Source organism: Umezakia ovalisporum Ak1311, from assembly GCF_029891685.1.
In the GTDB taxonomy this organism is placed as follows: domain Bacteria; phylum Cyanobacteriota; class Cyanobacteriia; order Cyanobacteriales; family Nostocaceae; genus Umezakia; species Umezakia ovalisporum.
Genome location: NZ_JANQDJ010000054.1, coordinates 1 through 57,671, shown reverse-complemented (window position 1 = coordinate 57,671; position 57,671 = coordinate 1). Strand labels below are relative to the sequence as shown.

Sequence of the window (57,671 nt, the reverse complement as noted above, 5' to 3'; positions counted from 1 at the left end):
TCACGTTGACAAGATAACCCATAGACATTAATAGGAACTTTTTGAGTTGTGTTGATGGTGCGTTTAACCGTTTGAGGAATCATTGATTTATAGAGAGCACGGTTAAATTTGCCTTGGAAGCGAGCAGTATGATAACCAATATTTACCACTTACATAACCTCGTTAAAATTCTAATTTTTGGGTAAAAAAGAACAGTGAACAGTCTCAGTTAAGTTTGCTTTGTTGGAATGTTTATATCCGGAAAATTTTATCCAGCTTGTCCTATTTCATATTGAGTTTTGTGATATTCCCACAGCTTACCTTTAAGTTCTAGTAGTTCTTGATAATTACCTTGCTCAATGATGCGTCCTTGTTCTAATACCACGACTTTATTAGCTTGTGCGATGGTTGAAAGACGGTGAGCGATAGCAATCACTGTCCTACCTACAGATAGCTTTTCAATAGATTCTTGAATTAAGCGTTCAGTAACAGAATCTAAGGCGCTGGTGGCTTCGTCCAAAATCAGAATTTCTGGATCACGTAGCAAAGCACGGGCGATGGCGAGTCGTTGGCGTTGTCCTCCAGATAATCGCACACCCCAGTCTCCCAGTTGTGTATTCAAGCCTTCGGGCATTTCTTCAATAAATTCCAGTGCATTTGCTAGTCGAGCAACTTTGCGAATTTCAGCTTCAGTGGCACCCTTTGTACCATAGGAAATATTATTTCGCACAGAAGTATTGAAAATAAATGTATCCTGGCTGACAACAGCAATTTTTTCACGTAAAGATTTCATGTCAAATTTGCGAATATCTACTCCATCAATGAGTACATTTCCTGCTATTGGATCATAAAATCGGGGAATTAAATCAATCAATGTACTTTTACCGGCACCAGTTCCGCCTACTAAAGCCGTAGTTTTACCTTTTTCTATACTCAGGGTAATATTATTGAGAACTAAAGTATTTGGCTCGTAGCCAAAATCAACAGAGACTATATCAATGGAATGCTGTAGCCCAGTAAATTTGAGATAGCCATTTTGCAAGTAAGTTTTATTCTCAGTGCTAATCAAATTCTGAATATTATCTGCTGCTCCTTGGAGTGTGCTCAGATGGGCTCTAGTACCATTAATATCTTGGACAATTGGCACAACCCGAAACAGCACAAAGAAAAATGTTAGCAAAGAAGCAACTTGTAAAGTTCCATTGACAACAAAAACAGTAAATGCAAAAATAATCATACCAATAAGAATTGTACTAGCCACAGCTTCAGCTAGCGGTCTGACGAGAGACCAAGTTAATACAACTTTGGTGGAAGTGCTAACTACTTTATCGCTGGCATTATAGAAGCGTTGACGTTCAAACTCTTGAGTAGAAAATGCCTGAATTGTGCGAATTGCATTAACAAGTTCAATTGCGATTGAAGTAAACTGTCCATTAGCAATGGAAGTACTAAAACTTGTTTCTCTTGCACGGGCATTGACTGTTGATAACCCTACTCCTAACAAGGTGAACAATAGAAAAGAAATAATGGTCAGTTGCCAGGATAATAAGCACATTGAGATAAAATAGATAAAAGCAGTGATGCCTCTAGTTATCAAAAATGCTGCTCCACTAAACCACTGTTTCATCCGATCAATTTCAGTAGTAATAGTATTAATTAGTTCACCAGAACGAGTTTTAGCAAAGTAACTTAAAGGTAAGCATTGCAATTGTTGGAAAATTTGTTTCCGCAAGCGATCAGCTAGAAGTAATTGAGATACTTCTGTGTAAACTTGTGCTAAATAATTAAATACAGCACGTATCCATGTACTCAATAAAATCAGTAAGGAAATGCGATATAATCTACTCACTGCCGATGAGTGAGTAGCTAAAATCCAGGTGTCAAACCAGGTAATTCCCGTTCGCATTGGTTCGGCATCAGGAGTTGTTAAGTTTTGCAAAAATGAAAGCAAAAAACCAATACTAAAACCTTCAAATGTTGCAGCAATAAATGAAAATACTAAAGCCAAAATCGCTACTTTACGGAAATTTTTAAACTCTCGCAAGATTAAATAATTGTTGCGCCAAAATTTAGTTTTCTTGAAGCGATCGCCCAGTATTTGAACAGCTTGAATATACATGAGTATTTTTTAACAACAATGTGAGCAATTACATCAGTCATAGAGATGCTAATTAAACCTTTGGTTTTCTGTAATAAAAAAACCAGCTTATTTTTTGATGATGCGTTATGACAATTTGCCTAACGCACCTTGGAAACTAAATGTATTTATTGGATAAGAAAATTACAGTGTTTGGCTATCCAAATTTAACAAAGCTGATTCTTCCCGTGAATCGGTCATTTCTGATAGTTTATTCATCTGCTGTTGTTCTGCTAAATTTAGCCACATAGCATTTTCTAAAGTGCAACTACGAGAACCCATTAAAGCCATTTCACCACGCAGCACATTCCACAATTGGGGTAGATGGTCTAAATCGTATTTACGTATCCAACTACTTAAAGGGGTAATATTTTGATTTGCAGTTGTGCAAAACTTAATTGCTCGAAAAAGTTTACCCCGTTCTCCCACCCGCCACTCACTGGTAAAAACTGATCCTGGTGAGTCAAGCTGTAAAATAACAAATAATACCACCATAACTGGACTCATGAGTAGGAGCAAAAATAAAGCCGCTATCCACTCAATGAGTTTTTGCCAAGGGCTACCCGACTTGGACTGTTTATTCCTAAAGGGTAGGCGGAGAAATATGGGCTTACCAGCTTTTTCACAAGCTTTAAGCCAAAGTTTTAAACAATCTTCACCAATATTTGGGTCTACACTCACCAAATTGACTAGAGAATGTTTCAAGCAATTGACTAATAATTCCTCGTTATATAAAGCAGGTAAATTAAGTTGTTGAGTTTTTGCGGTAGATTTGACCAATAAATGACCCCGCCGCCATTGAAGTCTACAGTATGAAAAGCAATTATTTTGGTGTTGTTGGATTTGAGGATAGGAATTCTCAAAAGTAGGAATTAATGAACTTGTCATATGTCTTTGACCCTATACAATAATGAATTGGTAAGTTAATATTAAAGGCTATGAATGCCAAAGACTGTGAAGAGAATTTTGTTTCGCTGCAAAAAGATGCCCTTTTAACTTGTACATCAGTCAAGCTTACACTTGGGTAAATTCTGCTGGTATAAAGATGTACAAACAAGAAAGATACTAAATAGATAATTAGCACTAAACATAGGGGGAAAGCTCATTGGGGAAAAGGGTTTCTATCTGATAAACAGGGATGATGGTGAAGTGCAGAAGAAAATTTCCCAGTTTCTTACATCCGCCATAACTTCCTATTTATGTTTAGTTGCCACTACCTATTTTGTTATTCAATCTTACAAAACTAGTTCATCTTTGTCTTTTAGCTCTTGAATATGGGCGTTATTTTCTAGAATATAAGACTTTATAGAAAACACCATATGCAGAATTAGATTCTTTATTTAGTCTTTAAACAATCATTGATTTTTATGTTTAAATATAAAGGTCATATAAATATACTTAATTGAAAATTATAGAAATATAATCAAAATTTGATTATTGAAAAAATCAAGTGACGGCGGCTAATTATGTTCAGGGCAGAAGTGTTGAATCCTGCAATAAAAATTTACAATTTTTGCGTTTTACCCAGATAAAGTTCATTGTCTATTGAGAATAGAGTCATTAATTGCTCAAATTTTTTATCACCGACGCACAACTTGGACAGTCAACAGTCAACTGTTCAGGGTATTTAAAAAAAAGATATGTGCGATATCCTACCAAATGTAGCAATCGCACATCATATAAATTTGCACACAGATACAAGTAGAAGCGCCTTATTTTTTCTAAACTATTAATTGCGTCTTGCGTCCATTCCAACAACACCGCGGTGTACAGACAAGTGATAAGATCGCACCTAGCTTGGTTTGAACCCAGTGGTGCGCCAACGGTAAAGTTTTGTATTAGTCAAATTAGGGAGCATCGGGGTTAATGGCTTGTTTATCAGGGGTTTGTTAGTTGTAAAATAATCCACTGTTTTAGTGTCACCATGGCACTAAAAAAATTGCAGTGATTTCATGACTTGTGTGTACACCCTAGCCCCAACATAAGGGCTAAATCAGGGCTATTTTTCTACTGCTTGTTCCAGGGCTAATTGAGATGATTCAGAAGGCTGGGGATATCGTACATAGGTACTGCCAGAGTTGGAGACTCCATTAGCGACAACGCCAATCAGGTTTAACTTACTCAACATAGCTGTAGCTTGAGCCAATTGGCTGCGAGTGATTTTACTCATACTTGCGGCGAGGACTACACTACGACAAGATGAAGCTGTGAGCATAGCATCCACTAGACCGATAACAGGCGAAGCATCTATGAGTACCAAATCATAATTGTCCTCAAATACTTTCATCAATTGCTTCATGCGTGGTGAACTCAAAAGATTTGCCGGATCAATGGGTGTAGGTCCTGCTGTCAAAATATCGATGTAGGCTGAACCTAAAGTTTGAACACCAATTTGGTTGGGGAGAGTGATATCATTAGCCAAAAGAGTAGATAGACCTTGATCATTGGGAAGATTGAGTTGCTCGTGTAGGCTAGGTGCCCGTAAGTTAGCATCAATTAGTAGTACCCGTTTGTGTAAACGAGCTGCACTCATAGCCAAACCCAATGCCAAAGCTGACTTACTGTCATCTGGTAAAGCTGAGGTAATCATCAAAGATTTCAAGTTGGTAACGGAATTTAAAAGTTCAATATTTTTGAAAATTAAATCCAACGATTCCCAACGCGGTGGGGACTGTAACACCTGAATTGTCCAAGGGGCAAGAACTTCTGGTTTACCAAAAGGCAACTTGATGATTGATTCTCTGTGTTTAGTGGTGGGCAATTTGGGAGTAGTTCCCAACAACGGTAAAGAAACCTGCTTTTCCAATTCAGCAGTGGTATAAACAGCATCATCAGAAGCTTCTCTAATAAAAGCCGCAACACCTCCTAACATCAAGCCAACTACTGCACCCAACAAAAGATTCTGCTGGAGATTGGGGCCCAAGTACTGACCTAATTGCGGTTCTTCTACAACTTCCCAATTAAAACCTCCTTTGGCTAGTTCCTGGCGTAATTTCTGTTCTGCTCGCAATAGCTCCTCTAACCTTTCACGGCTAAATTGTAGCTGTGGCATGATGCGATTATAGTAAGCCAGCAAAGGAGGAAAACGTTTGATTTCAGCACGTAATTGATTTTCTTTCTCAGCCAAAGTTTGGTCGCGGGCGCTTAAAGCAACTATAATTGTTTGGGTTTCCACGAGCTGAGTGGCTAGATTAAGGTCAATTTCACCGAATTGTCCTTGTTCCAAAAGAGGTTCTTGGGAGGAAAATACACTGTTCGACTGTACACCTAAAGTTCTACCAACCTCTTGCTGTAATAATTTCTTTTGGCTTTCCAGTTGTTCTTGGAGTTGTTGCACGTTAGGAGTTTCATCGGTAAAGCGCAAACGTTCTTGGGCCAGTGCTAATTCGGTTTTTTGAATTTCGTTGAGTAAGCCTTGGTAGCGAGTAGATTGACTCAGACGAGAAGTAACCAAAGCATTTTGTGGAGAACGATTAAGTTGTTCTTGCAAAAATTTTTGCCGTGCTAAAGCTTCTTGATACTGAGAACGGGTAGCACGACGGTCTTGTTCAATAGTGTTTAAAGAGTCTTCTAGGGCTTTAGCTTGTGACTCAGGATCGATTAAATTTTGGTTTCTGCGAAATCTTTGTAAGTTAGTCTCTGAGGCGTTGACTTCTTCGCTAGCCTTACTTAACTGTTCCCTGACAACTTGTAAACCTTTTTGTAAGCGGGAATTCTGCTGCTGTTGGTTGTATTCCAAATAAACTTGCCCAATGGTTTCCAAAACCTTTTGTGTCTTTTGTGGATCTTGGGCAGTGTAGTCTACTTGGAAAATTTTTGTTGCCAAATCATCTTCTTTAGTTCTGAGTTGATTTAGCAGTAAAGATTTTTTAATTTCGTTGACAGTCAGATTGGGATAATCAGATTGAAGTTTGTCAACTGCCTGTTCAATGAGGCCTGAGCTTTGCATTAGATTTAGCTGGGTTGCTGTATCTATCTGAATATTGGGCTCGATCAAAAATTGATTATCTGCCCCAATTCCTTCTTGCCTACCTTGATAGTTAGGTTCTACAAGCAGCTGCATTGAGCTTTTGTAAGTAGGTTTTGTTTTAGAAGTCACCAGAGCTGCTATTGCGATTGAACTAATAAATACTGCTAAAAACCAAGGAAATCTGCGAATAAATATTTTAAACAACTGTCCGTAGCTTGGTTCTGTAGGAGAGTTATTAACATGATTTATACCGGGACTAAGACTAGCTTGATTCATTTTTATGATCCTTATCTACGATACGCTACGCGTAGCTTACTTCCCCGAAGGGTAGATTTCATACTAAGAGGGTGTTTTGGCTTAAGGCTAGGCTCTGAGCGCAGTTATACTTATGGTTGACCTAAGATAGCCATAGCCTTTAGGTAATTCTAATTGGTAATTAAGAAAATTCATCTCCATATTGTTTTCCTGATTGATGGGTGTAGCCTTATTTTTGATAATTGGTATGACGAACCTCAAAAATGATTAACTAACACTACAAGTTTGTTCAATCAGTCGCTCAACTTTGCTAAAAAAGACGGGTTGCGAGAAATTTTTCACTGCATGATTACGAATATCCTCATAATTCCAAGTGATTCCCCCGGACTCCATCAATGCCAATTGTATGGATTCGGGTGTTTGTCTCTTAAAAAATACCCCAGTTTTTCCGTGTATCTGTGTATCTAATACTCCACCTGCTCCGTAGGCAATCACTGGTGTACCACTAGCATTTGCTTCAACTGGAACTAATCCATAGTCTTCCAAAGCGGCAACTATCACAGACTTAGCTTTAGAAAATAACTCTTTACGTTCCGCATCACTGACATGTCCTAAAAACTTAATATTATTTAAGGCTTTAGCTTTTAAACGTTCTTGTTCTGGTCCATCACCTGTGATCAATAATTGCCAACCCAGCCAGTTAAAGGCTTCGATGATTATATCTAGACGCTTGTAGCTGATCATTCGCGCGGAGGCTAGATAATATTCATCTTTTATATCTGAAAATAGAAAATTATTTGTATCAATTGGATAGTTAATGACAATTGCTTGTTTATTGTAAGTTTTTTGAATACGACGGGCAACTACACTAGAGTTAGCAATGTAAAGGTCAGGTTCCTGAGCATATTTTAGGTCTACATTTCTCATCAACTGAAAAATTTGCTCAATTAACGGCGCAAAATACTGATAATCCCCATACTCCCTTAAATATGTTTCTGTATCCCACAAGAAACGAGTAACATTATGACAAAAACAAATATGTTTTGCATCTGGACGTTTACGTACAGCTTTGGCAAAACTAGTACTACTACTAATAATCAAATCATAATCTTGTAGATCCAAAGCCCGAAATGCAGGAAAATACAAAGGAGCCATCAATCTAAAATACTTGACTGCACCGGGAATTTTTTGCAAAAAAGTAGTTTTGACTATACGCTCACCCATGTCAATAGTTTTTTGTGGATTGTACAAAGAAGTAAAAACATCGGCTTGGGGGTAACGTTTACAAAGTAGTTCGAATACGCGCTCTGCTCCACCGCGCTGGGTTAAGTAATCGTGAACTAGAGCAATTTTCATAGTTTTATCTAAATTTATTCGTCGTCTTGTGGGAAACCTTTTCAGCAAGTTGCTTTTCACAACATTAGTCTTCAGGTTAATAAAAGTCTATTCTCATGTCTTTCACCTCTACCTAAAAAGCCAGTCAATGTCAAAAAAATAACTAAAGTTTTACCTAATTGATATTATATTTGATCACTTAATTACAGCGTTGAGCTTTTATATTTTTTGCGCCAATAACATGAATTTTTATTGTGTCAAAATGTTAGTATTTGTTAAGAATTAGCTGCTCTAACAACATATCAAAGTTACTAATACCACAATCATGACTACAACCTTTTATTTTTACAGTTTGGTTAGCTTATAGTTGTAGTCACAAGGGTGAGGATAGTCAGGAGGCAACTAAACCTTTATCGGTGGAATATTCCCCCAAACCACTAATCAGTAAGCTTGAGGGGATTATGGACTTAATTGATTTTATCCAACGGTAGCTAAAACTTTTTCTGCTGGAAAATAAGCATTTTGTTCAGCGCGCAGTTGGTCGCAAAGTCTGCTTTCGGGTAACTCAACATCATCGTAAGTGATCACTTGATCTTGGGGAATATCTCGTTTGAGACGACATCCCTCAGCTAAACCAATTGGTAATAGTTTCTGCTGTTGAACCATGGCAGAATTTTCACATTGCCCGTAGGTCATATAGTAGCCAATACCATCTAGGGTTTCACCAGCTTTGAGATTGATTTTGGCAGTGGTGATGACATCTACTACTGGGCCTGCTAGTGGAGATAAAACTGGATCTTGAAATAGAACAGCACGGGCTACAGATAGTGGTACTTCAAAATGACAGAGGTGATAAGGAGTGTAAAAGCTATATAGAGGGCCTTCACCTAACTTGTACAAATCCAGATAGTGGCGTTGTTTGGGGTCTTCGTGAGTGGCAAATACAAACACACCAGGGCTGGGTTTTGCCCCAACTACATAATCAACGATACCACCCAGTTGCTTTAGTTGATCAACGTCGTACATTTTGGTCATTTCATCCACATGACCACTGAAGTTGTAGCCTAGCATTCCCCTTTGGGCAACTTTCATACCTGTGGCGTTAGCAACTATTGCTTGCTCGAAGGAAATTTTGGTTCCATCAGCAAAGCTAGTGACCATGTGGGCTTTTTGTCCCCAACGTCTGGCAAATCCTTCTTGGGTGGTGGGATTGCGATAGGGGTCTTGAAGTCCTTTAATATTACCGCACAACAACGGAGTCAGACCAATACTTTTGACAAATCGGTAGAGATTCATTTCTACCCCTGGCTGATCACCATCACAGGCGGTGAGAATTACTCCAGCTTTGTCGGCGTACACTTTGAGGATGGGGCCTACAGTAGCATCGAGTTCGGCATTCATCATAATTACGTGTTTGCCATGGGCGATGGCTTCCATGACGATATGAGCGCCAAATTCCACTGCACCAGTGACTTCGATGATGGCATCAATTCCCTCGGCTTGGCAGAGTAATTGGGCATCTTCGCTGACTGCATATTTATCCTTAGCGATCGCCTCTTCTAATTCAGATACATTTGTAACAACTTGAAAATTTTCTAGTCCTGCTTCTGTATAAGCTCGTTTAGCTGCATCAATCTGACGGCTAAAAATTGCCACTAACTCCATTCCTGGAACTGAATTGATAATTTGATTGGCAATTCCCCGACCCATAAAACCAGCACCAATCATCCCCACTTTTACGGGATTACCCGCTGCAGCCCGGGCTTGTAAGGCACGATCAATAATAATCATTAGTTAAACTCCTTTGTCACTTATTTGCTCAAACTAAGTTTTAAAACAATCATCGTTTATCTAGAATCTGTACTACCTACAGGGATCATTTCCAGTAAAGTCCAATTTAAGTCTTTGTGGGAAATTTCTGTTGTTTCCAAAGGCCATTCAATATTAAAAAATGGGTCATTATAGCGTAATCCCCGCTCATAACCTGGTGTATAAAACTCACCCACTTGATAGACGACTTCTGTCTCATCTGTCAGAGTTTGATAACCATGAGCAAACATTTCTGGTACATACAGAGCCCGGTGATTTTGTGCAGTTAATTCCACACCAATATGTGATAAAAAAGTCGGTGATTCAGGACGCATATCAATAATTACGTCGTAGATAGCACCTTGAGTACAACGTACTAATTTTGTTTCTGCGGCTGGGGAAATTTGATAGTGCATCCCCCGCACTGTACCCTTCTTATGGTTAAAAGATATATTACATTGGGCAACTGTGGGCTTTAAACCGTGTGAGATAAATTCTTGGGCACAGAAACCACGGGCAAAAAATCCGCGATGGTCAGGTTTTTTCTCTACGTCAACAACGAATGCGTCTTTGAGTGCTGTTTTGGTAAATATCATTGCTAATTACGGTAGAAATTTTAATTGGGTGTGTTGGAGATTTAACTATTAGATGAAGCACTATTTAACCCTGGAATAGTAAAAGTATTATCCCAATATTGTCGGCAAAGCTCAGGTCTTTTTGGAGGGTTAGCAGTGTAAACAAAAAACAATGTGGATCTGTCTTCTGTCCGAATTGTTCCATGATGTAAAATAGCTCTGGTATCGGCAATAATCACTGTACCTGCCGAACCTATACAGGATTTCCAAGCAGATTTGGGAACAATTTTTGTTAGTTGTTCATCATTGATGCCCAAATAACCAGATTCTCGTAGCTTACGGTTAACATGATAGCTATTAAAATTAGCCAAAGAAGTTAAAGAAAGTGGCACATATTCAAAAGGTCCATGCTTTTCTTCAACATCACGCAAATAAATAATAACCTTAATTATCCGCCGATCTTCTGAATCTTTGTGCCATAGCATTGTTCCAAAATGATATTGATTGCAAAAATCATTACGTAAATGAACACCATGGAAAATAATGGGAAGTCCAATGTAGTTCTCAATAATATTCAATAGTCTTTTATTCGTTCCCCATGTATAAAAATCAGGTAAATGCGTAACTGTATAAATTTGAGGTAATTTTTGATGTGAATGGACATCATTTACCTGTTTCATTTCACCTAATAGACGTTGAGCTGCTTGCAATAATTTTTCAGTATGGGGTAATCCTAAATCTGTCAGTGTTGTGATATAAACACCCTCTTTCTTCAAAATATCAACAATTAGCCCATCGCCCACTGATAATTGGGGCAGCTTTTTGGAATGTTTTAGCAATGAAGTTTGATAACTACATTCAGATTGAAAAGTTAATACTTTTTTTTTAATTTTATTAAGCATGGCTGACATTTCTAAATTTTATTAATGTAATTAATTCTTCTCAACTTTAGAGAATTGTTGTAAACGTTGAGCAAATATCCAACTTTCAACTTATTAACTAGGGCAGTTTCAAAAGCACAGACAGATACAACAACTAAAAAGGAAACTAAAATTTTCAACGAAGATACAGGCCATCTCCGTAATCCACCCAAAAATACTTTTAGATTTACTTCCTTGAAGTTTTGTAATATGCTTTGACGGGAAAATTCTTTAGAATATCCATTTTCTGCTAATTTGACAATAACTTCAGGTATATGTTTGTACTGCATTAGCAGCGCAGAGTCAACTTCTTTTTGCCAATAACTCACACCGATGATACATTCTATATAGGTATCCTTAGTGACGATAACTTGACCATTAGCAGCACAATAACCAGCTAAATAGGCTAAACATAACCAATTATTCTGAGCATCAGGCCAAATTACTAAAGCGCGTTTGATTAAGTCAGTGCGATATATTGAGGCAGTTAAGAAACTAACTGCACCGATGCTTTTACCAAAGCAATGTTCAAATATGGCCTTTCCGTCTCCATTACCATCTTCAGTATCAGCATCAAACCAACGATTACCAAGTATTGTCGGCGGATGAACTGGTTCATTGGTTAGCTCATTTCGACCAGAAAAATTAAGAAATAATAATGATAGTCCGTCGTAATTTTTAAGTTTATTGACGACATAAGCAACGGATCTTTCGTCGATTTTATCATCATCTCCAATAGTCCAAACGTATTGTGTATCAGCGGAAGTTAGGCAACGAATGATATTTTTAATTAATCCAATATTTTCAGAATTTCTTTGAGATTTGAATGTAATATCTTTGAGTTGGTGTTGCCATTTATTGATCACTGCTTGAGTATGGTCATTGGAACAATTATCAGAAACTAAAATTTCACATTCAGATTCCCAACCTCTAATAGACTGGGCTAGCCATGCTAACTGTTTATCAAGTGACTCTGCACGATTATAAGTGGGAATGGCAATTGTGAGTAATTTAGACATGGTGAACTTGAGTTAAATTGTATAGAAACCGCCAGAGCATATAGTGTGCAATTGAGAAGTAAAATAAAGAAATTGTTTTACTTCTCACATTGAACTCAACTTAAACTTCCAGTAAATAAATTTCCCTTTCCTGAAAATTTGCCCGTTGCATAAACTGCTGAATTTGACTGAGAGTTTTTTGTTGCATATTACAGCCTTGTTGCCAGGCTTTGGTCCAATCCACAATCCAAGCTAAAGCTGTTGGTAAATCCAATTGTGGTTGCCAATTAATATAAGTGCGGGCTTTGGAACAATCCAGGGTTAAAAAATTAGCCTCATGGGGTTGAACCTTACCATCCTGAATCCAATGAGCATCTTCCCCCCACAACTGTTGAAGCTGTTCTACTAACCAAGCTACAGTTTTCACTCCTGACTCGTTGGGGCCAAAATTCCAGCCTCCACAATAAAGTGAACCCTGAGTGAATAGTTTTTCAGCAAGCATTAAGTAACCATTGAGAGGTTCCAGAACATGTTGCCAAGGTCGTACTGCGTGGGGATTTCTAATCACAACTTCCTTCCCTCCAAGCCAAGCATTGAGAATATCAGGAACTAGTCGGTCCTTAGCCCAATCTCCGCCGCCAATGACATTTCCGGCTCGAACGCTGGCTATAGCTACTTGATGTTCCTCGTAATCAGTAGGATTAAAAAATGATTGACGATAGGCTGTAGTAACTAATTCAGCACATCCTTTGCTACTGCTGTAAGGGTCATATCCACCCATAGGATCAGTTTCCCGGTAACCCCAAACCCACTCGCGATTTTCATAGCATTTATCAGAGGTAACCGATACCACTGCTCGGACGCTAGGCACATTCCTTACTGCTTCTAATAAATTGACTGTTCCCATAACATTAACGGCGTAGGTATGTACTGGGTTACAGTAAGATTCCCGCACCAAGGCCTGAGCTGCCATATGGATCACAATATCTGGCTGGTAGGATTGCATCACTTGCTGGAGAAAATTTAAATCTCTGATATCTCCTAGCACCGACGTCATTCCATCACCGACATTAGCTAACTCAAACAGATTTAAAGTTGTAGCAGGGGGTAAAGCGTAACCACACACCTCAGCCCCTAATATTTGTAACCATAGAGATAGCCAACTACCCTTAAAGCCCGTATGTCCAGTGAGAAAAACTTTTTTTCCAGCCCAAAAGTTTGATTTCACGAAATAATATCTCCTAGTGCAGCACGAAGTAAATCAAACACCTATTCAGCCAATTAGGAATTACCAGACTTTCCAAGGAGCATTACCACTTTTCCATAGCTCTTCTAGGTAGTTTTTATCCCGTAAAGTATCCATCGGCTGCCAAAAACCATTATGTTTAAAAGCACATAGCTGATTCATCCCAGCCAGTTTTTCTAATGGTTCTTGCTCCCAAACTGTAGAGTCATCAGCAATGAAGTCAATTACTTCCGGTTCTAAAACAAAGTAACCGCCATTCACCCATGCACCATCACCTTCAGGTTTTTCTCGGAAGCTAGTAATTTTAGTTTGCTCCTGTCCTAAAGAAATGGCTCCGAAGCGTCCTGCGGGTTGAACTGCGCTCAGTGTCCCTAGGGTTTTTTGTTCTTGATGAAACTGAATTAATTCTGTAATATTGATGTTACTTACACCATCGCCATAGGTGAAGCAAAATGTACTATTACCAATATGCTCACTGACACGTTTTAAGCGTCCACCTGTCATTGTATAATCCCCCGTATTAACTAAGGTGACACGCCAAGGTTCAGCATAACCAGAATGCACATTCATTTGGTTAAATCGCATATCAAAGGTTACATCTGACATGTGTAAAAAGTAATTAGCAAAATACTCTTTAATGATGTAACCTTTATATCCACAACAAATAATAAAGTCATTAATGCCGTGGGTGGAGTAAGTCTTCATGATATGCCAAAGAATTGGCTTACCACCAATTTCCACCATTGGCTTAGGTCTGATACTAGTTTCTTCACTGAGGCGTGTACCAAGTCCTCCAGCCAGAATTACCGCTTTCATACAATTACCTTTTTGGAAATTTACAGGTATTGATTTTAAAGTTTTAGATGAAGAGGATGCACGTGTGTGGGAAAAAATTGCCTGGATAATTTTTTTCTTTCCGTACATAATATAACTATTATTTTGCGGAAGTTGATAAAGAGGATGTAAATGATTTTCTTTTATATATAAAATGTATATGAATATATATAATGATAATTGCATAATTTAAATATATAGAAATAAGAAAACATGATAAGACTAGTTTCATGCTAACCTTATCATGTTCATGTTTATCTCACTAAAGATAAAAGTTATTGAGGCAAAACTAGCACTTTATTTTACTAGTTTTTAAATTAATTGTTACCAGTATATTTCCACATACCAGGACTTTGTAATAGAGCAGTACACTCGCTTTCTATGATGTCACAAATACTGCTCAGTGCTTGTTGGTAGCTTTCTGTATCCTCTTGTTCTAAGGAAAGTTTGGCCGCTGTTTGTAAGTCTTCAATAGCCTGGAAATGATTTGGATCAAAGTCTTGACCAATATGTTGTGTTAGTTCATAACGAACTATCCCTCGCTTAAGATAGACTTTTGCCAATTTGCTATTTATTTTTAGTGCTTGGTTAAAGTCAGCGAGTGCCTGTTGATATTCTGGAATAAAGGTACTGCTAAATTGTGCTAGTTTATGGCGGACGTCACCGCGCTGAAAATAAGCTTCTGCTTTGGATGCATTGAGTCGAATTGCTTCGGTAAAATCAAGAATTGATTGTTGATAATCTTGGATAGATTCACTACTATATCTAGCCATTTTAGCGCGGACAATACCTCTTCTAATATAAGCTTCACTTTCTTTATTATTGAGGAAAAGAGCTTGATTGAAATCAGCGATGGCCAGATTATACTCTCGGTCAGGGTCATTGCTATATTCAGCCAGCACATAACGGACATTGCCTCGGTTGACATAAGCTTTGACTTCTTGAGGGTTAATCTGCAAAGCCTGGTTATAATCTGCTAGAGCGCCTTCATAATCTTTCAAGTTGTAGCGGGCATTGCCTCGGTTAATATAAGTTTTGGTATTTGTGGGTTGTTGTTTGATGGCTTGGCTAAATTTTTCTACTGCTTGCTGATAATTTCTGTTTTGGTAGGCAATGTGGCCTTTTTGATTGTAATCTGCAAAAGTTATGGTTTCTTTTTCTGCTTTGCTTGGAGCCATCAATGTTTGTTGAGTGTAGGCATTTTGAGAAACAAAGGGACGAGTCAATTTAATCGCTACATCCAAATATCCCAACAAACCAAAACCCAGCAAACACAAAATAACAGGATAAAACTTAATCTTCTTTTGATGTTGATAAGGATAATAGCTAGGGGTAGCTGCTGTCCGCCAATAATTTACTTGGTATTGGGGCCTGGGTGGTTGCGGAAAACGAGGCTGCTGGGGGTAATGCCTTTTTGGTACAACTCGCGGGGGCAAATGTTCGCGGTTTTCTATTGCTCTGGGTGATGGAAATGGATCACGTCCACCCAAGAGCAAAGTACGTTCACACCAAGGACAACTATCTAAATGGTTGTTATGGCGATGCTGGGGGTTAGCAGTACAAGTAATCAAACTATCTTCGGCTTCGGCTAAAGCTGATAGCCAAGTTTGGGCGCTAGGGCGATGCTGTGGATCATTGTGACCATCCTCAAAGCAACGTAAAAACAATTCTTGCAACTTGGGATGAAGCACTTGCCAAGCAGGGGCGATGGGGGTAGGGCGATAAGGTACTCGGCGCTTTTGACTGTAGGTGAAATGTCCCGCAGCAATGCGGGCTTCGTAAAATGGTGGCTCAGAAACACCTTGAAAAATTCCCGAAAAGGGGTGAGTACCTTCCATTAAGAGTTGAAAAATCAAGACTGCTAATCCGAATAAGTCATGGGGAATTTTGCGATCATGTTCAGCAAAAATTTTATTTTGTAGTTCTGGTGGAGTAAACTCTGGTTTACCTACTGAACACCGATAAACAATTTTCTCATCGGGGTCGTACACTTGGAAAGAATCAGTATCTACCAAGGTCACCAGTGCTGTGTCGCTGACGAGAATATTGGACTCGTTCACATCACCAACGCAATATCCACTGTTGTGCAAAGCAGCAAAAGCCGCGGCTAAATTGCGAGCCGTGCGTAAGAGATACTGATAATTGAATAACGGACAGTGTTCGCGACGGGTTTTGGGATTGTAAAAGTCAATAATCGGCCGCATCCCCCGAATCCGGGGCATCAAAAAGCCGATAATGGCATTACCTTGATCTGTGGCTCGTAATAAATCCTGTGGCCAGGCGATGGAAATATGTCCTAAGCTAGCCGTGGGGTTTTCTGGCGGGTTGGCAAGCATCGCTTGGAGTTTGTGGGCCTGAGCAAGTGTTGGCTTATGATAAACCTTGGCTACTAAATCACTGCACGACGGCACCGCATAGATACAAGCTTCACCGCCACGCCCCAAACTAAGGCTGAGGTTGATGATTTCTGGTTTGGGAAGACAACGTAAGACTTGCATGATAAAATTACGGTGAATTGGGTTATCTAAAATACTGATATCGCAAAGTTACCACAATATTCTTGAGAAAAAAAGTATGAGAGGTCATCCAGATTTCAAGTACTTTCTCCACTCAGGTCGGCACTCGGAAACCCAGCTAAAATCAGGGTTAAATCATCATCAGTACGTTGTGTAATTCGCTCAGAACCTAAAAACCTTACTAACTGTTCTTTTGCTAATGTTTTATCTTCGGCATTCTCTACAAAGTCGAATAAGGGAAAAAAGAATGGTTTGTGAGGTTCACCAATAACCATGTTTAAAGCCAGCATTTGTAGTCCATCAGTGAGGACACCGATGTTAACTATGGTTTCACGCCATAATTTCATTTGCGCCCTATCTAAGGCATTAGGCGAAGTTAAAAAAGTCGTCTCGTTGATGTATTCCCCATTGTCAGGTGTTGTCAGTGCCAGTAAGTTGCCCATATGATCCTTAGCTACAGCTAAACCATCACCAATTTGTACAACTGCTGCCATATCTGGTGTAGTAATCACAATGATTAAGGTAGTTGCTAAATCTTGAGGTTGTTTATTACAAGCTACTGCTTCATCCTCCACCGCTTTTTTAGCAGCGACTAAGGACTGATTCAATAGTGATTCTACAATGGCATCATCTGCAAGGCAGTCTCTAGTTATGTCGCTGTGAGAAAGGGTTTCTATTGCTGTTTCTACAGCTACCATTGCTCCCATTTTTCCTTGGCTGGCAGAACCTGCACCATCAGCCGCCGCAATCAGCAAAACATTATCTGGTAATAACTGCCAGTGATGAGCATCTTGACATAGCTGTTTGTTTCTCAGGTGGCTTGTGCCACATACAGATGCGGCCACTACTCGCCAATGAAATATCTGTTTTGATTTTGTGTTCATGAATTTTTCTAGGCAGCTAGCTGTGTGAGTGTAAGCCGCGCGACACACTATTAAATAGTGCCCCAACCAATGGGCGGTAGTGCTACCTGTTCGTCTACCTGGGAATGGGAAACTGCTGACATACTAGCTGATAACCAAACAAACATCTCAATAAAGTTAAGTCCTTTAAGTTTAAGCGGAGTCCGGACAGCTAATTGACTTAAACGCGTCATGTTGGCGTTTTCCACACCTACTGTGAAGAATGCAACTCGTTTATTAGCTTCATCTCCTTGCAGGCGTTGGGCCGCTTGCTCTATGAGCTGGTCTAATTCACCCTGTGGTTCTCCATCTGTAATCATGAATACCCAAGGGCGATAGTAAGCGATGCCATTAGCTCGGTATAAAAATTTCCGTTCTTGCACCATGTCTAATGCTTTATGAATTGCCGCTCCCATGGTCGTTAAGCCTTGGGCTGTCAAAATAGGCGGGTTAAATTGATCCGCTGTTACGAATTCTTGGACTATGTTCACATGACTGTCAAAAGTGATGATGGCAACTTCAACTCTTCTCGCTGCCAAGGGATTTTTCATTAATTCATCCTTCAAACTCAATAGTCCCTTGTTTAAGGCTTCTATTGGATCTCCTTGCATTGATCCAGATGTGTCCAGCAATAGCACACAAGGACAACGTGGTTCAGGATTCTCAGCAAATTCAACTATTTCATCCAGCTTTAAAGTATCATGCATAACTGTTTTTTTTATGGTGTTTTCCAATGCTTTATTTTCCTTTTTTCAAATTATATAGTTTGGTTTCCGGAGTCAATAAGACTAAACATAAATGTTTAGAGCTAGTTAGTGCAATCTTTATGAAACAAATTGTTTTTTAAAATTATCGATTGATACTATTTGTGTATCCTAAGTTGCGACGTGTAAGCATAGATATGCTTAATTAGCCTGCTAACACGATTTTTTTCTCAGCCTATAGCCTATACAATTGTTTCCTCTGTGCCAATTAAGCATCGTTCCGCACATGAAATTACTCTACATATTTATTTAAGACAATCTTCATGTAGAAGCTTGTTTTTTTATATGAGTGAAATTAACATCACCACCATAAATTTTGGCTGGTGTCAGCACAGAAGTTTGCAACTCAAATTATCACAAATAATTTTTGAGTATTAAATATTACATTTAAAGTATATATTTAGATTTTTACATATATTATGAAGCAGAAGTGTTGAATCCTGGAATAAAAATTTACAATTTTTGCGTTTTACCCAGATAAAATTCATTGTCTATTGAAAATAGAGTCATTAATTGCTCAAATTTTTTATCACCGACGCACAACTTGGACAGTCAACAGTCAACAGTCAACATTTCTGATTATGAAGCTATTCACTGGCTAATAAATCAAGGATAAGTGAAACTTTTGTTGTTGTTGCCATTAATGACAGGCTCAAATATGTGATGTCGATTATTTGACATCACATATTTGATTTTACTCCATTTGAATATGGCAGGAATTGATGGTTATGAGTTGTGTTGGATTATTAAAAATAATCCTAGGCTTGAAAATACTCCGGCGATTATTGATAAAGTAAAAGCCAGAAAGGTTGTGGATATTTCACAAAACCTTTTACGCGTGTGGAATTACTAAAAATTATCTTCAGACAGTTGCCTTGAAGTAGTGATTATTCTTCTTGTGGTAAAGCATCATCAATTTTCGGATTTTGGTTGCTATTAGGATTTTCTATCTTGTTATCTGTATCTGATATAGAAGGTTGGGAAATGAGCACTAACTCAGGTTCTTGATGTTGAATATTTCCCCATTCATCTAGAACATCTTTGATCAATACTTCTTGTAGCCAAATCTTAGCAACCACAGTCAAGGGTAGAGCTAAAAATAAACCTAAAAAACCAAAGAAGGTGACAAAAAATAGTTGGGAAATTAATGTTACAGCTGGTAGCAATGATACTCGATGCGCCATGACGGTGGGAGTAACGATGTTCGCATCAATCTGTTGAATAATAAAATAGAGAACAAAGACTAGGAAAGGTTTCCAGGGGTTATCCAACAAAGCGATCGCCATGGCTGGAACTAAACTTAATGTTGGACCTAAATTAGGAATTAAGTTAAGAAATCCTGCTAAAACTCCTAAAGCTAAAGCTGCCTTAACACCCAACACAGATAAGCCAATCACACTGAATATTCCCACAACACTCATGGCAATGAAAGCCCCTGCAATCCAACCCTCTAATGAAAGTTCGCATTGATCCAAAATCCCATGGATTCTGCTCCGATAAAATGAGGGAAACAAGCGAATAAATAATCTGCGATAGGCTTGAGGTTCTGCTAAGAACATTCCCGTTAATACTAGAACTAATAAAACCTTGAGCAGAACTTCCAAAGAGCCAGAAACAAAAGCAAAAGAGTTCCCTAATATCTGGTTGAGAAAAGGTTGTACCTGTTCAATGAGGCTATTGAGATTGGGGATATATGGAAGTAACTGACTGGGAATGAGGGTTTCTAGTTGTTGCAACCAACTATTAAAACGAGCAAAGCCTTGAGGAACCCGATAAGTTAGTTCTTGAAACTGCTGTACAAAAGGCGGTACAATCAGCCAGAAAAAAGAGAGAATGCCGACGAACAAAATAGCCACCGACAGAAAAACTGCCAAGCCAGGTTTGAAACCTAGGCGTTGAATGCGTTGCGCTAACCGATTTAAGCTAACAGCTAAAACCACTGCGGCAAATATCAGCAACAGCACCTGTCGAATTTGCCATAAGATATATAGGGAAAGAACTATGGCGATTAAGCCGATCCATTGACCAAGGTTCACAGGCTGTCTCCCAACTGTGTAATTCAGATTAGGTTAGCTGATTTTAGCAATTTATACTAATTTTGCTTCAGTGCTGACTGAAATCGCCACAATAAAGCCATTGCTATGATTATAGTTGGGGACAAAACTATCATCAGCGCATTAGCATCTGTTGCTGCTATGGATAAAATAGGTCCTATGTACTTAATGAGTACAGACAGCAAAGCGGAAAGCACTAGTAGTTTAACCACAAATCCGAGATTATTTTCCATTACAGTACGGCAATACACATTTTTATGTCGGGTACACCTGAAGTTAGGCAACTAAGGTTAGTTTCTAGATTGACACTCCCTTACCTTTAGGCTATGGGATTGTACATTCACCGTCAAAACTTGCTCAACCACCCTTAGTCCAAGGAAAGTAGAGGCTTCAACCCTTGTAGCGTTAATATGCCTGACGGCACGCTAGGCCAACGGGTATGCCCTCCTCTATTCTTTCCTAGACTAAGAACATTTACTGCTGGGTTTACATCTCTTTGTAACTCACAACCACAACTACATCTGTGGGTACGGGTAGAAAGAGACTTTTCCACAATTGCTGCATTTTTGAGATGTGTAATGTGGAGTAACACCAAAATATTCTAACCATTGAAAAAAGTACACCAAGCCTCATCGTTAATTGATTTAACAAGACAATGATTTTTTACCGTGTTCTTAACATTTACAGCGCATTTCATCTGAGCAGGTACAGAAGGGCAACCATGATGCCCACCCCACAAGATTTATGACATTAAGGTTTGTACTTTTTTTAATTTATTTACTTGAAAAGTGCTGTAAATCTTTCTGGGCGACTAAAGCGTTGGCTTTGTTTACGTTACGATTAAACTCAACGAGGCTATCACCAACCCCGTTGGTCTTCAAAACCGGACGTGAGACTTTCACCTCATCCGGCTCCTCAATAATGCAGTGTTTGTCACGCATACTTCAGGGTGCTGCTATCTCTAGCAGTCTTTGTATCATGGCAATGCCTGTGTAAGAGTTGAAGATTTTTATATTCATCCTTTCCACCTTGCGATTTTGGGATGATGTGGTCAACTTCCAGCACATCGTTTTCACGAAAATATAGTCCGCAGTAAGCACATTTACCCTTTTGCCGTTTAAGTAACGTAGTTACCCTTGTAGGCATTTCAGGACTTTTCCCCAATCTTATACTCCAATAAATCAGGTTTCCGTCGTATGGAGACGATTCGCCTTTAACTTTTACATGACGAACTATGGGGGTGTCGGCATGGTCAAGTAACCGGAGGGGATTTTTACCCTTTTCCTTGGTTGCGAATACCCAATTATCACCGCCTATCGTGTGCCAGTATTTATGTTTAATCCACTCCCATGATTTGAGTGGATGACGGTGTTTTGCCCATGTAACCAGCTTTTGATACACCAGGTTATCTAAGTCTGTGTAAGATTCCTTGCTTACTACAGTCGCATAATAGTTAGCCCAACCCCTGATAATAGGGTTTAGATGCTTGATAAGTGCCACTTGTGACACAGCCTTATGAGCCGTAATAACTTCCGCGATTTGGTCATAATGTATCTTGAGCTTTTCTCTACTTGGGGTGATGATAGTCTTAAAACCAAGTTTTTCACCGTTTGATGATTTTCCCGTTTGATATTTACTAACCAGATATTGTCTGATGGTATATCCTAGAAAGTCGAATCCTGGCTTTTCTTGTTCATACTGTTCTAATGTATGTACAAGTTTTGTTTTGCTTGGTTTTAATTCTAAACCCATGCCTTTTATCCATTCAGAGATTATATCTCTACACTTTTGGACAATGGTTATGTCTTCATGAAGAATCACAAAGTCATCGGCGTAACGGATTAGGCTTAGTTTATATCGGTTATCTCTCTTACTTCCTGGTAAGGTTTCCGCAAATTGCTTAATCCGTTCTTCCATCCCATGAAGGGCTATATTTGCCAGTAGCGGAGATATGACCCCACCTTGGGGCATTCCCTCAAGTGTTGGAAACAACTGCTTACCATCCATCACTCCCGCTTTCAACCAGGCTTTGATTTGCCTTCTTATGGTGGGGAATGTATTTAATTTTCTTAGCAGTGCTTCGTGGTTAATGCGGTCAAAGCATTTCGCAATGTCGGCATCTAACACATATTTGGCTTTGTACCTAATTGCATTGAAGATTGCTTCAATCGCATCATGGCATGAGCGTCCTGGTCTGAACCCATAACTGTTAGGCTCAAATCGCGCTTCCCATTCTGGTTCTAATGCCAGTTTGACCAGTGCTTGCAATGCACGGTCTTTCATTGTGGGTATACCTAAAGGTCGCTTTTCATCCGTTCCAGGTTTGGGAATCCATACTCGCCTAGTAGGATCGTCCTTAGAACTCAGTTTGAGTTCTTTTACAAGGCGCAAACGTGCTGCTGGGGATAGAGATTTTACCCCGTCCACTCCTGCTGTTTTCTTACCTGTATTATCCTGAGTTACCCTACGAACCGCAATCAATTTTGCATACCAGGACTTCATCAACGTCTTCTGGAGTCTACGAACTGCTTTTACATCACCACGATTAGAAGCTCTATAGATGCGCTTTTGTAGCTTGAAGACTACCCTTTCAATTTTCTTCCAAGGTATGTCTTTCCATTCCACCGTAGTCTCTAAACTCGTATTAGAAATATTTACTACTACTTGTACCTCTATAATCTGCATTATCGTGAGTCCGTCTGCATATCCTTGGTATTACCCAAGGCATTCGCTTCTGACTCAATCTTTCCAGTTCGCAGCATCCGGTTAGCACCTACTCAATCATCGACCTGATTGAGAGCATACGAATGGTTACTTCGTTCCGAGAGTTCATACTATGTGTCTTTAGAGTTCTACTCTCCACCGGGTTTATTGGGAGTGCAAGTTGGTCGCATAGCGACACGCCAACCCCTTAACCTTTGCCTTTTGGCTCCAGTGTTTCAGCCTTATTTCACTGGTTCAAGATCACGATGGTTCAAGCGTAGATTCAGTTTCCTTACTCATGGACACTTCGCTCGACGGGTACTTACATAGGCTTGAAGTAGAGCCGCCTTTCACCCCCGTTTCAGGGATTGATGGCTAGTCGTTACCCTGGGGGACATGGCTAAGAAACCATGCTCTGTGTGCCGTCAACGCTGCACCTGCGCGGTAGGATTCTCACCTACATGAAACTCTCAGTTGTCAAGGTTCAGTACCTTGCGGGTAATCTTCCACTCATTACAGAGTTAGTTTCTACCCAACGAATCACACCGCCAGTCTCTTGGCGTGTTCATTCCCTAGCCCACTTACTTTTAGGTGCTTTCGAGCATATCTAGCCCCTGCTTTTCGTCTTTGATTCTTCCCTTTTTTCTTTGGTGTAAATTAGACGTCGAGAGTGTTTAATGGATTTTTATGCTTTTTTATAATAATCAAAAAAAGCCAAACAGACAACCGAAAACAAGGCAGTTTGGCGGGAGTTGACTAATTTTGTTAAATTTTGGATATGGGCGGAAAAGGTAGAAAATAATCAAGTTCAGCAAGGGGTTGTGGATAGCCATCCCACTGAGTATACTATCAAAACCCAGTGGGAAGTTATTGCCGAAACAGTACTGATGAAATCTTTACCGGCTTAATGCTGTTCAAAGCGATCGCTGTAAACACGAGCGATCGCTTTTTTGGTTTTATCGCATTGTTCAGCAAGTCAGGAGTTATTTAACTTCACCAAACGCATGTTCTACGTCTGCCATGTTGCCATATTCTCTTTCTGGCATTTGTTGGAGGATGTCAATAATTTCCTGGCTGGCATTCTTCTCTCTGGCATGGTTGACTAAATTTTGTTTGTTTGCCGGAAAATCTATGCCACTGAGGCTTTTTGAAATATCAACCGCAGATACTGCCATAACTCAACCTCTATTAATTGGTTCTTGAATCTAGGCTATTGGTGATCGCTGTCTCTAATTCTCTACCTAGGGTTGTATCTTAAGTATTAAAATTCTTGTGATTTCATATACATGGAAACTTGAATTTTTTAACCTGTATAGTCAAACAAGATATTTTTGGCTAATTTAGTTGCGTGTAGATGCTGGTTAATTTTGCTCATAACCCTATTAATTGGGTCTTTAATCAGCTTCTTTGCCAAATTTTAATTGTTTTATCCAAACTTGCAGAAACTAACATTTCACCGGAATCTGTAAAGGCTAGATCTGTAATTGTATGACTATGACCAGTAAAAGTAGCTAACAATTCCCCTGTTTGTAAATGCCACAATTTGATGCTTTGATCTGCACTACCACTGGCAATAATTTTTTCGTCGGGACTGAGGGCAATGGTATATATTTTGTCACTATGCCCTTTGAGGGTACGAATTAACTTCCCTGTGCCCAAGTGCCAAATTTTAATTGTTTGGTCCCAACTACCACTGACTAACAGTTGAGCATCCGCAGTTATGGCCAGGGAAGGTACGATGTGAGAATGACCAGTGAGGGTATGTAAGGGCGGTGAATCTTTAAGAATTTTTGCCTGGGGGCGCTGTGAAGTATGCCAAACTTTAATTTTGCGGTAGCTACCTGTAACCAAGGTCTGGCCATCTTGACTGAGAACCAGGGAATGAGCAGCTGTATCATCCAAAGATAAAGCGATCACTGCCTGACGTTGGATCAGATCCCAAAACAAAACTTTTCTATCATCTCCGGCCGTTACTAACATCAGTCCATTTGGTGCAAAAGCAACGCATCTCACCATCCCATTATGCTTGTGGAGGATATCGATCAAATCTAGTGCGCCTATGTGCCAAATTTTAATTGTTGAATCTGCACCAGCACTGACTAAAATTTGTCCATCTGCACTAAAAGCCAGGGAATTGACTTGATTTACCTGCCCAGACATTACCCAAGGATAGTCTGATAATGTTTCTATTAATTCACCCTTGGTTAAATCCCATAGCTTTATTTCGCCAAGACTACCACTTGCCAAGATGGGGGCAGTTTTGCCATTTTTAAACCTCGAACTAAAAGCGAGACAATAAATTCCTTTCCTGTGGCCTTTCAATGTTTGCCAACATTCCCAATCACCAACTAGTTGCTTTTGGGGATGTTCTGAGGGCAAAGTTTGAATTGTTTCTGCTATGTTGCTTTCATCTAATAGCGATGTATCTTTTTTGAGATTCTTTTTGGTGGTTAATGATTCTAAATACCAACTCAAGCCCCCAGCGTATAGCAAATTACTGGGATTAACATACAGTTTTGATTCTGTAAAGTTAATTTGGTTGGTCGGTAAAAAACCAGCAACTATGGCGTGCTTTTGGTAACCTGATTCACTGGTGGATGGATAAAATAAACACAGAAAAATTAATACTTCATAATTCTTGAAATCTTGTTGAGTAACTGTCCACTTAATTTTATTTTTCTTAATTCCATTAAAACTTTCTCCATCAGCTGCGTAAACTTGAATACTCAACTTGGGATGATCTGTCAGCACATAACTAAATTTGCTTTCCCCGCGCAAATTTCCCTCATCATCCAAGACCATGTTTTGTAAGGTGTCTTGTGGCAATTTCTTCACTAATTTCCCCAGACGTTCAGCTATGACCAGTCTGACAATTTCCTCTCGCGCAATATAATCTTGTACTTGCTGCTGGAAGTATTTAGGAAAAGGTATCACCCAGTCAGGGGCTTCGGGATAATCAGGTGGTGCGGGGGGTGGATTTTTGGCGATAATTTCGGCTTGTTGGCGGGAAAATTCTACTATTTTAAGGAGTGGGTCACCTGAAAATGCTATAATTTCACTGTGGCATCCCTTGACTTGACTTTCCAACAAAGATAATTCGTAGGTTTTAGGTTTTTTTATTCGCTGAAGGAAATCAGCTTGTTGAGCTTTTAGTAAGCTAATCCAATCCATCTGCATTTGGTGTAGCACAACAATATTGCTTATCTAAATTAAGCTATATCAATAGATATAAGAGATATGGTAAATCAAGATCCACAAGTAATTAATAATTAATATGACAAGTGCATCTTACATTTTTCTGGCTGGAGCAAGTCGTGGTGTTGGTCGAGAAATTGCCCAAAGTTTATCATTACAAAATGTCCAATTAAAAGCGCTGGTGAGAAGCGAAGCTGCTGCTACTGAACTAAAAGCCATGGGTATTGAACCTGTAATGGGAGATGCGTTAAATGTTGGCGATGTAGAACGTGCAATACTTGCTGATAAGCAGATCCACACAGTTATTAGTACCATTGGCGGCTTACCTTCGGAAGGTCAAAGGGCTGATTACCTCGGTAACAAAAATCTCATTGATGCTGCGGTTAAGGCTGGAGTACAAAGGTTTATTTTGATTTCTTCCATTGGTACTGGTAATAGTGCTGGTGCTTTACCTCCTCAAGCTTTAGCAACACTGGGGCTTGTATTAGTCGAAAAAGATAAAGCAGAACAACATTTAATTGCTAGTGGGCTGACCTATACAATCATTCGTCCTGGTGGATTAAAATCGGAAGCGGCAACAGGCAATGGTATTTTAACTGAAGATACCCATATTGTTGGTACCATTCATCGTTCGGATGTAGCCCAGTTGGTTTGTAAGTGTTTAAATTCAGAGCGTTGTCACAATAAAACCTTGTCTGCGGTGGACAAAAATATGGTAGCTGGGCAACGAGAGTTTGTAGAATTTAGTTTGGATTAATCAGGTACTGACAACTGGGGGTTGGAAAGGGATATTTCCTGATCCCCCTTCCCTAGTACAGCCCGTAAACCTTGCACTAATCTGTCCAAAGCTAATTTTGCGGTATTTTGTTGTAATGCACCATAAGCAACCCGCAGATAACATCCATCTGTCATGCCAAAGGTTGTACCGGGAATAACTGCCACTTGATGTTCCTGAATTAACTTTTTAACTAATGCAAAGGCATCCATTTGAGTGTGAACTTTGAGGAAAAAATAAAAGGCACCATGGGCAGGGGCTATGCTACATAAACCTTTTAAGCTTGTGAGGGAATCAATGACTATTTCCCGCACCTGAGCGATGGCACCTATATTTTTCTGTAAATATTCTTCTTTTGCTTGTAACGCTCCTAACGCTGCATACTGAGAAATTACTGGCGGACAAATCAAAATTGTATCTTGAATTTTTTTCACTGGTATAAACAAGTGCTGAGGTATGACCATATATCCAATACGCCAACTAGCAAAACCATAAGCTTTGGAAAGACTATACAAAGAAATGGTGTAGTTGCTACTACCACTAAATCCCCCAGGGGAAATGTGTTTTACTCCGTTATAGGTAAAATGTTCATAGGCTTCATCACTAATGTGGTAAATGCCATGAGTGCCACAGATTTGATTGACTTGTTGTAATGCAGGTTCTGAATAAACAACACCTGTGGGATTGTTGGGGGAAATTGTGACTACAGCCCGTGTTTTTGGGGTAATTGCTTGGGCGATGGCCTGTGGACGCAGTTGATAATTTTCATCTGTTGCTACCAAAACTACACGACAACCTGCCATGGTGATAGCCATTTCATGATTAAAATAGTAAGGTGTATTCAGAATAATTTCGTCCTCTGGGGAAGTAATCGCTAGAATAGCATTCATAAACGCCATATTACTGCCAGCAGTCACCACAATACGATGAGCTTGATTAATTTCAATGCCGTTGAAGCTTTGCAGTTTTGCGGCTAGGGCTGTCAATAATGGGGGAATTCCTTCAACTGCTTTGTACAAATTATTACTTGATTCTGCTATAAATTGAGGCAGGAGCTCAATGGCTTCTCGGGGTGGTGTGTATGAAACTACACCTTGTCCTAAAGAAATGGTTCCGGGATTGTTGTGAATCAGTTCCCCAACCACAGGAATGATTGGCGACTGTACCGCGTGCATACGAGAGGTTAGGGAATCCATCATTGTATCTAAGTTTAATTTGTTACGACACACAAAGGAGCTTGTTGAGGTCATCGCTGGCCTGTAATTACCATTTTTACACCACGAGCAGGAGCAAGGGTAACACCTCTACGGCGGGGTACTTCTGGTTGAGTATCAACCAATGCGAGTTGATAGCGTGACAGGATTGTTGCTAATACTAGCTTCATTTCAAATATCGCCAAGGCCTCGCCCATACAGCGGCGCACACCGCCACCAAAGGGGATAAATTCATAAGGAGAAAATTGACCTTCTATAAAACGCTCTGGTTTAAACTGCTTGGGTTCTGGGTATAAATCTTTACGCTGGTGAGTTAAATAAATACAGCCAGCTACTATTATTCCCGGTTCTAAAGAATATCCTAAGAGTTTGAGAGGTTCTTGTACTATTCTCGGAAATGTTAACATTGCTACGGGATGAATCCGCAAGGTTTCATTACAAACAGCTGTTAAATAAGGTAGGCGGAAAATGCTCATGGGGTCTGGTAAAGACCCAAGGGTATCTAGTTCTTGCAGCAGTTTTTCTCGGATTTCTGGGTGTTTGTGAATCAAATATAATGCCCAAGAAATTGAAGTGGCTGTGGTTTCATATCCAGCCAACAACAAAGTCATCAATTCATCACGTAACCCCTGATCTGTCATAGAGTTACCGACTTCGTCTTTTGCTGATATTAGTAGAGAAAGGATATCAATCCGATTTTCAGGGTTTTGCCGTCGGCGTTCAGCTATTTCAGCGTAAATTAACTGGTCTAGTTGTTGTCTATTTCTTAAAAACTTGGACCAGGGACTCCAAGGGCCTAAATCCTTCTGTAGAAAGGGAAAAAATAATAAACTAGAAGTCAAAGGTGAGCGAAATAGATCTGTTATCAATAGCAGTTGTTTTTTGAGTAGCTGAGTGCGTTCTCCCTCATGGACACCGAACACAGTTTGTAAGATAACTTGCAACGAAATATCTTGTGTAGCATTGCGAGTAGTGAAGGGTTGATCTGTGGGTAATTGACTCCAGACTGTTTCTGTAATCTGACGAATTAACTCACCATAACTTTTCATGCGATCGCCATGAAAGGATGGCATTACTAGTTGTCGCCGTTTTCTATGGGGATCCCCATCCAGCATAAAAGTTGAATAGTTTCCCACTAAGGGGAGCAAAATTTTATTCTTGCTACCAGCAGCGAAAAATTTTTTGCGATCATTGGTTAAAATTTCTTGCAGCCCTTGGGGATGGTTAACAAATACCATCTTGTTACCAAAACCGAGTACATCAGAGGTAAAAATGTCAGGATATTTTTGAACGGATTGTTCCATATACCTGACGGGATCACCCACCCACTGTAATTGTTGGAAGAAAGAAGGAATTTTCAGAGGATTAGGTGCTGACATGAAGTTTCTGCTCTAGAAATTGTCAATATTTACTTTAACTTTTCAAATTCTCCTTTGCACCGGAGTTGCTGGATGCAAAAGGTTGAATCCAGCCGTTGTGGATAGCGGTATCAACAGCGATCGCTCCCATAGTAAACCAGCAAACACTTTCTGCTGCTTGTACTAAATTAGGTAAAACAGTACCGGCACAATCAATCTGAGTTAAGCCCCGCACTAAACCAAAAGCTAGTACACCACCAGATTTGAGTTGAGGATTTTGATCCCTACGGATGATATAGCGGTAGGTCACACCAAATAACAAGCCGGAGAAAGCGGCAATTCCCCCACTAAGCCACCAACGCCAATTTATATCTGCTTGCAAACTTGAGAGTGTCGGAAAATACTTGGCTAATATCAGAGTATTCACCAAACTGGTAATCAAAAAAGCCAGACACAGAGACGAACCCGCAACTGTTCCAGCTTTGAGAGATTCTAAGCGTTCTGCCAGCAGTTGAATATCTGAAATTTCCTTCACTTTCTATCTACCTGAATTAACCGGACTTTATATAACAACTTAGTAACACTGTTGCAGAATCAACTGCCCTTTCCCATTATGATAAAGATAAGAGAAGTTTTGTAATTATTTAGAAAGTAAAACTATGGCAATTTTAACACTGGGTTGGGTATCACTGTTGGTTGTGTTTACTTGGTCAATCGCAATGGTAGTTTGGGGACGTAACGGACTATAGAGAAATCGTGGAAAATCCTTTCCTGAACATTTTGGCTTTACTAGCCTTATTGCTCCTGGTGGCGGTTACTGGTGGCGTTGGCTATTTGACTCTAGCAGATTGGCGCGATCGCCGTCGCCGAGAAGAAGAAAAACGTGAAATCCGACGCAGTTCTCCCAAACGGCGATAATTCATTCACAGTTAAAAAATCCTTTTGTAGGGATATAAACATATTATGTCCCTACACTTTTCTCTGGAAAAGTATTTAGTTTAAAGAAAAAATCACTGCTCGTAACCCGCCCCAAGGGCTAGTAAATGAATCAAAATATCTATCTAAATCTATCTAAATATCTTCATATTTTCTTAAACAAGAACCTATTATTAAGACATGAGTGTTGACCACAGTCTCCTGACCAATGCGGTATCAAGGGAAGGAAACATGGGGGAAACGAAGCTAAAGGAAAGGTACCGGACTTTTTATTCAAGAAGTCCGATACCTGTCCTTTTCTGCAAGCCTTTTGCGCCTTGGCTAGTCGTTAAAGTTGTTTCACTTCTAAAACTAATTTGGCGACCATATCTTTAGCGCTACCAAAAAGCATTGTTGTTTTTTCCTTGTAGAACAATTCATTATCTACACCGGCAAAACCTGTACTCATCCCGCGCTTAATGACAATTGTCTGCTTCGCCCGATCTACTTCCAAAATCGGCATTCCATAAATGGGACTATTAACATCACTACGGGCCGCAGGATTGACTACATCATTGGCCCCAATTACCAAAGCTACATCAGCAGATTCTAATTGAGGATTGATATCATCCATATCATACAACTGCGTATAAGGCACATTAGCCTCGGCTAACAAGACGTTCATGTGTCCTGGCATTCTTCCAGCTACAGGGTGAATGGCATACTTAACATCAACACCCATCCGTTCTAACTGGTCTGCTAACTCTCGCACACTATGCTGTGCTTGGGCAACAGCCATGCCATAACCAGGTACAATCACTACGTTACGGGCATAACCCAACATCATCGCGCCTTCTTCAGGATCAATACTGCGGACAGTTTGATTAACTGTAGCACCTGTGGCAGTACCAGCACCCACGGTAACAGCCCCACCAAATGCACCAAACAAGACGCTGAATAGAGAACGATTCATTCCCTTACACATAATTTGGGTGAGGATTAAGCCAGAAGCCCCCACAAGTGCGCCAGCGATAATCAACATATTGTTCATTACCACAAACCCGGCCGCTGCGGCTGCTATCCCAGATAAGGAGTTCAACAGCGAAATTACCACAGGCATATCGCCCCCGCCAATGGGGATAACAAACATAACACCCAAGACCAAAGAAACTCCCACTACTGCGAAGAATATGGGTAAGCTATCCGGTGTGATGATTAAATAGGCACTGCCTACTATGTAACCAGTCAAAAGCAAAAGGTTCAATGTTTGCTGGAACGGTAATTTAATCGGCGCACCACTGATTAAACCTTGTAATTTGGCAAAGGCGACAAAACTACCTGTGAAGGTAACTCCACCGATTAACACATCCAGCAAAATGGAAATGTTGACATCTAGAGGTATGGGCTGAGAAGCTGCGATTAACCGCCAAAATTCGGCAACGGCGATGATTGCGGAAGCAGCACCACCCAAACCATTCAGTAAACCCACCATTTGGGGCATTTCTGTCATTTGGACTTTGTAAGCGGCGATAGCACCGATTGCCGTACCAATAGCCAAGCCCAACAAAATCATCTCATAGTTCAATACTTGCTGGTCTAAGAGTGTTGCTACAATGGCCAGCAGCATTCCTACAGCGGCTATCACATTACCATTGCGGGCTGTAGCTGGTGAACCGAGTTTTTTCAACCCGAGAATGAATAATGATGCAGCGACTAGGTATGCTAGTTGAATCCCTGTTGGTAGAAAATCCCTCACGCCTTAACTTCCTTTTTCTTAAACATTTGCAACATGCGATCTGTAACGAGAAAACCACCGACAACATTGACTGTTGCCAGTATTACAGCAATCAAACCAAGAATCACTGATACACTGGTATTTTTCGCACCGGCAGCTACAATTGCTCCTAATACAGCAATACCAGAAATGGCATTTGATCCCGACATTAAAGGTGTGTGTAATGTTGGTGGTATTTTGTTAATGACTTCAAAGCCAATAAAAGATGCCAACACAAACACAAACAAAGCAGCAAGTAATGTATCTGTCATGAAATAAAAACTCCTGTTGAGAACCGCTAATTGACACAGACCAATACTGGTAAGTTATGGTGGGTGTTCATGGGTGGTAAATTAGTGTGTACCAATCTGAGTAGTCACGGCTTTTAGCGCATCCCGGACGCGTTGGTTGCGAATTTCTCCAGCGTGGGTAATACAAGCGGCATTAATGATGTCGTCGGCAAAGTCTAACTGTAAAGCTTTGTCCTTAACTAATAATTGCAGCAAGGATGCCAAGTTCTTAGAGTACAACTGGCTGGCGTGAACAGGCATCGATGAAGGCAAATTAATGGGGCCAATAATTGTTACCCCATTCCAGACAATATCTTTGCCCGCTTCAGTGCAAGCGCAGTTACCACCCTGTTCTGCGGCTAGATCCACAATTACCGAACCTGGTTTCATCTGTGCTACCATTTCTTCCGTCACTAGCAGTGGTGCTTTTTTCCCTGGTACTTGGGCGGTGGTAATCACTACATCGGCATTTTTGACGTGTTCAGCCACAAGTTCTTGAGTACGTTGTTTGCTGGCTTCGGAAATTTCTTTGGCATAACCCCCAGCCGCGGTTGTTTCTTCTTCGAGTTTGACTTCGACGAATTTAGCTCCTAGACTTTGTACTTCTTCTTTCACTGCCGGACGAATATCAAAGGCTTCTACCATGGCACCTAAACGTCTGGCTGTGGCAATGGCTTGCAATCCTGCCACGCCAGCACCCATAATAAACACTTTAGCGGGGGCGATGGTGCCTGCAGCTGTTGTCAGCATAGGGAAATATTTTGGTAATGCTGCCGCAGCAATTAATACTGCTTTGTAACCTGCCAGTGAAGCTTGAGAAGACAAAGCATCCATACTTTGTGCCCTAGTGGTACGGGGGATCATCTCCACACTTAAAGCTGTCACTTGACGATTTGCCAGTTCCTGGGCCAATACCGGATTTCCCAAAGGATTGAGGAAGCTGATTAATACAGACCCTTCCCGCAGCAATTCAATTTCTGATCCCCCATTTTCTCGTTCTTGGGGTGGGCTAACTTTTAACAAAATGTCTGCTTCCTGCCATAATTTAGCAGTGTCACCGATAATTGTGGCTCCTGCTGCTTCGTAGGCAGAATCACTAAAAAAAGCTCGCTCTCCTGCACCTGTTTCTATCCGTACTTCCAAACCTTGTTTGATTAATCGGGCAACGGTGTCAGGGTTTAATGCCACACGTCGTTCACAAACTTCAATTTCTTTAGCAACCGCTATTTTCATGAAATCTCCTGGAGATAAATACCTCTTTTTTGGGGAATATGCATGTAATTTTCCCCTGACTCAACTTTTGGGACATTCACCGTCTGTGATGGCTGTTCCTGATAAATTTAACCTTGAACTTTGGCTTTACTCTTCTTGGTTTTCCAGGGCAGCCTCACTTTGCCGCTTACAGATATCACGCTTGCTGATAGATAAAAACAGCTTTGCATATTGCAAATCCTAAATTAATTACCAAATTTGCATCTTTGTCTTTAGCTTGTTTTAGGGATTGCAAAATTTGAGTATTCCTTATTCACATATTTTTTAGCTTGATAGTTTCCTTATTATTTTTTAATGATGTTGCTTTTAATCAAGCTCATTTTTATTAATTTAGCCCAAGTTGATCAGCGATGGCTCACTACAAAAGTGAAATTTTATCACATTTTTTTAACTCTAGATACATTTACACATATTTAGCAACACAATCACATCCCCGATGTATTATCCACTTTTACTAGCATTGATAACTAAATGGTAAAATATTTACATACTAAATATATGGTCTTAGTATTTTTACTGTTACTCCCAGCCATATATGAGGCACTTTGTGTTTCGATTTAACGTCTCTTTTCAAAGTGTTAGTAGTCAAGTTTAGTTACGAAGGCTAAATTTTGGTTATTGAATAACAAACCTATTTGATGGTGGAGGAAGCCCATACTATGCCAAATTTACGATTTCTAGGTTCAAACCGCAAACTGCCTGTGAGACTACTTTCTGCTTTAGCCATGACTAGCTGTGTGCTGGCTGGGTTTCCATCTTTGAGTGAAGCCAACAGCTTACCGGGTATCACACTATTTGGCAGTATCAAAGCAGAAAATCAGTTACCCTTCAAATTTGATTTTGGTGGACAAGCTAATAGCTGGGATCGAATCAGACTAAGAATACCAGCCAAAAAAATGAATTTGGCAGTGGCTCAGTTTGCCGTTACCTACCCAAATTATTACGATGGGAGTTTCAACCCCAAAAAAGTTGAAGTCAAAGTCAGAGGTAAAAAAGTTCCTCTTAGTGAAGTGAAGTGGAACAAAGAAAGTCGCCTACTAGAAATTTTTCCCGAAGAACCTGTACCAGCAGGACGGGAAGTTGAGTTAGTCTTCTCTGACATCCAGACCCCGCCTTTTGGAGGAATGTATCATTTTAATTGCCAGATTCTCTCTCCTGGGGATGTACCACTGCTGCGTTATGTGGGAACCTGGGTTTTGAGTATCTCATAAACAGTGAACTACTCCAACTAAGCTGACGCTATAGTTGGAGGTTCTGGATTCATAGGCGAGTGCCGCAAATGAGACTTTAGCCCCATTTTTAGTCTTACCTCCCCGCAAGAGCTTTGTGTGTTGCACTATTTTCGGCTGGCTACGCCAGTAGGGTGCGTTAGCCAGGGGGTAAATGATATTTTTGTGCTAGAGATGTTAATATTTGACTATATCTGACCATATTTTTCTTAATATATAGCCACGTTGAATAAAAATTTATCGTTTTTACTGCTTGACGTGATACAATAGCGGATTGTAACTTTTTATAAAAATCGCCTAAGCGGAGAAAGATATGCAGAGAACCCTGGGCGGCACTTGCCGTAAAAGAAAAAGAACTTCTGGTTTTCGTGCCAGAATGCAGACACCCACCGGAAGAAATGTGATTCGGGCTAGGAGAAAAAGAGGTCGTCATCGTCTGAGCGTTTAGCAACTTTCCAGAAAAAGAGCAGATGTGGCTTTGCCCAAAGGAAATCGATTAAAATCTCGAAAGGATTTTCAGGCAGTGTTCCGGGAAGGAACACGGCGTCACAGTTCTCACTTCACATTGAGGGCTTTAAGACCTTCAGGTTCCAAAAAACCTTCCTTGGATACTGCCAACAGTGAGCAACCAATGCCCAGTACTCAATTTGGCGTTTCCATTAGCACCAAAGTGAGCAAAAAAGCAGTGGTTCGTAACCGCATTAAACGCCAAATCACAGCTGCGTTACATGAGTTATTGCCCAAATTGCCTCCTGGCTGGCGGTTAGTCATAGTTGTAAAACCAACAGCAGCAGAATCTCAGTGCGTAAGCCAAGAATTTCTGCAAGAATTAGAGCAGTTGTTGGTAAAAGCTGAGGTATTGAATGGGCATTCGTGAAGAAGTTTATTATGAGGGTGGCCCCCACGTGGGGGACTTGATTCTGAACACATTGATTGGATTAACTGTTGTGGGCATACCATTGACAGTTGGAGCAATTGTCAGGGCCTTATGGCTACGGTTCCGCATTACCGACCGCCGCATTTCTGTGATGGGAGGTTGGAAAGGACGCGATCGCACTGACATAATCTATTCAGAAATTGTCAAAATTGTTAAAGTTCCCCGTGGCATTGGCTTTTGGGGAGATATGGTAATAACCCTCAGAAATGGTAGTCGTCTGGAAATGCGGGCTGTTCCCAATTTCCGCAAGACTTATGACTACATTAATGAAAGAGTGACAGCTAAAAATCCCCTATATGGCGATGCTGCTAAAAAGTGATGGGGAGTAGGAAGTGGGGAACAGGTAATAGGAAGTAGCAAAGGTAAAATTTGCGGACAATTACGATAAATAATGCCAAAATTTTCACCTATTGATCATTCCCCATTTCCCATTTCTTAATTTTTGCCATGTGCGGCTATCCGTAGGGTAGGATGGTTACATGACAATGGTGATTTAGATAAATTAGATTCAGTTCAGTTTACAGTACCTCAGGTTGAATTCAGAATAATGGATTTTGGTATCGGGTTTCTTTCAAACAACGTGATGCTGCCAATCATAGATTTTTTCTATGGTGTTGTGCCTAGCTATGGACTGGCGATCGTTGCCTTGACATTGATAATCCGCTTCGCGCTCTATCCCCTGAGTGCTGGTTCAATTCGTAATATGCGGAAAATGCGAATTGTACAACCTTTGATGCAGAAGCGGATGGCAGAAATTAAAGAGCGGTACAAAGATAATCCGCAAAAGCAGCAAGAGGAAATGGTGAATGTCCAAAAAGAATTTGGCAACCCATTGGCAGGATGTCTGCCCGTACTACTGCAAATGCCAGTGTTATTAGCTTTGTTTGCCACATTACGTGGTTCACCTTTTGCAGGTGTAAACTACACTGTTAACCTGCAAATCTTGCCCGCAGAACAAATTGAACGAATTCAACCCCAAGCTTTTGCTACTTCTCCCCAGAGCATTTATATTGCAGATGGGGAACGCGCTCGTGTGACAGCGATTCTTCCTGGAGGTAACAAATTAGCCCTAGGGGAAAAAACTAAGATCCAATATCAGACTCTGGAAGGCAAAGGATTTCAGGAGCTTTTAGCAGAACACCCAGAAAATAATCTGGTTCCTGAATGGAAAGTCACTAAAGGGGAAGAAAAGGTGAAAATAGATGCGGAAGGCAATATAGAAGCTTTGCAACCCGGAGATGTGACTATTCAAGGCTCAATTCCTGGACTAGCAGCAGATAAAGGATTTTTGTTTATTGACGCTTTAGGTAGGGTTGGGGCTATAGATCCTGATGGTACAGTCCACTGGGATATCGTCTCGATGATCGTTATTTTTGGCATTACCCTTTATGTCACCCAAATGCTTTCTGGGCAAAACTCCAGTGGTGGTAACCCACAACAAGATACAGTTAACAAAATCACGCCAGTGATATTTTCTGGAATGTTTTTGTTCTTTCCCCTGCCATCCGGGGTGTTGATGTACATGGTAATTGGTAATATGTTCCAAGCTGTCCAAACTTACGTTCTCTCCCGTGAACCGCTACCAGAGGCGCTACAGCAAATCGTAGCCTCCCAAGAGCAAGAAATGACGGCTGAAGAAAGAACTTTGCCATTTGAACCAAAGAGTTCTAAGAAAAAGACTACAGGTTGATGATGCTTGACAGTCCAATGCAAAGAGGGCAGCAGTGGTTAAAAACGCTGCTGCATTTAACAGGAACACCAGCCGGCATTGAGGGGAATTTACAAATTTCCCCTTATAAATTTGGTGATTCACCAGAAATAGATAGCTACTGGTTGACCATTAATGAAACCAATCTCACACCTGAACAAATCCGAATTTTAATTGGCGCTGATGGTTCTGTTTTAGATGCGATTCAGTATTTAGCCAATTCGGTGCTAAATCTCAAGGTAGCCCAAGGTGAACAGGTTTTTTACACTATTGAGTTGAATGGCTACCGTGTCAAAAGACAAGCAGAAATTCGTGCCATAGCAGAAGCCGCAGCTGATAAGGTACGGGTTTCTGGTAGAGAAGTGGAAATTAAGTCCCTTAGTTCAGCTGAACGGCGGCAAGTCCACTCTTTTTTAAAAGAATTTGCAGATTTGCAAACCTTCAGTCGTGGCAAAGAACCACACCGTCATCTAGTTGTCTGTCCAGCGAGAGCGGTTGAATAATAAGAGTTAAAATAGAGTTATATTGTCAGCAGAATTGCTGATAGTGAAACATAAATTTTCGTACTATGTCGAAATTCTATGGACGCAATTTTTATTCCCCAGCTCACCAAAGCTCCTGAGCGGACAGAGGAAATTGAAGTTAAAGAGTTTCTGCCTGGCCTGGAAAGCTTAACACCTGTTCGTGGTCGCTTGCGGGTGCACCATCATGGTAATTACTTAGAAGTATCTGGTGTGGCAGAAACAATTATTACTTGCACTTGCAACCGTTGTTTGCAGCAGTATAATCATCGTTTGAGAGTGAATACCAAAGAAGTTATTTGGTTGGATGAAGCTGCCAATCAAGTAGAAGGCTTGCCTTTAGAAAGGGAGGTGTTAATGGAAGATTTGGTGGAAACTCTATCACCTGATGGTTATTTTTACCCTAGTGAATGGTTATATGAGCAGATGTGCTTAGAATTACCTCAGCGTCAGCTTTGTAATCTCGATTGTCCGGGTATTTTGAGGAATAATGCCGAGAGTGCAGACAAACCAATTGATAGTCGTTGGGCTTCCTTAGAAGCTTTGAAAAAGCAACTTCCAGGATAAGTAACATACTCCCACACTTGCATCTTGCTGAAGTGTGGGCTTCTCAGCCACTCTTGGTATCTTGTAAAATATTAACTGAGGTTTAAGAACTGGATGCGCCACGGCTCTATTTTTTAGATTTATCGCCGCATTATTGCATTAGGAAGATATCACAGGTTTGGCCGATGATTGCTGTTGCTATCAGAGTAGAAATACTCTAAACCTAAATCAATTCTGATTTCAGATGTACTTGCAGGTGCATTTTTTTATTATCAACTATTAACTTTGATACAAAATTGCGGATAATAGCCTTGAGCACCGCGGAGATTTTTTTTTCAAGAATTGTGTGAAGATAAGTTATGTTTTCAAGCAAATGAACTGAAATACCGTTGAAGAATTATTGCAATTAAATTAATTTTACGAATTACGAATTACGAATTACGAATTATAAATTGGAGTTACTATTATGAGTTTTCGTGAAGAGTTTAAATTATTGCTACGCGCCCGCTATCCTTTGATTTATGTTCCCACTTATGAAGAAGAACGAGTAGAAACCGCTATTCGGGAAGAAGCAGCAAAACAAGGTAACCGCTCTGTCTATACTTGGGATTTTGTTGATGGCTACCAGGGAAATATGAATGATCAAGGATTTGCCAAGCGTAATCCTTTGCAAGCTTTGGAATTTGTGGAAAAATTGCCAGCTTCAGCCCCATGTGTCCTGATTTTACGTGATTATCATCGTTTTTTAGAAGATGTGGCCATCGCTCGCAAACTTCGTAACTTAGCTAGGCTGCTGAAATCCCAACCTAAAAATTTGGTGTTGCTATCACCGCGTGTCGCTATTCCTGACGATTTAACGGAAGTTCTCACCATCGTGGAATTTCCTTTACCCACAGCCCTAGAAATTAGAACGGAGGTGGAACGCTTACTGCAAAGTACTGGTAATAATTCCCTTTCTGGCAAAGTTCTCGATGATTTGGTGCGTTCTTGTCAAGGGCTGTCCATGGAAAGGATTCGCCGGGTTTTAGCTAGAGCGATCGCATCTCACGGAGAATTGCAACCAGAAGATGTAGACTTGGTGTTGGAAGAGAAGCGCCAAACTATCCGCCAAACGCAAATCCTCGACTTTTACCCCGCTATTGAGCAAATTTCTGATATTGGTGGACTAGATAATCTCAAGGACTGGCTGCTGCGGCGGGGAGGTTCATTTAGTGAACAGGCGCGTCAGTACGGATTACCACACCCCCGTGGTTTAATGTTATTAGGTATTCAAGGTACAGGTAAATCTCTAACAGCAAAAGCCATCGCTCATCACTGGCATTTACCCCTACTACGCCTGGATGTAGGCCGCTTATTTGGTGGTTTGGTGGGTGAGTCAGAATCTCGTACTCGGCAAATGATTCAGGTGGCGGAAGCTCTGGCTCCTTGTGTATTGTGGATTGATGAAATAGATAAAGCTTTCTCAGGACTTGGTGCTAAAGGTGATGCAGGTACTACTAGCCGTGTGTTTGGGACTTTTATTACCTGGTTAGCTGAAAAAACTTCCCCTGTGTTTGTTGTTTCCACAGCTAACGACATCCAAGCCTTACCCCCGGAAATGTTGCGTAAAGGACGATTTGATGAAGTTTTCTTTGTGGGTTTACCTACCCAAGAAGAAAGAAAAGCAATTTTTAACGTTCATTTATCCCGACTGCGCCCCCATAACATCAAAGGTTACGATGTGGAGAGATTAGCTTATGAAACGCCGGATTTTTCTGGGGCTGAGATTGAGCAAACTTTAATTGAAGCGATGCACATTGGCTTTAGTCAAAATCGCGATTTTACTACAGATGATATTCTCGAAGCTGCGAGCCAAATCGTACCTTTAGCACGGACGGCTGTGGAGCAAATTCAAAAACTACAAGAATGGGCTGCATCTGGGAGAGCGCGTTTAGCCTCTAAACACAGTTCTTTAAGTGATACTTTTGGTAAGTTACGTAATTAATCATTCCGATGTTAAGTAGGTCAACGTACTTAATTAAAGATAAAACGTCATTGCGTTAGGGAAGCTTGGCGTTAGCCATACGGAACGAAGTGGAGTGAAGCAATCCCTATCCACATTTTACGTTGAATGTTGACCTACTTAATAATTTTTCCCAACGTTTATACAGAATTTTAATGGCGCCCTTCCACATTCTTTATTGGGGATGTCTATGTATATGCATAAACTTACTTGGAAACCTTGGGTTGAAAATGGAAAACCCTACTTAATCAAGTCATATTTTTTACGTATTTACTCGTAGTCTATGGAAAAATCTGGCACAATAGTATCGCCAAATTTAAGAGTAGCCTGATACAGCAAGTAATGATATAGTACCTGGTGAAGTTGTGGATGGAAACTTTAATAATGACAGTTTTTCATGACTTCTCAAGCTCACTCAAGTTCTTCGGTTAAGCCGAATTTTCTGGAGAGTCTATTCCGACGATCACGAATACTTATTGGTATATTTATCCTTTGGACAGTATCTCTAGTGGCTTGCACTATCATGTCTCAACAGATCTGCAATCCTATCCTAACCTTGGGATATCTCTTTAAACCTGAGTCTGTCCAGTGGGTGAGTCTGGTAGTTCTAGCTTTCATTTTGTTCACGGTAGGATGGAACCCAACCACGTTGTTTCCCCAATCTTGGTTTGAGCAATTGGTTCTTTATTCCCCTGCTTATCATTACGGTCAATTAATCGCTTGGATAGGTCAAGCCAATTTCCAACCGATTTTTAGGTTTGACAACTACCCCCTAAGTTCATATCCTGTGCTTACTATGGTGGACAGTCGTTGCAGGGGTGCTAGCACGACGGGCTTATGGTCGGGAAGTTCTATCAGGCTAGGGGTAACAGTAACGATACAAGCAAAGTCAGAGGCGATCGCATCTTTCTGCATCTTGTGTATCAAAGCCTTCATGAATAATTAGCAATAGTAAGACGGCACTCACTTTTTTATCATCAAGTTACCGTAATTTTACGCTAGCTAGTCCAGTACATTCTTTATCGCAGTGGTCAATATTTAATTATGAATTACTATTGACTATTGACCATTGACGATGAGGTTTTAACTGTGCTATCTAGTTTACTAAAATTTATCTTAGGAGTTTTGTTAGCCATCGCTATTTTAATCGGTAGTGGTGCTGTAATTGCACTTTATTTCGTTAATCGAACTGCCATACCCCCAACTAAACCTCTTTTTGCCAATGATGGTTCTGTTTTGCAGGATAAAGCTCCTCAAGGGACTGAGGTCAAAGCTACACCAACACCAACACCAACACCTACTCCTACTCCTACTCCTACTCCTAAGGAAACATTACCACCAGGGGCTTACCAAGGGCGTGTTATTTGGCCTGAAGGTTTGAGTGTAAGATCTGAACCAAACTCAACTGCTGAACGTATTGGTGGGGTTGCTGCTAATGAGGAAGTAATTGTCTTGAAAGAAAGTGAGGATAAAAAATGGCAAAAGATTCGCATACAAGGTGAAAAAGAAGGTTGGGTAAAAATAGGTAACACCGAACGAGTAGAATAATTCGTAATTCGTAATTCGTAAAATCAAATCCGGGTAATTGGTTATTTCCCTAATAGACATCTCCGACAAAGAATTGACTCCCTTCCCGTTAAAAAATTACTTATGTTTTTCTCTGTTTCCTCTGTGTCTCTGTGGTTGGTTATGAAAAATTTAAGTAATTTAACAGTGGAAAGGGAGTACAAACTTCCATAGAAAGTCTCTACAATAGATATTGTTTCTTCTCAAGTCAACCTGCCTCGTCCGTAAAACCGAAGCTCAACTGAACTGTATGTTAAATGGACAAACGTAACTGCGAACCTTGCTGAGTTTTATTTACCTCTATGCGGGCTTGAAAAGCTTCTTTGAGATGGGGCATATGGGTAACAGCAAGAATACAAGCAAAGTCGGAAGCTATGGCATTAATAGAGGCAATCAAGCGATCGCATCCTTCGGCATCCTGTGTACCAAAGCCTTCATCTATAATCAGTAATTGTAATGCCGCGCCCGCCCTTTGTGCCAATAACTTCGCCAGAGCTAAACGAATGGCAAAGTTAATTCTAAATGCTTCCCCACCCGAATAAGTCTCATAAGCTCGCGTCCCCCTGGAGTCGGCTATTAAAATATCTAGAGTGTCAATCAACTTAGCATTTTTCTTAGCTCTACCGCTGCGCCCAGACTTTTGAGTGATAAATTGCACATGCAATTGATTAGCACTCAGCCGTGATAAAAGTTGATTTGTCTCGGCTTCTAGTTGAGGCAACACGTTTTCGATCATGAGTGCTTGGATGCCATTTTTACCAAATGCCTGGGACAATTCGTGATAAACTCGTTGTTCGTGGCGACAAGATTGTAATTCCTGCTGCTGTTGCTGATACTGAGTTTGCAGTGTTTCTAATTGCAGCATCATTTGTTCTAAACGGCCTAAACTAGCTATTTTTTCATCAAGTTGCTGTCGGCGTGTTTGAATTTGCTGCTCTAAAGTGCTGATTTGCTCAATGGGGTTAGCTGATTGTGCTAACTCTTGAGTTATACTTTCAATTTGACTAACAAGTTTTTGCAACTCATGCCATCTCTCGGTTCTAGAATCCTTTAAATCCTGCCATCGTTTTTGCAAATGGGGATACTGCTGCTGGGCTGATAATAGTTGTTGATAAGGTAATTGCCAAGATTGGGCTTGGCGTACTGCTAGGCGCAGGCTGTTATGTTGCTCTGAACTGTAACCAATTTCGGCAATGTGACCCTTAAGTTGAGTAATTTGTCTCGCGCAATCAGATTCTGTTTGTTCGTGCTGAATTCTGACTTGTAATTGGGCAATAATCCCTTGCAACTCTGGTTTGCGGGCAGCTATTTGGGCTTGGCGCTTGGCTGCATCTTTAATTTGCCCTTGTTTAATTTCTGCCCACCGCCAACGCTCTACTTCACTCCGAGCCAAAGCGTGGTCTTGGTCATTGTAATTCAGTTGTTGTAAATATTCTTCTACTTGTTGCAGTTCGGCTTGTTTGTCAGGAGCATAATCGCCGAGTTGTAGCGATCGCTCTAGATATTGCTTTTCAGCAGCCAATTGTTGTAATTGTTGATTAGCATCACTGATAGATTGCAGTTGTGCAGCTAATTGACCTCTTTGCTCTCTGAGGTGATCGTAAGGGGATAATTTATGAAAGATTTCCCGATATTCTTGCCTCAGTAGCTGAATTTCTCGGTCTGACACTGCCATTTGTTCCCTAAATACCCACAATTGCCCTTCTGTATCCTGATACTCATCTTTGGTTTTGTCTACTACTCGATTCCAGTGGTGCTCATCTAAAGGACGCTCACACAAAGGACAAATTGCATCCGGGGTGCGGAGCATTTGCAATTTTTGCTCGAGTTCGCCCAACAATCTTTCATATTCCCGTTGTTGAGCTTGGAGACGTTCCATAAAATGCCGTCTTTCCTGTCCTTTTTCCTGTACTCTTTGCAGATAAACTTTGTCTTTCTCCATTTGTGCAATCTGCATTTCTAAATCTCTCGCCGCTTGTTGCAGTTGCGGTTGACGTTGTGAACAGTGTTGTAGTTGGATTTCCGTAGCTTGTAACTGTTCTAGACGTGCTACTAAACCAGCATGAACTCTATCCAGTTGACTTTGCAGGTTTTGCCTTTGTTGTAATAAAGGAGAAACTTGCATTTGCAGCTCATCTAAATAACTCACGCGGCGACGGGCGGCTGCGAGTTCTACCAAAGCAGCTTCCACTTCATTGGATTTATCGAGAGTGTGCTGAAGTTCTGACTCTTGTTGTTCTAATGCTGCTAATTGTCCTTGAACTTGTTGTAGTTCCCTTTCTAGCTGATGAACTTGGTTTGTTAGTTGTTGCTGTTTTTGTTGCAACAGTACCGTTGAGCGGGTGTGTTCTTGAAATTTAGTCGCAAAACCTTCTTCCTGAGCTTGCAAATCTTGATACTGGGTATAGCCATTTTTAATTTCAGTTTCCTGATTTAATCTAGCTTGTAAGTTTGACATATCAATTTGCACAGCTGACTGTTCTTGTTGCAGGCGATCGCTGTCTTGAGTTAAATTTTGATGTTGTTGCCTGACAAAATTCAGTTGTTGTTGCCAATTTTGGCGTTGGTGCTGCACAACTTGCAAACTTTGCAATTGGATATTCTCAAAAGCTTGGACTTGTTGCAAGTGATTGAGTTCAGTTTCTAATTCTGCTTTTTGGGCTTGTGTAGCTTCCCATTGTTGTAGTTGAATTTTGCTCGAGTCCAGACAACGTTCTAACTCCTCAGCCCTAGCTTTAAAATGACGCGATAAATCTTTTGCTCGTTCTTCTAATTGGTCATATTGATTGAGTTTTAATAACTCAGCTAAAATTTCCTTGCGTTCAGTGGGTCGCTTGATCATAAATTCATCTGCACGACCTTGACGCAAGTATGCAGAATTAATGAAAGTATCATAATCAAGTTTAATGTGTTCTAAAATCAAATCCTGTGTGGCTCTCATTCCTTTGCCCGTCAGTGGGCGAAACCCAGAAGCGGTTTCGATTTGAAATTCTAAGACACAACTAGCACCGCGAACTCTGGTGCGAATTACCCGATATTTTTGCTGATTACATTGAAAAGTATAATCAACCCGAACTTCTTTCGCACCTGAATGAATCACGTCATCTTCAACACCGGCACGGCTTTCACCCCAAATTGCCCATGTGATTGCTTCTAAAAGAGAAGACTTACCCGCACCATTAGAACCGCAAATACAAGCCGTGTGCAAACCGCGAAAATCTAAAGTTGCATCACGGTAACTAAGAAAGTTTTTGAGGATAAGTTGTACTGGAATCATTGAGGCTACAGCGCCACATCTAAATGTTTTACTAACTAGGAGTACATATGCACTATTTGATAGTTTACCTATGTAAATATAGGTATTTTAGTCTGAACTCAGTAATTTCACTAATCTTAACAATATTATGACTCAGTTTTTCATGTGAAGCAAATTATTTTGCTAATTTTTCCAGAAAAATTTCAATATCTATCAAAAGAATCACCTGGAAAAACTACGAGAAACAATCTGTGTCAATCATCGTCATGTCATACATCACACAGAAAGCGCAACCATACTATGACTACCCTTCACCAATGGAAAACTAGAACTGTCGCAGTTATGGCCATGGCAATTACTACCACTGCTACTATTCCCATTGTTGCCTTTGCCCCTGCTTATGCCCAGTATAATATTGGTCAGCGCAGAAGAGTGACAATTCCTGCTAATGCTAACGTAAGTTTTCCTGTCACATATGACAAAGAGAAAATTATTGTGAGTCGTGGCGAAACATTGGACCTGACATTGAAAATATCCAACGACATCACCGATAATCAGAGAAATGTCTTAATTCCCAGAAACACTGAAGTTGTAGGACGGCTAGAACCAGTATATTTCAACAACAGAAACAGAAATAGTGAGAATGTAAGAGGTGTGCGGTTCGTAGCACAGAAACTTGTCTTCCCCTCTGGTGTCGGTCAGTCAATTAATGCCTCATCTCAGACAATTACCAGAACTGAAAACATTAGCAAAAATGATAGTAGCAAAATATTAACAGATGCCGCCATTGGTGCTGGTGCTTCTACTGCAATTTCATTAATTACAGGTAACCGTAAAGTTGAAATATTAGAACCTCTGGGTGGTGCGGCTGTTGGTGCTTTAGCTAGTATAGTGCTGCGGAAAAAAGAAGCTGAAGTGTTCGTCTTAAGACCAGAACAAGATTTGAAATTAGGACTTAACTCTAATTTAGATTTAGTCATAGACCGCTAGTAAGCTGCACTATATTGGCTCCGTGATTTTAATGTTCTCTCATCAGGGATGGCCACTCTCACTAGACCAGGCCATCCCTTCACTTTTGGCACTGCTGAAACCAAGTTCGAGTCGGACAATACTTGTACTACTAGATTTTGTTATTGCAACTATTTTTATTAATCTAGCGTCTTACTAGATATACAAGTTCTTTCAGATGGCTGTTATTAGTAATGAATAATAGAGTTCTTAACTTACCATTCAACTCAAGTTGAAACCTACTTGAGTTGACAATCTCATTTAAATTTGTAAAGTACTCATCTTAATGCAATTCCTTAGTAACAAAGCCTGCTGAATCAGGCTAATGAGGTACATCTACGCTAGAACCATCTAACTATGAAAAAGAAATGGCATGAATATTGATTTTTCAGATTAGAAATACAGTATTTACAAAATTTACAGATAAATAAATATAGTAAATTTGGTGCTTAAAAACCAAAAATAAGGAACTTATCAACAAGCAAATGGTCTGAATAAATAACAGAAAGAAAAGTTAATTTTACTGGAGCAAAAAGTAATGTTTAATTTAAATCGTTGGCAATCTGGAACTGCTGCACTTATGGCTTTAAGCGTCACAGTAGGGGCTATAGCACCCTTGATGACAGTAGCACCATCTTTGGCTCAAATTAGATTTTCTGATGTTTCATCTAACTATTGGGCAGCACAGTTCATTCAACAATTGTCACAGCGAGGTATAGTTGCTGGTTTTCCTGATGGTAGCTTCCGCCCTGAAGAACCGGTAACCCGCGCTCAATTTGCAGCCATGATTAACAATGCTTTCTCAAAAGCACCCCAACGGCAAGCAATAAATTTTGCGGATGTACCGAGTAATTTTTGGGCATCTAATGCTATTCGCCAGGCTTATACCATCGGTTTCTTATCAGGATATCCGGGTAATCGCTTTGAGCCTAACCAGAATATTCCCCGCCAGCAAGTTTTGGTGGCTTTAGCCAACGGTTTAAATTATTCTCCCAGGGCTAATACCCAAACAACTTTGCAATACTTCAGTGATAGCTTTAACATTGCTGACTGGGCGCGTAGTCCCATCGCCGCCGCCACTGAACAGCAAATTGTGGTGAACTATCCTAATGTTAAGTTTTTAAATCCCACTGCAACAGCCACAAGGGCACAGGTAGCAGCTTTTATATATCAAGCGTTAGTTAGTTCTAATCAAGCCTCGGCAGTTAGTTCACCTTATGTCGTAGCGCTTCAACCCAATACACCCACACCTGTATCTGTAACCATTCCCCAGGGAACTGCTATTCCGGTCAAGTATGATCAGGCAGAAAAAATTCTGGTTACAAAAGATGAAATAGCACCTTTGACTTTGACAGTAGACCAAAATATAGTTACTCAACAAGGTACTGTGGTTATTCCGGCTGGTAGTCAAGTTGTTGGTAAACTCCAACCTGCTCAAGGTGGTTCTCAATTTATTGCTGAAAAGCTAGTTTTAACCACAGGTCAAGAGTATAAAATTAACGCCACTTCACAAGTAATTACTAAAACTGAAACCATAAAAAAAGGTACGAGCACCAATACAATTATCAAAAATACTGTCTTAGGTGCTGGTGCTGCGGCTGCAGTATCTGCGGTGACAGGCGATCGCGCCATCGCCACGGAAGAAGTCTTAGGTGGTGCGGCTATCGGTAGTTTGATTGGTCTATTCTTTGGTAGAAACAGCGTTGACTTAATCGCCATTGCACCAGATACAGATTTACAAATGACAATCAATCAAAACTTACTGGTTTCACTGCGATAGTTATTGGTCATTGGTCATCGGCAACCAAATTATAAACGTGGTTCCTGGGGCATGGGGTGCAGTTATGGCTGAGTTAATTGCAGGGCTGAAAATTTCAATTTCCCCTTGCATTTGTTCAACTAATTGTTTGGCGATGGCTAACCCCAAACCCGTACCAGGAATTTCAGTTTGGGCTTGCACTCCGCGATAATGGCGTTCTCCTAAATGAGCTAAATCTTCTGCTGGAATTCCCGGACCAGTATTACTAATGGCAATTCCTTGATAATTAGCTTTTTCTTGCCCTGCCTGAATGGCAATTGTACCGCCTTCAGGAGTGTATTTTAAGGCATTATCAATTATGTTGCTGAATACCTCTTGTAATGCTTTGATATTGACTCTTACCCGTGGTGAATTTCTGTGAATTTCTGTTTTTATTTGTAGATGTCGCTCCTGTGCTATTGCTTTAGCTGAAACTAATAATGGTGTTAATAAATCAACTACAAAACAATCAGTTTTTTTCTCTCCCATTCCCGGCAATAATAGTGCTGGTTTCGGTTCTTTTTCTACAGTTGCTTCTACAAATACTTCATTTTCATGTAATGACAACGGCCCTAAATCTGTTTCTGCCCAATCAATTACTTTGTCAAACTGTCGCAGTAATTCTTCCAGGCGATGGCTTTCCCGAACAATATTTGCACCTACTTCTCGGTTAGGGTCGCCTTGTCGCAGCCGTTTTAACAGTAGTTTGCCAAGAGTACGTAATGCTGTTAGGGGGTTACGAAACTGGTGCAGCAAGTTATCGAGTAAATCTCGCTGTTGTTCTTGGAGAATTTTGTGTTGATGTACCTGATGCTGTAACCAAGCTCTGCGTTGATCTAAAATACAAGCGATGGCTAATGTTTGAGCTATTTTTTGAATTTCGCTTTGCTCTTGCTCATTCCATGCCCTATCTTCTCTCCCTGTAACTAATAGTCCCATCATTACACCTTCATGGATGAGAGGGAGGACAATTTGGTCTGCACTAAACTCTGATTCCTCTTTTAAATCTGGTTCTTGACCATTTGCTTTCTTTGTGTCCTGTGATGAAATCCGTGATCCCATCCCAGCTTGCAATAATTTACTTTGTTGGTCAGGTACTACCAAAACATCACCAACTCTGACCTCAGCAACTTCTTTCCCTGGTTGTAAGAGTGCTGTTTCCGGGTAAATCACCACAGGAATTAGTTTCGTCTCACCAGCGGGAGCATCTACCAATTCTTGTGTTAAGTAAACCACACTTAAAGATGCTCCTAGGCCTTCGGTTAGCAGTGCTATTTGTTCTCGGCATAGAGCCACAAAATCTGAACTGGCAGAAATTAACATTTTTTAGCTTTTGCTAAGGATCACAGCATTTCAAGGAATTTAGAGCGAAGTTGCTTTATTTTTTTCCCTCTTAGAATAAAGCTTAACTAAATATTTTCAGTCATGGTTTGCACCAAGGGATTATATGCTTTACCAATTTCATATTATTATTCTTTCTGTATCAAAAGTTTAAAAACTATTGATATTTTGAACTAGAACTTATATAATTGCGACGTATTTTGTAGCTATAACTACAATCTACAGCTTGAAAGAGGAGGAAAATAGGTTGGCAAGAAGACGTAAGCGCAAAAGTCGTCGTCGCCAAGAAGGACGACGCATTTTAGAGCACGTGCCTCAATATAGCATCGAAAGTGGCGAAGAAAAACCTGTGACAGCAGCGAGAAAATTTATTCAAGCTGAAGGTATTGCACCACCTGCATTGCTACTTGTAAAACGAAATGAACACACCACAGACCGTTATTTCTGGGCAGAGAAGGGGCTGTTTGGTGCTCAATACGTAGAAGAAAACCATTTTCTGTTTCCTAGCCTGCGGACATTAGAATCTCCGGGAGGTATGGAATCAGTGGCCATGGCTAGCCGCTAATAATAAATGGTTATCTTAAATTGTGGAATGTTGCTTCTGACAATCATTTAACTGGTAAAGTTGCTCAGTTTATGCAAAGTTTTTGTTTTTTTTAAGTTTGTGACTGATTTGCCAGTATATTCAGTCCAGTTAACCAGTCAATTGGACTTAATAGGAAAGTCAACTTCTTATCCAAACACATTGGTTTGTATGGGTTAATTTCTGGTTAAATGATGCAGAGGAGAGTCAGATAGAAAAAATGCAAGAGCAAAATACATCCCCAAGTGAGAGTTGAGTTGCCCTCTCCTCCTATGGATTGCCCAAGAGGCTCTGTAAGCAAGTATAATATTTTCCCTACGATGCAATGTCGTAGGGAAAACTTATGTAACTGCAAACGTTTTCTCCTCTCTGGGGTCTAGTCAACAGATTTTAACTCTAAAGCTCTCTGTAACTCCATTAGTTCATCTCGATGGGCAACGATAGTAATTTTACTGGGAGAGCCGAATTCACCTTGGCTGGCTTCTTCCATCTGTAACGAGACTTTCTCAAGTCTTCCAGCTTTTTTCCAATAAAACAAACCACTTAAAGGGGATAGTAACACCAATGGGAGAAACAATTTACCGAAGTTAGGAAAAAGCAGGGATAAAACCAATGACAGACAAATCATACCCGCAGATGTTAGCAGTGTTAAAAACACGGCTAGGAATCGGCTGGGTTGAACAAAACCTTCAAAAACCACTTGATTTTTTTCTGGGTCGATTGCGGCTACTTGGTAAGAACGCGAGCGAAAGTATTCCTTAAGTTTCGGCATTAAAGTAGCTTCATCTTGTTGAGATACAAGTTGTGCTTTTGTTGTGCGGTCTTTAGTTGAAGCCCGAATGAAGAAAAACAGCCCAACCGATAACAACAAGGTGAGCAGCAACGTAGATGGCAAAATTGCGCTATCCATAACTAATTTATTATTGTTTTCATAGGAGAAGACTCATGGAGGATTAATGATTCATTAGTTTCTCTTCCCCTTTATGTAATCTTGCCAAAGATATGCCAAATTTTGTGATCGTTCTTGCCATTCTGGAGAAACTTCGTACATCCGCCTGGGTCTTCCTCGTCCTTCGAGTTTCTTCCAATAACCTGTAATAGCCCTTTCGTCTTCGAGAAATTTAATCGCACTGTAAAGTACCGTATCTGAAAGGCGATAGGCTGGGTATTCGGTTTCTAGTCGCTGTATCAACTCAGTTCCGTAGGATTCACCTTGTAATAAAACATACAAAATGTAACAAACTGCTACTTCCTGACAGAGATAAGTTGGCGGAGGATTCTCAAAGAATTGATATATATCCTCAAGTTTCATGGTTTAGTGAATGGCTAAAAAATGCCTGATAATAGTGGTATTTACAATCTCGATAGTCAGTATATAATGCTACTACAAAAGCGGCGATATATGACCACCTTGACAGGGTTTTCAAAGTGTAAACATTGCAATGACTACCCAAGCAGCTACAGTCACAGGACAAATGTCTAGGTTTGAGGAGCGCAAAATACTACGCCCTTACCCAAGTTATAGGTGTTGTGGAGAGGAGCAATTAAAGCGATTACCTGGTCACTTGCGTGGTGTCAAGTAATGCCAAACTGGTCAGAACCGCCTCAGCATAAAATGCTATCGAAGAAATTTTACAAGCAAAATGCAGTTTTGTCTGTAAAAGTTAATAAACACTTTGTTTTACGGTGATTATCCCAGTACAGAACATCAGAAATTAAGCCATGGAAAATGTCAGGATAAAAACCTATATGCTTGCAGGCACAATCAAATAGTATTCAACACTGACTATTTGGACTTGAGATACTCATATCCCATTTGGTAATTGTGATATTAAATTTAACAAGTCCTTAGCACACCAGTGATCAGTATGTCACAAAACTCCGATACTCCATCGTCTTCTTCTACTCTTCGGGCAATTGCCCAAACATTTCGCCTAACAGGTTGGATTAGTTTCTGGATTCAGTTGGTTTTAGGTGTTGTTTCTGCCATTATTGTGCTGCTGTTCGCGGTGTTTAGTCAGCAGCGAACTGGGGTAAGCAATAATCCAGGGACTGGGTTTGGCGTATTTTTAGCAATTTGTGGAATTCTGATTTTAGGAGGCGGTATTTATTTGGCTTACCGTTACACCAGAATTGGTAACCAACTGCAATCCTCAAATCCGAGTAACCGTCCCCGCAAAAGTGAAACCTTGCAAGTGTTACGCCTGGGACTGTGGATTAATTTATTAGGAATGCTGGTGACATTATTAGGGGCACAAGCGATTGTGGGGACATTGGTAGCAAGGGCTATATCACCCCAAGCTGCAACTACTCAATTATTTGACCCCACGCGCATTATTAGCGGTTTAGATATGCTTGTAGTGCAGGCAAATATCAACACCGTCTCAGCACACTTTGCAGGGCTAGCAGTGTCTATTTGGCTGCTGAATCGAATCACCAGAACTTAATAATTGGTTTTCAGTAAAATCATGATCAATGTGCAGTGGGATTTTGTAGCTTTGGCAAGACTGACAAGGCAGGGTTTTTGTATTGGCAAGACCCTTAATCAGCCAAAATCAGTATATGCTGGAGTTTTGGTAAGAAGACCATAGGCAAAAAACAACAGAAAAATCAGTGCTGGATATTAAGCAAATAAGGGAAAATCCCCAATTAATCCAAGAACGCTTGAACAGTCGTAGTGGTAAATACGACATCGAACCCATATTACAGTTAGACAAGCAACAACGGGAACTAGAGGGGACACGGAGTCAACTTCAAGCCCGCAGTAACGAAATTGGTAAAATTGTGGGACAGAAGATTAAATCTGGTGTTAACCCTCAATCTCCAGAAATTCAAGCCTTGCGGGAGGAAGGTAACGCCACTAAAGTTCAATTAAGTGAACTAGAACCGCAAGAAAAAAACATCAAAGTAGAAATTGAACTGCTGCTGTTAGCACTTCCCAATTTACCCAGTGAGTTCACGCCTCTTGGTAGCAGTGAAGATGATAATCAAGAGGTGCGGCGCTGGGGTGATGAACATCTACCTGAAAACCCGAAAATTATTCCCCATTGGGAAATAGGCGAAAAATTGGGTATTCTCAACTTTGAGCGTGCTGTCAAAGTTGCCCAAAGTCGCTTTGTTACTCTCGTCGGTGCGGGTGCAGCGTTAGAACGGGCATTAATTCAGTTCATGCTGAAGATGCAAACCGAAGCAGGCTATGTAGAAGTTAGTCCGCCTTTGTTAGTCAATACTGATTCTTTAACCGGAACTGGTCAATTACCAAAGTTTGCCGAAGAAAGCTTTAAATGTGCTGACGATCAATTGTGGTTAATACCTACGGCAGAAGTTCCTGTTACCAACCTTTACCGGGGAGAAATTTTGGCTGCGGAAGATTTACCAATTTATCACTGTGCTTATACTCCTTGTTTTCGTCGGGAAGCAGGAAGTTATGGGCGAGATATGCGGGGTTTAATTCGTCTGCATCAATTCAATAAAGTTGAGTTAGTGAAAGTTGTGCATCCCAGTTCTTCTTTTGAGGAGTTAGAAAAATTAGTAGGTAATGCAGAGGCAATTTTACAAGCTTTGAAATTGCCTTATCGTGTAATTGATTTATGTACTGCCGATTTAGGTTTTGGTTCAGCAAAAACCTACGATTTAGAAGTATGGCTTCCATCTTCTGAAAAGTATCGCGAAATTTCCAGTTGTTCTAATTGTGTAGATTTCCAAGCCAGAAGAGCAGATATTCGCTTTAAGGAAGCTGGTAAGAAGGGAACCCAGTATGTCCATACCTTAAACGGTTCCGGTTTAGCTGTAGGGCGGACAATGGCAGCAATTTTGGAAAATTATCAGCAACCAAATGGTACGGTTAAAGTACCAGAAGTGTTACAGCCTTATTTGGGTAGGGATGTTTTGTGATGTAGGGCTTTCCGTTGGTAGAGGCATTTTATATTCAAGTTGGCCTATATGTAACAGACTGAAATAGTCGGTTAAAAACAGACTTGAGCTATGAGCTAGGGAGTAAATTCCCTGGCTCCCCCCCACCAGAGTGGGGGGCTGACGCAATTGTTAGGAGCGTGGTTCCAGAAGCGATGGCCTTTGTCTGGTATTAGGTATTTATCCCAATGACTTGTTCTTAGCACTGATGGTTTATGGGGTAGCCTGAGGATGGGTACTCAAATTCGAGTAGTGCGTTAGTACTGAGGGGGTGGCCTGTGGTAGACATGGCTTCACTCAATCGAGGGACTACTTCATGCTCTGGAATGATTTAAGCTTCTGTAACTATTCTTTAACTATTACAATGGGAGTAATATATCTGAATTTTTTTTGATTAATTTGCTCTATGTCAGTTTTAGCAGCGATCGCAGTCTTGGCTGTTCTGATCTTGGTACACGAGTTGGGACACTTCATTGCAGCCCGTGCTCAAGGTATTCTCGTGAACCGCTTCTCTTTAGGTTTCGGCCCAACTCTTTGGAAGTACCAAGGATCACAAACCGAATATGCTATCCGCGCCTTTCCTTTGGGGGGTTTTGTAGGCTTTCCCGACGACGAACCAGATAGCGATATTCCGCCCAATGACCCAAATTTGCTGCGTAACCGTCCGATTGTAGACCGGGGGATTGTCATCAGCGCTGGAGTTATCGCCAATTTAATATTTGCCTATTTGCTATTGGTGACTCAGGTGAGCGTCATCGGTGTAGGAGAAGCTAGCCAACCAGGAGTTTTAATTCAACAACTAGCGCCAGATGTCAGTTCTGTAGCTAGAGAAGCGGGAATTAAACCAGGAGATGTGATACTAGCCGTCAATGAAAGAGAATTTGGCACAGCGCTACAAGAAATTGAAGCTTTCAGAGAGATTATTAAAAATAATCCAGGTCAGCCCGTAAAACTAGAAATTGCTCGGGGGGACCAAAAGCTAACGGTGAATGTAATTCCTGAAAACAAGCCATCTGGAGGTACTATTGGCATCGGACTGGCTCCTAATGGTGAAGTTGTCCGCCGTCCCGTTCGTAACTTGGGGAAAGCGTTGAACATTGGTGCAAACGAATTTCAGCGCCTGGTGTTTATGACATTTCAAGGCTTTGGACAACTAATCACTAACTTCGGTGAAACTGCAAGTCAAGTAGCAGGGCCAATTAAAATTGTGCAAATTGGTTCTAACATTGCCCAAAATGACACGGGTAGTCTGTTATTTTTTGGTGCTTTGATCAGCATTAATTTAGCAATCATCAATATCTTGCCTTTACCAGCTTTAGATGGGGGACAACTGGCATTTTTGCTGATTGAAGGTGTGCGTGGTAAGCCATTACCTAACCGGATTCAAGAGGGTGTAATGCAAACTGGTTTAATGATACTTTTAGGACTAGGGATTTTTCTCATCGTCAAAGAAACTACTCAGTTAACTTCCCAGTTAGATTGGGTGCAAAAGTTATTCCAGTGAATGTTACCCGCCGCAAATCTCCATCTAAGAAGCAACGGGCGTTAGAAGTCCTCGCCCGCTTGAAAAATCTTTATCCAGATGCAACTTGTTCTTTGAATTACTCAACGCCACTACAACTACTGGTAGCAACTATTCTTTCCGCTCAGTGTACTGACGAGCGAGTTAATAAAGTCACACCAGCTTTATTCAAACGCTTTCCGGACGCGGCTAGTTTAGCAAATGCTGATTTAGCAGCATTAGAAAATTTGGTGCGTTCTACCGGTTTTTATCGCAATAAGGCGAAGAATATTCAAGGGGCTTGTCGGATGATTGTCAGCGAGTTTGATTCTGTGGTTCCTAATACCATGGAGCAATTGTTGCAGCTTCCGGGAGTAGCGCGAAAAACTGGAAATGTAGTTCTAGCTAATGCTTATGGTACTAATGCGGGGGTGACAGTAGATACCCACGTTAAGCGGTTGAGCCAACGCTTGGGTTTAACTAAATTTACTGATCCGATTCGGATTGAAAAAGATTTAATGGAGTTGTTACCCCAACCGGATTGGGAAAATTGGTCAATTCGTTTGATTTATCACGGTCGTGCTGTTTGTAAAGCCCGTTCCCCCCTTTGTCAAGCTTGTGGTCTGAGTGATTTATGCCCCACTGGTAAGAAAACTTTGGGGGCGGAAGAGGCGATACAAAATATCTCTAAAATTGATGGGGAGAGTGTATAATGAGAAATGCTGTCTTTAAATCAGTTAGAGAAGTTATGGCCAAGAAGAGTATGATTGAGCGCGAAAAAAAACGCGCCAAGTTGATAGAAAAATATGCTGAAAAGCGCGAAGCTTTGTTGGAAGAATTCAAAAGTGTTGAATCTCCTCTAGATAAGTTGGAAATCCACCGGAAACTTCAACAATTACCCCGCAATAGCGCCCCCAATCGTCGCCGCAATCGCTGCTGGGTAACTGGTCGTCCTAGAGGTGTATATAGAGACTTTGGTCTATCTCGGAATGTGCTACGGGAATGGGCCCACCAAGGCCTTTTGCCTGGTGTGGTTAAATCTAGCTGGTAGTCATTGGTCATTAGTCATGTGTCGTTAGTTTGCACCAAGAACTAATGACCATTGATCAAGCTATTGTCCACAGCAACGGTCTATGCCTATACTCTCTAACAGTAGATCGCTGACGGCGTTGGCGATGGCAAATTCTCCGTAAAAACTTTTGGAAAAATCAAATCCCTGCATCTCTGTGACAATGGCTATAACTAGGGATCCCAGGTCGTCTTCTCCTTCCATACGTTGTCTGACAAAAATTTGCGCCGCACGTTGGGCTATTTTTTGGTTGACTATTTCGGGTAGGAATTCTGTATCTAGCCACCGCAATAAACGGTCTTGCAACCATTGTCCTTCAAGATAAGGATTGTGGGAGGGTGGTAGAGTGATAGGTGGAATTGCTTCAGTCATCTTTGTTAAACGCAGAGGAATGCTGAGGGAATCCCAGAGTCACGCTAAGGGTGTTTCTCTGAGGTTTTTTGCTTGTTTGCTTAATTATGCAATACGATATCGCTGCTATTGTTCGCGGTTATGCTCAAGGTTATTTTCTCATGGCTGATGACAATACGGGCCTGGGATGGTATGGAAGTCGCGATCGCACTTTGATTCCTTTGGATGAGGGATTTCGTTACCCAAGGTCTTTACAGCGTTTTCTGAATCAAGAGCGTTTTAGTGTGGCTATTAACCGTGACTTTCAAGCTGTGGTGGCTGGGTGTGCTGACCGCGAAACTACTTGGATTTCACAGGAGTTACAAGAGATTTACTGGTTACTTTACCAGTATGGTTATGCTTATAGTTTTGAGTGCGATTCGTTCTCTTGAAATGAGTAGAAATTCTCAGGGATAAGAGACAAGACTGGTTTAAAAACCAGATTCTTGATAACTGTGTGTCCATGTAGGTGAAAATCCTACCCCCTAGGTGCAAGGGTGAAAGCATCTTCCCT

55 protein-coding genes and 4 pseudogenes (1 of these 59 running past the window's edge) are annotated in these 57,671 nt (G+C 40.6%); 25 read left to right on the top strand and 34 right to left on the bottom strand.

What is annotated here, in order from left to right; translation table 11 throughout:
- The 14 genes from NWP25_RS10560 to NWP25_RS10495 form a co-directional block, all read right to left on the bottom strand.
- Positions 1-83, bottom strand: the start of a protein-coding gene (locus NWP25_RS10560; RefSeq protein WP_280699336.1) for a hypothetical protein. It extends 724 nt beyond the left edge of the window; only the first 83 of its 807 coding nucleotides appear in the window; the start codon lies at positions 81-83; its stop codon lies beyond the left edge, outside the window.
- 164 nt (positions 84-247) lie between these two features.
- The gene (gene hepA / locus NWP25_RS10555; RefSeq protein ID WP_280699334.1) at positions 248-2,098 is read right to left on the bottom strand and encodes a heterocyst formation ABC transporter subunit HepA; all 1,851 of its coding nucleotides are present in this window, start codon (positions 2,096-2,098) and stop codon (positions 248-250) included.
- A 162-nt stretch (positions 2,099-2,260) separates the two neighbouring features.
- Positions 2,261-3,004 (bottom strand): heterocyst development glycosyltransferase HepC, encoded by a 744-nt coding sequence (gene hepC, locus NWP25_RS10550; protein WP_280699332.1) that lies wholly within the window; start codon positions 3,002-3,004, stop codon positions 2,261-2,263.
- Between the two features lie 1,111 nt (positions 3,005-4,115).
- A complete protein-coding gene (locus NWP25_RS10545; RefSeq protein ID WP_280656993.1) occupies positions 4,116-6,362 on the bottom strand; it encodes a GumC family protein in 2,247 nt (748 codons plus the stop codon).
- Between the two features lie 246 nt (positions 6,363-6,608).
- Positions 6,609-7,697, bottom strand: coding sequence for a glycosyltransferase (locus NWP25_RS10540; RefSeq protein WP_280650314.1), 1,089 nt, complete (start codon positions 7,695-7,697; stop codon positions 6,609-6,611).
- A 456-nt stretch (positions 7,698-8,153) separates the two neighbouring features.
- Positions 8,154-9,467, bottom strand: a complete 1,314-nt coding sequence (locus NWP25_RS10535; protein ID WP_280650313.1) for an NAD(P)H-dependent oxidoreductase — start codon at positions 9,465-9,467, stop codon at positions 8,154-8,156.
- Positions 9,468-9,523: 56 nt separating this feature from the next.
- A complete protein-coding gene (gene rfbC / locus NWP25_RS10530) occupies positions 9,524-10,081 on the bottom strand; it encodes a dTDP-4-dehydrorhamnose 3,5-epimerase (protein ID WP_280650312.1) in 558 nt (185 codons plus the stop codon).
- Positions 10,082-10,122: 41 nt separating this feature from the next.
- A complete protein-coding gene (locus NWP25_RS10525) occupies positions 10,123-10,962 on the bottom strand; it encodes a phytanoyl-CoA dioxygenase family protein (RefSeq protein ID WP_280699330.1) in 840 nt (279 codons plus the stop codon).
- Positions 10,963-10,973: 11 nt separating this feature from the next.
- Entirely contained in the window at positions 10,974-11,999 is a 1,026-nt protein-coding gene (locus NWP25_RS10520; protein WP_280656994.1) for a glycosyltransferase family 2 protein, read from the bottom strand.
- Between the two features lie 100 nt (positions 12,000-12,099).
- Positions 12,100-13,206 (bottom strand): CDP-glucose 4,6-dehydratase, encoded by a 1,107-nt coding sequence (gene rfbG, locus NWP25_RS10515; RefSeq protein WP_280650309.1) that lies wholly within the window; start codon positions 13,204-13,206, stop codon positions 12,100-12,102.
- A 60-nt stretch (positions 13,207-13,266) separates the two neighbouring features.
- A complete protein-coding gene (gene rfbF, locus NWP25_RS10510) occupies positions 13,267-14,040 on the bottom strand; it encodes a glucose-1-phosphate cytidylyltransferase (RefSeq protein WP_280650308.1) in 774 nt (257 codons plus the stop codon).
- A gap of 335 nt (positions 14,041-14,375) precedes the next feature.
- Positions 14,376-16,556 (bottom strand): tetratricopeptide repeat protein, encoded by a 2,181-nt coding sequence (locus NWP25_RS10505; protein ID WP_280699328.1) that lies wholly within the window; start codon positions 16,554-16,556, stop codon positions 14,376-14,378.
- Positions 16,557-16,651: 95 nt separating this feature from the next.
- Positions 16,652-17,458 carry a PP2C family serine/threonine-protein phosphatase gene (locus NWP25_RS10500; RefSeq protein WP_280650306.1) on the bottom strand — a complete coding sequence of 269 codons (807 nt, stop codon included), beginning with the start codon at positions 17,456-17,458 and terminating at the stop codon, positions 16,652-16,654.
- A 50-nt stretch (positions 17,459-17,508) separates the two neighbouring features.
- Positions 17,509-18,183: a vWA domain-containing protein gene (locus NWP25_RS10495; protein ID WP_280650305.1), complete on the bottom strand. Its 675-nt coding sequence runs from the start codon at positions 18,181-18,183 to the stop codon at positions 17,509-17,511.
- Positions 18,184-18,855: 672 nt separating this feature from the next.
- Here NWP25_RS10495 and NWP25_RS10490 point away from each other — a divergent pair.
- Positions 18,856-19,119 (top strand): annotated as a pseudogene (locus tag NWP25_RS10490) (response regulator); the annotation flags it as partial.
- 8 nt (positions 19,120-19,127) lie between these two features.
- Here NWP25_RS10490 and NWP25_RS10485 read toward each other — a convergent pair.
- From NWP25_RS10485 to ltrA, 5 genes and pseudogenes are all read right to left on the bottom strand, one after another.
- Positions 19,128-20,276 carry an AI-2E family transporter gene (locus tag NWP25_RS10485; protein WP_280650304.1) on the bottom strand — a complete coding sequence of 383 codons (1,149 nt, stop codon included), beginning with the start codon at positions 20,274-20,276 and terminating at the stop codon, positions 19,128-19,130.
- 56 nt (positions 20,277-20,332) lie between these two features.
- Positions 20,333-20,527 carry a hypothetical protein gene (locus NWP25_RS10480; protein ID WP_280650303.1) on the bottom strand — a complete coding sequence of 65 codons (195 nt, stop codon included), beginning with the start codon at positions 20,525-20,527 and terminating at the stop codon, positions 20,333-20,335.
- 57 nt (positions 20,528-20,584) lie between these two features.
- Positions 20,585-20,979: pseudogene (locus NWP25_RS10475) on the bottom strand (zinc ribbon domain-containing protein); the annotation flags it as partial.
- An 88-nt stretch (positions 20,980-21,067) separates the two neighbouring features.
- Complete coding sequence (locus NWP25_RS10470) at positions 21,068-21,235, bottom strand: hypothetical protein (RefSeq protein ID WP_280650302.1); 168 nt, start codon at positions 21,233-21,235, stop codon at positions 21,068-21,070.
- Positions 21,228-22,979 (bottom strand): group II intron reverse transcriptase/maturase, encoded by a 1,752-nt coding sequence (gene ltrA, locus NWP25_RS10465; protein WP_280699327.1) that lies wholly within the window; start codon positions 22,977-22,979, stop codon positions 21,228-21,230. The genes NWP25_RS10470 and ltrA overlap by 8 nt, the downstream gene beginning before the upstream one ends.
- Before the next feature lie 428 nt (positions 22,980-23,407).
- On the opposite strand from ltrA, the gene NWP25_RS10460 reads away from it, so the two are divergent.
- Positions 23,408-23,608, top strand: coding sequence for a hypothetical protein (locus NWP25_RS10460; RefSeq protein WP_280650300.1), 201 nt, complete (start codon positions 23,408-23,410; stop codon positions 23,606-23,608).
- Here the strand turns inward: NWP25_RS10460 and NWP25_RS18695 are convergent.
- A pseudogene (locus NWP25_RS18695) lies at positions 23,544-23,679 on the bottom strand (RNA-guided endonuclease TnpB family protein); the annotation flags it as partial. The gene NWP25_RS10460 and the pseudogene NWP25_RS18695 sit on opposite strands and share 65 nt — an antisense overlap.
- 70 nt (positions 23,680-23,749) lie before the next feature.
- Between NWP25_RS18695 and NWP25_RS10455 the strand changes: the two are divergent.
- Positions 23,750-23,905, top strand: a complete 156-nt coding sequence (locus NWP25_RS10455; RefSeq protein WP_280699325.1) for a hypothetical protein — start codon at positions 23,750-23,752, stop codon at positions 23,903-23,905.
- Between the two features lie 75 nt (positions 23,906-23,980).
- Here NWP25_RS10455 and NWP25_RS10450 read toward each other — a convergent pair whose 3' ends face one another.
- Both NWP25_RS10450 and NWP25_RS10445 read right to left on the bottom strand, forming a co-directional pair.
- Positions 23,981-24,172: a DUF2795 domain-containing protein gene (locus NWP25_RS10450; protein ID WP_280650298.1), complete on the bottom strand. Its 192-nt coding sequence runs from the start codon at positions 24,170-24,172 to the stop codon at positions 23,981-23,983.
- Between the two features lie 223 nt (positions 24,173-24,395).
- Positions 24,396-26,168, bottom strand: coding sequence for a WD40 repeat domain-containing protein (locus NWP25_RS10445; RefSeq protein ID WP_280650297.1), 1,773 nt, complete (start codon positions 26,166-26,168; stop codon positions 24,396-24,398).
- Positions 26,169-26,271: 103 nt separating this feature from the next.
- On the opposite strand from NWP25_RS10445, the gene NWP25_RS10440 reads away from it, so the two are divergent.
- Positions 26,272-26,949 (top strand): SDR family oxidoreductase, encoded by a 678-nt coding sequence (locus NWP25_RS10440; RefSeq protein WP_280650296.1) that lies wholly within the window; start codon positions 26,272-26,274, stop codon positions 26,947-26,949.
- On the opposite strand, the gene NWP25_RS10435 is transcribed toward NWP25_RS10440, so the two are convergent.
- From NWP25_RS10435 to NWP25_RS10425, 3 genes are read right to left on the bottom strand one after another with little or no spacing between them, the layout of a single operon-like run.
- Complete coding sequence (locus NWP25_RS10435; RefSeq protein ID WP_280650339.1) at positions 26,946-28,163, bottom strand: pyridoxal phosphate-dependent aminotransferase; 1,218 nt, start codon at positions 28,161-28,163, stop codon at positions 26,946-26,948. The genes NWP25_RS10440 and NWP25_RS10435 overlap by 4 nt on opposite strands.
- A gap of 50 nt (positions 28,164-28,213) precedes the next feature.
- Positions 28,214-29,560, bottom strand: a complete 1,347-nt coding sequence (locus NWP25_RS10430; RefSeq protein WP_280650295.1) for a cytochrome P450 — start codon at positions 29,558-29,560, stop codon at positions 28,214-28,216.
- Between the two features lie 34 nt (positions 29,561-29,594).
- Entirely contained in the window at positions 29,595-30,074 is a 480-nt protein-coding gene (locus NWP25_RS10425) for a hypothetical protein (RefSeq protein WP_280650294.1), read from the bottom strand.
- A gap of 124 nt (positions 30,075-30,198) precedes the next feature.
- Between NWP25_RS10425 and petN the strand changes: the two genes are divergently transcribed.
- Both petN and NWP25_RS10415 read left to right on the top strand, forming a co-directional pair.
- The gene (petN, locus tag NWP25_RS10420; protein WP_010998401.1) at positions 30,199-30,288 is read left to right on the top strand and encodes a cytochrome b6-f complex subunit PetN; all 90 of its coding nucleotides are present in this window, start codon (positions 30,199-30,201) and stop codon (positions 30,286-30,288) included.
- A 7-nt stretch (positions 30,289-30,295) separates the two neighbouring features.
- Positions 30,296-30,457: a hypothetical protein gene (locus NWP25_RS10415; protein ID WP_280650293.1), complete on the top strand. Its 162-nt coding sequence runs from the start codon at positions 30,296-30,298 to the stop codon at positions 30,455-30,457.
- A gap of 346 nt (positions 30,458-30,803) precedes the next feature.
- Here NWP25_RS10415 and NWP25_RS10410 read toward each other — a convergent pair whose 3' ends face one another.
- The 3 genes from NWP25_RS10410 to NWP25_RS10400 all read right to left on the bottom strand — a co-directional run bounded on the left by NWP25_RS10410 (position 30,804) and on the right by NWP25_RS10400 (position 33,751).
- A complete protein-coding gene (locus NWP25_RS10410) occupies positions 30,804-32,210 on the bottom strand; it encodes an NAD(P)(+) transhydrogenase (Re/Si-specific) subunit beta (protein ID WP_280650292.1) in 1,407 nt (468 codons plus the stop codon).
- Positions 32,207-32,500, bottom strand: a complete 294-nt coding sequence (locus NWP25_RS10405; protein WP_280650291.1) for an NAD(P) transhydrogenase subunit alpha — start codon at positions 32,498-32,500, stop codon at positions 32,207-32,209. Before NWP25_RS10405 ends, NWP25_RS10410 begins: the two co-directional genes overlap by 4 nt.
- Positions 32,501-32,581: 81 nt before the next feature.
- Positions 32,582-33,751 (bottom strand): Re/Si-specific NAD(P)(+) transhydrogenase subunit alpha, encoded by a 1,170-nt coding sequence (locus NWP25_RS10400; RefSeq protein WP_280650290.1) that lies wholly within the window; start codon positions 33,749-33,751, stop codon positions 32,582-32,584.
- A 698-nt stretch (positions 33,752-34,449) separates the two neighbouring features.
- Between NWP25_RS10400 and NWP25_RS10395 the strand changes: the two genes are divergently transcribed.
- The 8 genes from NWP25_RS10395 (at position 34,450) to NWP25_RS10360 (ending at position 40,715) form a co-directional block, all read left to right on the top strand.
- Positions 34,450-35,001 carry a DUF2808 domain-containing protein gene (locus tag NWP25_RS10395; protein ID WP_280650289.1) on the top strand — a complete coding sequence of 184 codons (552 nt, stop codon included), beginning with the start codon at positions 34,450-34,452 and terminating at the stop codon, positions 34,999-35,001.
- A 331-nt stretch (positions 35,002-35,332) separates the two neighbouring features.
- Positions 35,333-35,467: a 50S ribosomal protein L34 gene (gene rpmH, locus NWP25_RS10390; RefSeq protein ID WP_006195534.1), complete on the top strand. Its 135-nt coding sequence runs from the start codon at positions 35,333-35,335 to the stop codon at positions 35,465-35,467.
- 24 nt (positions 35,468-35,491) lie between these two features.
- A complete protein-coding gene (gene rnpA / locus NWP25_RS10385; protein ID WP_280650288.1) occupies positions 35,492-35,896 on the top strand; it encodes a ribonuclease P protein component in 405 nt (134 codons plus the stop codon).
- On the top strand, positions 35,883-36,275 hold the full coding sequence (locus NWP25_RS10380; RefSeq protein ID WP_280650287.1) for a PH domain-containing protein: 393 nt from the start codon (positions 35,883-35,885) through the stop codon (positions 36,273-36,275). Before rnpA ends, NWP25_RS10380 begins: the two co-directional genes overlap by 14 nt.
- 228 nt (positions 36,276-36,503) lie before the next feature.
- Complete coding sequence (gene yidC, locus NWP25_RS10375) at positions 36,504-37,646, top strand: membrane protein insertase YidC (protein ID WP_280650338.1); 1,143 nt, start codon at positions 36,504-36,506, stop codon at positions 37,644-37,646.
- Entirely contained in the window at positions 37,646-38,167 is a 522-nt protein-coding gene (locus NWP25_RS10370) for a Jag family protein (protein WP_280650286.1), read from the top strand. The genes yidC and NWP25_RS10370 overlap by 1 nt, the downstream gene beginning before the upstream one ends.
- A gap of 78 nt (positions 38,168-38,245) precedes the next feature.
- Complete coding sequence (locus NWP25_RS10365) at positions 38,246-38,752, top strand: YceD family protein (protein ID WP_280656667.1); 507 nt, start codon at positions 38,246-38,248, stop codon at positions 38,750-38,752.
- Between the two features lie 445 nt (positions 38,753-39,197).
- Complete coding sequence (locus tag NWP25_RS10360) at positions 39,198-40,715, top strand: AAA family ATPase (RefSeq protein ID WP_280650284.1); 1,518 nt, start codon at positions 39,198-39,200, stop codon at positions 40,713-40,715.
- Positions 40,716-41,498: 783 nt separating this feature from the next.
- Here the strand turns inward: NWP25_RS10360 and NWP25_RS10355 are convergent.
- A complete protein-coding gene (locus tag NWP25_RS10355; protein WP_280650283.1) occupies positions 41,499-41,669 on the bottom strand; it encodes a hypothetical protein in 171 nt (56 codons plus the stop codon).
- 153 nt (positions 41,670-41,822) lie between these two features.
- Here NWP25_RS10355 and NWP25_RS10350 point away from each other — a divergent pair, with 153 nt between their 5' ends.
- Positions 41,823-42,281 carry an SH3 domain-containing protein gene (locus NWP25_RS10350; protein WP_280650611.1) on the top strand — a complete coding sequence of 153 codons (459 nt, stop codon included), beginning with the start codon at positions 41,823-41,825 and terminating at the stop codon, positions 42,279-42,281.
- Positions 42,282-42,552: 271 nt separating this feature from the next.
- On the opposite strand, the gene NWP25_RS10345 is transcribed toward NWP25_RS10350, so the two are convergent.
- Positions 42,553-45,576, bottom strand: a complete 3,024-nt coding sequence (locus NWP25_RS10345) for an SMC family ATPase (protein WP_280699323.1) — start codon at positions 45,574-45,576, stop codon at positions 42,553-42,555.
- Between the two features lie 279 nt (positions 45,577-45,855).
- On the opposite strand from NWP25_RS10345, the gene NWP25_RS10340 reads away from it, so the two are divergent.
- Entirely contained in the window at positions 45,856-46,545 is a 690-nt protein-coding gene (locus tag NWP25_RS10340) for a conjugal transfer protein TrbI (RefSeq protein ID WP_280650613.1), read from the top strand.
- Between the two features lie 556 nt (positions 46,546-47,101).
- Positions 47,102-48,343 carry an S-layer homology domain-containing protein gene (locus NWP25_RS10335; protein ID WP_280650614.1) on the top strand — a complete coding sequence of 414 codons (1,242 nt, stop codon included), beginning with the start codon at positions 47,102-47,104 and terminating at the stop codon, positions 48,341-48,343.
- On the opposite strand, the gene NWP25_RS10330 is transcribed toward NWP25_RS10335, so the two are convergent.
- The gene (locus NWP25_RS10330) at positions 48,344-49,684 is read right to left on the bottom strand and encodes a GAF domain-containing sensor histidine kinase (protein ID WP_280650615.1); all 1,341 of its coding nucleotides are present in this window, start codon (positions 49,682-49,684) and stop codon (positions 48,344-48,346) included. It abuts the gene before it with no gap.
- 265 nt (positions 49,685-49,949) lie between these two features.
- On the opposite strand from NWP25_RS10330, the gene NWP25_RS10325 reads away from it, so the two are divergent.
- Positions 49,950-50,267, top strand: coding sequence for a DUF3155 domain-containing protein (locus NWP25_RS10325; RefSeq protein WP_280650616.1), 318 nt, complete (start codon positions 49,950-49,952; stop codon positions 50,265-50,267).
- A gap of 394 nt (positions 50,268-50,661) precedes the next feature.
- Here NWP25_RS10325 and NWP25_RS10320 read toward each other — a convergent pair whose 3' ends face one another.
- Together NWP25_RS10320 and NWP25_RS10315 are read right to left on the bottom strand one after the other, a co-directional pair.
- Positions 50,662-51,195: a cofactor assembly of complex C subunit B gene (locus NWP25_RS10320; RefSeq protein WP_280650617.1), complete on the bottom strand. Its 534-nt coding sequence runs from the start codon at positions 51,193-51,195 to the stop codon at positions 50,662-50,664.
- A gap of 54 nt (positions 51,196-51,249) precedes the next feature.
- Positions 51,250-51,597: a PadR family transcriptional regulator gene (locus NWP25_RS10315; RefSeq protein WP_280650618.1), complete on the bottom strand. Its 348-nt coding sequence runs from the start codon at positions 51,595-51,597 to the stop codon at positions 51,250-51,252.
- Positions 51,598-51,727: 130 nt separating this feature from the next.
- On the opposite strand from NWP25_RS10315, the gene NWP25_RS10310 reads away from it, so the two are divergent.
- From NWP25_RS10310 to rpsN, 6 genes are all read left to right on the top strand, one after another.
- Positions 51,728-51,868, top strand: coding sequence for a hypothetical protein (locus NWP25_RS10310; protein ID WP_280650619.1), 141 nt, complete (start codon positions 51,728-51,730; stop codon positions 51,866-51,868).
- A 285-nt stretch (positions 51,869-52,153) separates the two neighbouring features.
- Entirely contained in the window at positions 52,154-52,732 is a 579-nt protein-coding gene (locus NWP25_RS10305; protein WP_280650620.1) for a DUF3611 family protein, read from the top strand.
- A gap of 166 nt (positions 52,733-52,898) precedes the next feature.
- Positions 52,899-54,179, top strand: coding sequence for a serine--tRNA ligase (gene serS / locus NWP25_RS10300; protein WP_280650621.1), 1,281 nt, complete (start codon positions 52,899-52,901; stop codon positions 54,177-54,179).
- Between the two features lie 424 nt (positions 54,180-54,603).
- Complete coding sequence (gene rseP, locus NWP25_RS10295) at positions 54,604-55,701, top strand: RIP metalloprotease RseP (RefSeq protein WP_280650622.1); 1,098 nt, start codon at positions 54,604-54,606, stop codon at positions 55,699-55,701.
- On the top strand, positions 55,677-56,411 hold the full coding sequence (gene nth / locus NWP25_RS10290) for an endonuclease III (protein ID WP_390904310.1): 735 nt from the start codon (positions 55,677-55,679) through the stop codon (positions 56,409-56,411). Before rseP ends, nth begins: the two co-directional genes overlap by 25 nt.
- Positions 56,412-56,446: 35 nt before the next feature.
- Positions 56,447-56,749 (top strand): 30S ribosomal protein S14, encoded by a 303-nt coding sequence (gene rpsN, locus NWP25_RS10285; protein WP_280650624.1) that lies wholly within the window; start codon positions 56,447-56,449, stop codon positions 56,747-56,749.
- Positions 56,750-56,809: 60 nt separating this feature from the next.
- On the opposite strand, the gene NWP25_RS10280 is transcribed toward rpsN, so the two are convergent.
- Positions 56,810-57,139 (bottom strand): hypothetical protein, encoded by a 330-nt coding sequence (locus NWP25_RS10280; protein WP_280650625.1) that lies wholly within the window; start codon positions 57,137-57,139, stop codon positions 56,810-56,812.
- Between the two features lie 86 nt (positions 57,140-57,225).
- Between NWP25_RS10280 and NWP25_RS10275 the strand changes: the two are divergent.
- Positions 57,226-57,531 (top strand): annotated as a pseudogene (locus NWP25_RS10275) (leucyl/phenylalanyl-tRNA--protein transferase); the annotation flags it as partial.
- Positions 57,532-57,671 lie beyond the last annotated feature (140 nt).

Excerpts from the sequence above, each read along its gene's own strand:
- rpsN (WP_280650624.1), top strand. The coding sequence starts at position 56,447 with ATGGCCAAGAAGAGTATGATTGAGCGCGAAAAAAAACGCGCCAAGTTG.
- NWP25_RS10430 (WP_280650295.1), bottom strand. The coding sequence starts at position 29,560 with ATGTCAGCACCTAATCCTCTGAAAATTCCTTCTTTCTTCCAACAATTA.
- NWP25_RS10525 (WP_280699330.1), bottom strand. The coding sequence starts at position 10,962 with ATGCTTAATAAAATTAAAAAAAAAGTATTAACTTTTCAATCTGAATGT.
- rpmH (WP_006195534.1), top strand. The coding sequence starts at position 35,333 with ATGCAGAGAACCCTGGGCGGCACTTGCCGTAAAAGAAAAAGAACTTCT.
- NWP25_RS10500 (WP_280650306.1), bottom strand. The coding sequence starts at position 17,458 with ATGAACACAAAATCAAAACAGATATTTCATTGGCGAGTAGTGGCCGCA.
- NWP25_RS10360 (WP_280650284.1), top strand. The coding sequence starts at position 39,198 with ATGAGTTTTCGTGAAGAGTTTAAATTATTGCTACGCGCCCGCTATCCT.
- NWP25_RS10400 (WP_280650290.1), bottom strand. The coding sequence starts at position 33,751 with ATGAAAATAGCGGTTGCTAAAGAAATTGAAGTTTGTGAACGACGTGTG.
- petN (WP_010998401.1), top strand. The coding sequence starts at position 30,199 with ATGGCAATTTTAACACTGGGTTGGGTATCACTGTTGGTTGTGTTTACT.
- NWP25_RS10310 (WP_280650619.1), top strand. The coding sequence starts at position 51,728 with ATGACTACCCAAGCAGCTACAGTCACAGGACAAATGTCTAGGTTTGAG.
- NWP25_RS10335 (WP_280650614.1), top strand. The coding sequence starts at position 47,102 with ATGTTTAATTTAAATCGTTGGCAATCTGGAACTGCTGCACTTATGGCT.
- NWP25_RS10380 (WP_280650287.1), top strand. The coding sequence starts at position 35,883 with ATGGGCATTCGTGAAGAAGTTTATTATGAGGGTGGCCCCCACGTGGGG.
- NWP25_RS10355 (WP_280650283.1), bottom strand. The coding sequence starts at position 41,669 with ATGAAGGCTTTGATACACAAGATGCAGAAAGATGCGATCGCCTCTGAC.
- NWP25_RS10315 (WP_280650618.1), bottom strand. The coding sequence starts at position 51,597 with ATGAAACTTGAGGATATATATCAATTCTTTGAGAATCCTCCGCCAACT.
- rfbC (WP_280650312.1), bottom strand. The coding sequence starts at position 10,081 with ATGATATTTACCAAAACAGCACTCAAAGACGCATTCGTTGTTGACGTA.
- NWP25_RS10395 (WP_280650289.1), top strand. The coding sequence starts at position 34,450 with ATGCCAAATTTACGATTTCTAGGTTCAAACCGCAAACTGCCTGTGAGA.
- rfbF (WP_280650308.1), bottom strand. The coding sequence starts at position 14,040 with ATGAAAGCGGTAATTCTGGCTGGAGGACTTGGTACACGCCTCAGTGAA.
- NWP25_RS10480 (WP_280650303.1), bottom strand. The coding sequence starts at position 20,527 with ATGGAAAATAATCTCGGATTTGTGGTTAAACTACTAGTGCTTTCCGCT.
- NWP25_RS10370 (WP_280650286.1), top strand. The coding sequence starts at position 37,646 with ATGATGCTTGACAGTCCAATGCAAAGAGGGCAGCAGTGGTTAAAAACG.
- NWP25_RS10365 (WP_280656667.1), top strand. The coding sequence starts at position 38,246 with ATGGACGCAATTTTTATTCCCCAGCTCACCAAAGCTCCTGAGCGGACA.
- NWP25_RS10440 (WP_280650296.1), top strand. The coding sequence starts at position 26,272 with ATGACAAGTGCATCTTACATTTTTCTGGCTGGAGCAAGTCGTGGTGTT.
- hepC (WP_280699332.1), bottom strand. The coding sequence starts at position 3,004 with ATGACAAGTTCATTAATTCCTACTTTTGAGAATTCCTATCCTCAAATC.
- ltrA (WP_280699327.1), bottom strand. The coding sequence starts at position 22,979 with ATGCAGATTATAGAGGTACAAGTAGTAGTAAATATTTCTAATACGAGT.
- NWP25_RS10520 (WP_280656994.1), bottom strand. The coding sequence starts at position 11,999 with ATGTCTAAATTACTCACAATTGCCATTCCCACTTATAATCGTGCAGAG.
- NWP25_RS10545 (WP_280656993.1), bottom strand. The coding sequence starts at position 6,362 with ATGAATCAAGCTAGTCTTAGTCCCGGTATAAATCATGTTAATAACTCT.
- NWP25_RS10280 (WP_280650625.1), bottom strand. The coding sequence starts at position 57,139 with ATGACTGAAGCAATTCCACCTATCACTCTACCACCCTCCCACAATCCT.
- NWP25_RS10460 (WP_280650300.1), top strand. The coding sequence starts at position 23,408 with ATGCTCTGTGTGCCGTCAACGCTGCACCTGCGCGGTAGGATTCTCACC.
- NWP25_RS10340 (WP_280650613.1), top strand. The coding sequence starts at position 45,856 with ATGACTACCCTTCACCAATGGAAAACTAGAACTGTCGCAGTTATGGCC.
- NWP25_RS10505 (WP_280699328.1), bottom strand. The coding sequence starts at position 16,556 with ATGCAAGTCTTACGTTGTCTTCCCAAACCAGAAATCATCAACCTCAGC.
- NWP25_RS10305 (WP_280650620.1), top strand. The coding sequence starts at position 52,154 with ATGTCACAAAACTCCGATACTCCATCGTCTTCTTCTACTCTTCGGGCA.
- NWP25_RS10495 (WP_280650305.1), bottom strand. The coding sequence starts at position 18,183 with ATGCATGATACTTTAAAGCTGGATGAAATAGTTGAATTTGCTGAGAAT.
- NWP25_RS10405 (WP_280650291.1), bottom strand. The coding sequence starts at position 32,500 with ATGACAGATACATTACTTGCTGCTTTGTTTGTGTTTGTGTTGGCATCT.
- NWP25_RS10535 (WP_280650313.1), bottom strand. The coding sequence starts at position 9,467 with ATGATTATTATTGATCGTGCCTTACAAGCCCGGGCTGCAGCGGGTAAT.
- NWP25_RS10445 (WP_280650297.1), bottom strand. The coding sequence starts at position 26,168 with ATGGATTGGATTAGCTTACTAAAAGCTCAACAAGCTGATTTCCTTCAG.
- NWP25_RS10345 (WP_280699323.1), bottom strand. The coding sequence starts at position 45,576 with ATGATTCCAGTACAACTTATCCTCAAAAACTTTCTTAGTTACCGTGAT.
- NWP25_RS10470 (WP_280650302.1), bottom strand. The coding sequence starts at position 21,235 with ATGCGTGACAAACACTGCATTATTGAGGAGCCGGATGAGGTGAAAGTC.
- yidC (WP_280650338.1), top strand. The coding sequence starts at position 36,504 with ATGGATTTTGGTATCGGGTTTCTTTCAAACAACGTGATGCTGCCAATC.
- hepA (WP_280699334.1), bottom strand. The coding sequence starts at position 2,098 with ATGTATATTCAAGCTGTTCAAATACTGGGCGATCGCTTCAAGAAAACT.
- NWP25_RS10450 (WP_280650298.1), bottom strand. The coding sequence starts at position 24,172 with ATGGCAGTATCTGCGGTTGATATTTCAAAAAGCCTCAGTGGCATAGAT.
- rseP (WP_280650622.1), top strand. The coding sequence starts at position 54,604 with ATGTCAGTTTTAGCAGCGATCGCAGTCTTGGCTGTTCTGATCTTGGTA.
- NWP25_RS10435 (WP_280650339.1), bottom strand. The coding sequence starts at position 28,163 with ATGGATTCCCTAACCTCTCGTATGCACGCGGTACAGTCGCCAATCATT.
- NWP25_RS10330 (WP_280650615.1), bottom strand. The coding sequence starts at position 49,684 with ATGTTAATTTCTGCCAGTTCAGATTTTGTGGCTCTATGCCGAGAACAA.
- NWP25_RS10320 (WP_280650617.1), bottom strand. The coding sequence starts at position 51,195 with ATGGATAGCGCAATTTTGCCATCTACGTTGCTGCTCACCTTGTTGTTA.
- NWP25_RS10540 (WP_280650314.1), bottom strand. The coding sequence starts at position 7,697 with ATGAAAATTGCTCTAGTTCACGATTACTTAACCCAGCGCGGTGGAGCA.